Origin of the sequence: Shewanella sp. SM32, assembly GCF_025654235.1 — a bacterium.
Taxonomy (GTDB): Bacteria; Pseudomonadota; Gammaproteobacteria; order Enterobacterales; family Shewanellaceae; genus Shewanella; species Shewanella oncorhynchi.
In genome coordinates, this window is record NZ_JAKKRO010000044.1 from 1 (window position 1) to 41,772 (window position 41,772).

A 41,772-nucleotide genomic window follows, 5' to 3' on the forward strand; every position below is an offset into this window, starting at 1 on the left:
ACAGGTATATTTTGCGCACCCTTATCGTTCTTGTGAACGAGGAGCGAATGAAAACGCCAATGGATTACTGCGGCAGTACGTCAAAAAAGGGGTTGATTTGAGGCTAGTGAGTGATGAATWAATCGAATTTGCTCAGAATAGAATTAACTATCGACCCAAAAAGTGTTTGAAGTTTAAGCAGCCTGCCGTGGTGTTTCACCAGTTAGCTGCTTAATTGTCGAGTGTCGCACTTCGGGGTTGAATTCGGGCTCTGTGCACTCAATCAATTAGTTATTTTGATCGTGATTTTTTCTCAAAAGATTGTCTTCGTTGAATTCAAATAGTCTTCACTTTAATTCCATGCTTACACTTCTGATAAAAATAGAGTGATAAATTACTTAAAAAACTATATTATTAAATATAAATAAAGTCATATTTCGGCCATCTTCAATCAGATGCTGATTAATTTATTAGCGCTTAAAATCATATTCTTTGACAAAAAAGCGCTTAAAATCATAAATTATGACAATTTAAAGCCTTCCAAAGAAAATCGTATTTTCTAACTCGTTGTTTCTACGCATTTCCCAAACTCATTTTGTATGACAAGCCACAAGTGGCTTGTCATTCCAAATGAGTTTTGTGTCATTTCGTGAGTCTGATTTTTGTTTATTTATATCAATATTATAAATCACTCCGTCAAAAATCTTGCTCCATTATAGTGCAAATTTGTTCATCCAGAGCGCATTAAACTTTGTGTTTGCTGCTTTTTGACAAAGTGCACCTCACACGCAGCTATGCGAACTCTTTTGAAGTATAGATGACGTGTTAGAAATGAATTTTATGAAACAATGTCCCAATCAAATCATGTCGCTCCATTAGAATGATTACTTACAATAATTCATCGGTTTACCAAGCTTAATTGAAATTGGTTCGTAGCTATATTTCCACTGCTTAATCTTACCTATTAATTTGTTGTAATGTTGATGACGTGATTTATCAACATCGGAGTCGCTCGAACACATCACCAGTTTCACCTGACGGTATCTTAAACAATTTAATCGTCGCTACGTGAATGCTTTGGTATATTGGACTCGCAAACTAGCCAGAAACACCTAGCAACGCGCTTATGCTTGTCCAAAAAATCACAATGAAATACTAAGATGTTACCGATTTTGAGCCGCCATGGACATAAATATGTCATTTTCAGGAGTTTTTATAGATATCGAGTGAAGCGCCCTAACCTACTTTTGGACAAAAATCATTATGTGTACTAGCTCATATATGAACTGACAGTGTTGATTAAATAGCTAGACTTAATCGGACAATCTCAACTCGACCCCACCCAGCTCATTTCTGGACATTTTCAAGTTAGACTTTTAGCTCGAATTAGTGAATTTAGAATTAAAATTTCTATGGATAACGCCTGCTTAAGCGGCTTAACCTCCATAACTTCTGAGTAGCTTAATGTTGAACAGTTACGGTTAGTTATTAATACGAATGACTTTAAATGGGATTGATGTCCATAACACTGCCCCTGATAGCGTGTTCTGGTCTAATCCCATCGGACACTTAACTTTGAGACAGTATGGTCAATAATTTAAGAGGTCAATATGAGTCTGAACAAATCACATAAGAGTTATCCGCAGGCATTTAAGGATGAAGCCGTCTTGATGGTGCTGGAGCAAGGTTATAGTGTTGCCGATGCGACAAAGCCTCTTGGAGTTAGCACTAGTCTGCTTTACAACTGGAAGGAAAAACACGAAGCCTTGCAGCAAGGCCTTACCTTGAATAGTCTGAATGAAATGAGTTTAATAAATTTCGTAGATAAAACAAATGATTACGCATGAAGAAAGAAATTATAAAAATACCCAAGGGGCACACCGAGGCCAGCGCCTTCTTTACGAGAGAAATGAAGTAAAATTTAGTTTCATCAAACAGCAATCTAACCTGTTTCCCATAACACTGATATCCATCGATTCACACTGATTCTACTGACCAGCATACTTGCGAGAGCGGTACGAGAATGACCTTCGCTGAAATGGAGTAAGCACTAAATAGTGCCTACGTTTGCGTGCACTTTTCTCCGATTTACTAAGGCTGCGATGTTCGGATTATTCATATTTTTTATAATTAAAAAGCGAATATCAATTAGGCCACATAATTAATGTAAATTGTATTGCTGGCGGTGGCTTTATACCTGGGCTGAAAAACAAAAAATGAGTATCGCGCTTAGCGTAAATTTATTGAACATTCGTCATATAGGTTATCCTCTGGAGCTGGTTTTGATTAGTATTGGTTCTTGTACAGAACTTGATGATTGTGCTTTTTGGGCTTCTTCGATGCGTAAGTCAATGGTGACAACTAACTTGGAAAACGCCGCCATCGAAGAAGCTCACGAGTTAGTCACCGTGGCGGACGATGGCGTGACGAGGCGGGTGTGTCACTCCCAAATCGAGGTGTTCTATGTGGAACTTGTGAACGTTCTTTCGATGCGGCGGTTGGCTCAGCCAAATCCGCAAGGATCGGGCAATCCGGGCGGCCATCGCCATGGCAATTTTCGGCTAGCTGCTCGAGCGTTTGCACCATAGCTTGTAGTTCAACGATCTTCGCCTTCAGTCCGTCGGCATGGGAGAGCGCCAACGCCTTAACGTCGGCGCTCGCGCGATCTCGGTTGCACCACAAGACCAGGAGTTCCGAGATTTGTTCGACAGAAAAGCCAAGGTCGCGTGCGCGACGGATGAAGCGAAAACTTTGCGCGTCCGCCGAGCTGTAATTTCGGTAGCCAGCATCAGAACGATTAGCTTTGGGTATCAAGCCAATCTGTTCGTAGTAGCGAATCATCTTCGCCGAGATGCCGGACAACTTGGCTGCTTGACCAATATTCATCATTCTCTCCTTCTAGTAAATTAATCAAATACGCCCAAAAACTGAGGTTTACCTACGCACAGATATTTCTCTGGGCGTAAAGAACACGTCGGCATACAGGTATTAAGATTGCATTCATGTTGTCTATATTCCATCTGAAGATTGCTCAGAGCTAATGTGGTGGTCAAATGGATATCATGGTCGTAGTCCCGCAACACCTCAGGTGTGACGACTCTTGCAATGGCAAAGAGATGTTCTCGGGCGTCGCTATAATCGTCCTTGAGGTGCTCCAAGGGCATATTTGGTGAAAACATGTTGTGTTACTCCTTCAACAATATTCGTCTACCAAGCGTGACTTTTGTGCTACCACCCCAAAAGCCAATGACTTGGTGTGGGTTTAAACCATCATCGGAGCTCTGAAGCGCTTGAGTCGGAGCGCGTTGCCGAGCACAAATATACTGGAAAGTGCCATTGCGGCCGCAGCGAAAATTGGCGAAAGCAAGGTGCCATTCAACGGGTAGAGCGCACCCGCCGCAACCGGGATCAACACGGCGTTGTAGGCGAAGGCCCAGAAAAGGTTCTGCTTAATGTTACGGATCGTGGCCTGACTAAGCGCGATCGCATTCGTCACGCCACGCAAGTCGCCCGACATTAGCACCACGTCAGCAGCTTCTATCGCTACATCGGTTCCCGTGCTGATAGCGAGCCCAACATCAGCTTCGGCGAGTGCTGGCGCGTCGTTGATACCGTCTCCCACGAAGGCGACTCGCGCGCCATTGTTCCGGAACTTCTTCAGTGCCTCGACTTTACCATCAGGGAGAACCTCGGCTAAGACTTCATCGATGCCAAGCTGCTCGGCAATCGCCGCAGCGGTCGCCGCATTGTCGCCAGTGATCATCGCGACTTTCAGTCCGAGCGCGTGCAGCGCCTTGATTGCTTCGGGCGTTGTTTCTTTGATTGGATCTGCGACTGCAATCACCGCTGCCAAGCGGCCGTCGATCGCGGCATAAAGTGGGCTCTTGCCTTGCTCGCCAAGACGCAGGGCGGTGGACTGCAAGCTCGACATATCCAGACCGAGCTGCGTCATAAACCGATCCGCACCGACGGCGACGGTACGACCTGCGACCTTGGCCGACACGCCGAAGCCCGGTGTTGCGTCGAAGCTCTCAATAGGTGCAAGGGTGAGGTTCAACTGCTTTGCGGCTGTGACGATCGATTCGGCAATCGGGTGCTCGGAGCGGGTCTCGACGGCCGCAACAAGAGCAAGAACTTCGTTGTATTCAAATCCCTCGGCAGGCATGAGATCGGTCAGCTCGGGGCGTCCTTTGGTCAGCGTGCCGGTTTTGTCGAGCGCGATAACGCTCACATCGCGCAACGCCTGCAAGGCTTCGCCCTTACGAAAGAGTACGCCGAGCTCGGCCGCACGGCCGGTGCCAACCATGATTGAGGTCGGCGTTGCCAGTCCCATAGCGCACGGACAAGCGATAATAAGAACCGCGACCGCATTAACGAGCGCAAAGGTCAGCGCTGGGGACGGGCCGAAGATTAGCCAGACTAGGAAGGTCATCGTGGCAGCTGCCATCACCGCTGGGACGAACCACATGGTCACTTTGTCGACCAGCGCCTGGATCGGCAGCTTTGACCCCTGCGCTTGCTCGACCAGACGAATGATCTGCGCGAGCACCATATTCGCGCCGACCTTGGTGACGCAAAAACTGAAAGCGCCCGTCTTGTTGATAGTGCCGCCGACAACTTCGGCTCCCACCCCTTTAGATACGGGCACCGGCTCGCCGGTGATCATGCTCTCGTCAACATAAGAGGCACCTTCGACGACTTCGCCGTCGACCGGAATCTTCTCGCCCGGACGAACGAGCACTATGTCACTAGTCATCACCTGATCGAGCGGTATTTCAAACGTTTCGCCGTTGCGCTGGACGCGCGCGGTCTTAGCCTGAAGTCCGACGAGCCGCTTGATCGCTTGCGAGGTTCGCCCCTTGGCGCGCGCCTCCAGCATGCGTCCGAGCAGGATCAAGGTAACGATGACAGCAGCAGCTTCAAAATAGACGTTGGCAGTGCCTTGCGGCAGCGCTTCAGGGGCAAAGGTTGCGACGATCGAATAACCATAAGCCGCCGCGGTGCCGACCGAGACCAGTGAGTTCATGTCGGGAGCACCACGCAGCAACGCCGGTACCCCTTTTAGGAAGAAGCGCAGACCCGGACCGAACAGAACCAGGGTGGCGAGCGCGAACTGCACATACCAGTTGGTCTGTTGCCCCAGAACCCCCATCACCCAATGATGCATGGCGGGAATAAGGTGAGAGCCCATCTCAAGGATGAATACGGGCAAGGTGAGGATGGCTGCAGTGATAAAAGAACGTCGCAGTGCCCGCGCCTCGCTCTCACGACGCTCAGTGTCCTGATCGCCAGCATTCGCCGTTTCGGCGGACAAGCGACGGGACTTGTAACCCGCCTGTTCGACAGCGGCTTCAAGATCTGCCGTGGAGACGCTCCCTGCAAAATGGCGCACCCTCGCGCGCTCGGTCGCCAGATTTACAGTGGCTTCGAGCACGCCCGGAATTTTTACGAGCGCTTTCTCTACCCGGCCCACACACGATGCGCAGGTCATGTCCTCGATCGCCAACTCGATGGTCTCTTCGCGAATGGTGTAGCCAGCGCTCTGAATGGCGTGGACAGCCGCCTGCGGATTGGCTACGCCGGTGAAAGTAATGTCGGCGCGTTCGGTGGCAAGATTGACCACGGCCGTCTGCACTCTGGGGACCGCTTTCAACGCTCGCTCGACACGGCCGACACATGATGCACACGTCATGCCTTCGACAGGCAGGCTCAGACGAGTGCCTGCGGACACGGATTGATTGGCGTTTTGTGGCAAGGAAACAGAAGCCATTGAACTACTCCTTAAATGTTGAGTTAAAAAAGCTTAATGCTTCCAACCATGGGAAGGTCAAGTCCTGTGTGTGATTTATTTCACGACGCGTCCGTTCGAAATGCCGTCGGCGCCACTGCAGTCCTGATCCGCCTGCGCGCAGATCTCCCAGCCGCCACCCAGCGCCTTGTAGATGCTGACAACGGCAAGCTGTTGGTGGGTGCGAGCGATTGCCAGCGCACGCCGGCTTGCAAAGTCGGACCGTTCGGCTTCGAGCACATCAAGGTAGATGCCTTCACCTGCTGAGAACCGCACACGGGCAAGACGAGCCGCCTCGCGATTTGCGGCTGACTCAAGCAGACGCAGCTCAAGCGTGCTACCCGCGGCGCCATAGGCTTTGAAGGCATCCTCGGTTTCCTGCAGTGCGCGCAACACGGTCTGGTCGTAGACGATCAACGTCTCTTGGGTACGTGCCTCGCTGGCGGCGATGCGGGCACGCACGCGCCCAGTATCGAAAAGAGACCAGCGAATGACCGGGCCGAGGAAGCTGGACAGCACTCCGGAGCCATTTACTTCATCGAGACTTCCAGCAACAAGCCCGATTGAACCATGCACTTGGATCTCGGGGTAGAAACCAGCCGTCTCGACCCCAATCCGAGCGGTCGCCGCAGCGAGAGTCCGTTCAGCCGCCGCAATATCAGCACGCCGTGAAAGGAGTGCTGCAGGATCGCCCACGGCGATTATTCGAACAGCAAGCGCTTCACGCGCAGGCGTGGCAACGGGTGGTCTAAACGTCTGGGGCGTTTCGCCAAGAAGGATGGCCAGTGCATTGCTGGAGGCCGCACGGCGGCGCTCCAGTTCGGGCACAGCCACCTTGACATGGTGCAACAAGGCCTCGGTACGGAGCTGGTCGAATTCGCTGGCAGAACCGGCGTGCACGAGACGTTCGACCAGGCTCAGGCTTTCGCGCTGGCTTTGGCTGATGTCGGCGGCTACAGCTAGTTCGGCCTCGATACCGCGTAGCTCGAACCAAGTGGCAGCCACCGCAGCAGCGACCCCCGCCTGCACACCACGCAGCAGAGCCTCGCGGGAGCCTGCTTGCGCCTGAGCGGCCTCCACCGATCGCCGCACACGGCCAAAAAGATCGATTTCCCAGGAAGCGTCTACCGCGCCGCGATAGGTTTCTATCTGACGCGACTGACTATGGGGCGTCTCGACCTCACTCCGGCGACGGTTCTCATAACCAAGCTCAGCGCCACCGCTCGGCAGGAAGCCCTGACGGCTCTCACCCAACATGGCCTTTGCCTCTTCGAGCCGAACGACAGCGATACCTATGTCATGGTTCGCCGCGAGCGCCCGCTGGATCATGATGTTCAGAGCTGGATCGTCGAAGGTGCCCCACCACTTCACCTCAACGGCCCCTGTTCCAAGACCGGCGGGAGGCTCACTGAAACTGGTCGGAAACTGCGATGAAGGTAGTGAGTAGTTTGGGCCCACCGCCGTGCATCCAGTCAAGATGAGCGCACTCAGGGGTAACAGAACTGCTTGGTAGGGACTTCTCATGACATGCTCTCCTCTATGTGCGGCTTAGCACTTGAACTGTAACTGTGCCGCTCGAAGTGAGCCTCCAAGCCACGTATCACTACATAAAAAACCGGTGTCAGGAATAATCCGAACAATGTCACGCCGAGCATACCTGCGAAGACCGCAATCCCCATAGCCTGGCGCATTTCGGCCCCAGCACCGCTTGCCAATATCAACGGTACGACGCCAGCAATAAATGCCAATGAGGTCATCACGATAGGCCGCAACCGCAATCGACAAGCCTCAACGACCGCCTCCAGCGCACTTGTTCCTGCAGCTTCGAGGCCGCGTGCAAACTCGACGATCAAAATTGCGTTTTTGGCCGCCAAACCGACGAGCACGATAAGCCCAATCTGAACAAAGACGTTGTTGTCGCCCCCAGCCAGCCAGACACCGGTAATCGCGCTCAAAAGACACATCGGCACGATCAGCAGAACCGCCAGAGGCAGCAGCCAGCTGTTGTATTGCGCGGCGAGGATGAGATAAGCGAGCAGCACGCACAATGGGAAAATGAACAGTGCAGAATCGCCAGCCAGTTTTTGCTGGTAGGTAAGATCAGTCCATTCGAAGCTCATGCCTTCAGGCAAAACCTCCTTGGCTAATCGTTCCATGACCGCAACAGCCTGCCCCGAGCTGACGCCAGCCATCGCACCGCCCGAGATGTCGGCCGTAGGGTAACCGTTGTAGTGCATCACGCGGTCTGGGCCGGCACTTGGTGTCACAGTGACAAAGGAGGACAACGGCAGCATATCTCCGGCCGCGTTGCGCACCTGCAGTCGGCCGATAGATTCGGCTTGCATGCGGTGGTCTGCATCGGCTTGGGCCGTCACCTTATAGGTTCGACCGAAGCGGTTGAAGTCGTTGATATATAGAGATCCGAGATAGACCTGAAGCGACTCGAAAACATCCGCCAGACGAACCCCCTGGCTCATGACCTGAGTGCGATCGATGGTGACATCTAACTGCGGCGCATTGATGTCAAGACTGGTCATAAGCCCAGCCACCTCGCCCGACTCGGTAGCTTTTGTCATCAGGATCTGGGTCTGCTGCACCAGAGCTGCTAGCCCAGCACCGCTGCGGTCCTCGACCTGCATCTTAAATCCGCCCGTCGCGCCAAGGCCTGGCACCGGTGGTGGCGGGAACACGCCGAGGAAACCATCGGGGATGCTGGCAAATTGGGCTTGCAAGCGCCCCGCAATCGCCATCGCGCTGAGATCGGGTGTAATGCGATCTTTAAACGGGTCGAGCATGATGAATATGACCGCGGTATTTGGCACGTTGACGAAACCATTGATAGAAAGGCCGGGAAACGCAACGACACTTTCGACACCTGATTCGGTCAGCGCGATCTTCGACATCTGTTTGACGACTGCGTCGGTGCGGTCCAGTGACGAGGCGTTTGGCAGCTGGGCGATTGCGACAAGATAATATTTGTCCTGCATGGGCACGAAGCCGGGCGGGACGGCCTTGAATCCGAAGAAGGTCAACGCAAGGAGTCCGGCGTAAACCAGAAGCGCCACGCCGCTAATCCGCACCACTTTGCGCACCGTGTTGCCATAAGCGTCAGGTGCATGCTGGAACGGCTGGCCTAGTGTCCGAAACAACTGTTCGGCGCGGCCACGCAGACTGTGTGGAACACGCACTATTGCCGCCTGGCGCGGACGCAACAAGAGTCCTGCGAGCGCAGGGCTGAGCGTGAGTGAATTAACTGCCGACAGAATGGTTGAAATCGCAATCGTGAGCGCAAACTGTCGATAGAACTCACCCTGCAAGCCACTTAGAAAAGCGGTCGGAATGAAAACGGCGGCGAGCACCGAGGTAATCGCGATAATAGGACCGGTGACTTCGTCCATGGCAAGCCGCGCGGCCTGTATGGGTTCCTCACCATTTTCGATGTGACGTTCGACATTCTCGACCACCACGATCGCGTCATCGACGACGATCCCGATTGAAAGCACCAGGCCAAACAACGACAACGTGTTCAGTGAGAAGCCCATCAGATGCATGACGGCAAAGGTGCCGATCAGCGACACCGGCACCGCTATAAGGGGTATGAGCGAAGCACGCCAGTTGCGCAGGAACAGCACCACCACGATAACGACAAGAAGAATCGCCTCCAACAAGGTGGTTACCACCGACTCCAGCGAGGCACGAACAAACACCGTCGGGTCATACGCGATGCGCGAGCTGAGTCCTTCCGGAAAGCTGCCTTCAAGCCGCTGCATGGTTGTACGCACCGCCTGAGCAACGTCGAGTGCGTTAGCGCCCGGACTCTGGATGATTTGCAGCGCAACGGCAGGTTCACCGTCAAGCAGACTGCGCAATGCGTAGGTATCGGCCCCCATCTCAATGCGGGCAACATCGCGCAAGCGCGTCACCTGGCCGTCGCCGCCCGTACGAATGATGATGTCGCCGAACTGCTCCTCATCAGTTAACCGCTCGAGCGTGTTCACTGTCACTTGGAACGCGACACTGGAATTGGGAGCCTGACCGACGGAACCAGCTGCCACCTGTACGTTCTGCTCGCGCACAGCGGCAATCACATCGCCCGCTGTCAGCCCTCGTGCGGCGATCAGGCTCGGATCGAGCCTGAGCCGCATACTATATTCACCAGCTCCCCAAACCAGAACGTCGCTGATTCCCGGGATACGGGACAGATCGTCGCGCACCTGGAGGTAAGCGTAGTTCGAAATATAGAGAGGGTCGTAGCGTTTGTCTGGCGATAACAGATGAACCACCATCAGGATGTCCGGCGAGGTCTTCTGCGTAATGACGCCTTGGCGCTGCACCTCCTCCGGCAAACGCGGCAGAGCGCGCGAGACGCGGTTTTGTACCTGGATCTGTGCCATATCGGCATTCGTCCCTTGCGCAAACGTGACGGTCAGGATCATTCGGCCGTCAGTGGCTGATTGCGACGACATGTATAGCATGCCCTCGACCCCGGTGATCGCCTGCTCGAGTGGCGCGGCTACCGTTTCTGCAATCACCTTGGGATTGGCGCCCGGGTAGGAAGCGGTCACCTGAACCGTCGGCGGCGTCACGGTCGGATACTCGCTGAGCGGCAATTGGAAGAAGGCAACGATGCCAGCGAGCACCATCAAAATTGAAAGGACGATGGCAACAATCGGGCGATCGATGAAAAAACGTGGGAATGTCATTGTACGGCTCCCGAGGTTTGTGACACCGCAATAGGTGTACCGTCAATCGCAGCGGACTGTGGCGTGACCTGCATGCCTGGGCCTACCAGCCCCTTGACAACGATGTGCTCGCCGGGCTGTAGACCTTGTTCGATCACGCGCAAACCCTCGACCACCGGACCCAGCTCGACGGGCCGATATTCCGTCTTGTCGTCTTTGCCGACAACGAGCACATAGTGGCTACCTTGATCGGTACTAATCGAATGATCGGAAACCAGAACCCTCGCTTGCGGCGCTCCGGTCTCTAGTTTAACCTTGGCAAAAAGACCGGGCGTCAAATGCCCATCGGGGTTGTTGACAACAGCGCGGATACGCACTGTTCCCGTCCCACGATCGCTGGTGTTGGAGAGGAAGTCGACACGGCCTGGCCTCGAATACGTCTTGTCGGTGAGCAGTGCCACCATGACCTTTTCCGCCTGTGCACCATGCGTGGTAGTGTGGTCTCGGCCTGCGGCGAGCGATCGCAAATAAGTGCGTTCGTCGACATCGAAATAGACGTGGATGGGATCGATAGAAACAATAGTCGTGAGTGGCGTCTCACCGCTGAAGACGTAGTTGCCTTCTGTAACGAGGGCTTGGCCGACACGTCCACTGATCGGCGCCGTGACACGTGCGAAACTCAGATCCAATTGTGCGGCATCCACCGCTGCCTTTGCGGCGTCGACCTGTGCTTTGCTTGCATTCATAGAGGCGGTTGCGATGTCGAAGCGATCACGAGCAACGATCTTTTGGGCAAATAGCTGTTCGGCTCGTGCATATTCCGTTTGGGCAAGTATCGATGCCGTTTCAGCCTGGCGCAGGTGCGCCGTCGCGGCGTTCAGCGCGGCTTGGAACACCCGAGGATCAATGAGAAAGAGCTCGCTGCCCTTTTCGACGAAGCGTCCCTCGGGCAGGCTTACGTTCTGAATATAGCCAGCAACCCTCGGGCGCAGCTCAACCCGCTTGACCGCGGTCAGCGAACCTGTGAGTTCGACAAATGGCGTCACCGGACGAACGATCACTTCGGCCACCGGAACGCTTGGTGGCTTTGCGGGACTGACAGAGGGCATCGCCTCCTTGCATCCTGCGATAGCGAGTGCAACGCTTAGCGCCACAGTGGTTATGGTTATGCGTTTGACCTTCATCATTTTTTCCTTTCTCGATAGCAGTCGACAGTTAGTTTTGCTGAGCCGAGGTAGCTCTTACTGTATTTATCCGGCTTACTACGCTTAGAAGGTCAAGTGTTTTTTTGATTAGTAAGGAGGCCTTGCGAGACGCAGCGAAGTCTAACTCTGATGACGAAAAAATCATGATCAGCGACGAAAATCGCTAAGTATTAAGGCATGCACATAGAAGAAAACTTCCTCGACAAAAAAGCCAGACATACGGCCTTGGCTGCTACGACCACTGCACTTACAAATGAGAGCGATTGGAAGTGTTATTACTGCTGGCAGCTTTAGCCTACTGGTTGCATTCATGTTAGGGCTGACAGCAGAAATGGCCTGATTGCAGTTCCAAGCAAACAGCATTAAACACTGGCGAGTTTTACCGTTCGACTACTTGGGTATGAGGAATGTAAGCTCGCAAACTTAGAGCTTAGAACTAAGCAGATACAGGCTGAAATAAGGAAATGATGTTCTGGCCTTAAGTGTCAGACTGAGCAGTAATCAAAATAAAGAAGAGCTGATACTATGATTAAATTCGTGGTGATTACTCAGGTGTTTGATCAGGGCTAGCGCATGAGTGCCATTGCCTTAATTGCATTAGATTTACTTCTGTCTGTGAGCGTTCAGTGTACTGTTCAACCCATATTAGACAATTTTCATTGAGAATTTTTGAACTCTACAGGTGACAGATCACCATTAGCAGAATGACGTCACTCCAAGTTCTAATATTTCATTTAAACAGTCACATCTAGCTTAAAAAACTCCCTTGTTGGTTGAGCAATATTAAAAATCCAATAGTGTAAAGCTACCAAAGAAACGCTAAACGAAGGCATTATCCCAACACACACCTACCCATACTGCCTCAAAATTAAGTGCTGAAATAAAATTAGACCGGAGCAGGTGCAGTGGTATAGAGAGTCTGACTATTATATTGGCGGTGATATTACATTTTTGGAAAAAATTCAATTACTCTGTCCTTAAATTATATCCATTTATAACTCGTTATGGGCGGATAAGCAGCACCTCTGTTACTAGGTGCTGCTCTCCTAAGAACCGTACATGCAACTTTCACTGCACACAGCTCAAGCCTCCACTAAGGTGCACTGTCAATTGGCGGTATTTTGCGACTTGCTGCTTCTATCTACACTGCAACAGGTTGACTCAGGTTTGGCCGGATATCCAATTTCCTCCAGAGCGTCGAGTATTTCGTCTTGCGATTGGCTGCTTTGTACATTGATACTACGGCTGGAGAGATCTGCTGTTACGACTGCATCGGCGTCCAGTTCCTTTATTGCACGATTGATCAAGCCAAAGCAGTGGTTGCAGGTCATATCGGTAATTTTTAACGTTAACATCGTAAATCTCCTTTGCTAGGTGGGCAGCTAAAATTCTGCACCTTGCTACAGGGAGAAGGTCAAGGCTTATTTTCTGTGATGTTACCCAGTACCAGTTGTGCCCAAATGGCACAATGTGAGCAGGGGTCGCCAGTGCTGCAATCTGATAGCTACTCAGTACTTGCTGGAAAAAGGCGGTCACACTGGTGGAAAACGTGCGTAAGAATATGAAAGAGAAGGCGATGTTGTTGTGGGATAGAGCGATGCTGTCGAGACTTTTCATCATAGAAACCATCAACGACCAGTTAAAAAATATCTCTCAAATAGAGCTCTCCAGACACCGCAGCGTGCATGGTTTTATGCTGAATATGATTGCGGGACTCATCGCCTATCAATTAAAAGACAATAAGCCACAACTGAACCTCACTAACGGGGAGTTTAATGCTATTGCAGTTATGGCTAGTTAAACCGATCTCAGGTTAAATAAGGTCGAGCCAACCCCCTGCCCCGAGCTGTAAAATCAGCAATAACGTTTTTTACTACAGCAAACGGCAGCTTGCGAAACATAACATCAGATCGGTATATGGAACATCACCCACTTCAAGCAAGGTCAGTAGGCTGATTGACTCAATAACTAGACCATCCATAGTGCACCTCAATTCGTTATTTTTTAATATTATACGCATAGATGCGACAGCTTGTGTCGCAACTAAAAGGTATTTGTACAACGGACTCTTATATCATCGCTAGGCACTGAATTTGCGATAGCTTGTGGTACAGAAAGTGGTTTAAGTGGCTTGTTGGATGACGTAATTAATTTATCGCTCATCTACTACTAACATGTGAAGTGGTTCAATGCTACCGTTAAATACGACAAGCTGGTGATTGACATAGGGCGGAGGAATGAGAATAGTACGCGATAGTACGCGGCAGGTTGCAGAGAAGCCTGTCCGCAAAAGATGATATCACTCTGATAAATTAACAGCGTTGCGAATCGATTTCATATCGAACCCACAGCAATCAAATAAGTTTGGCTTAGCGGAATGCCAATAAACTTAGGAGAATTGTTTGTGAAACATGCAACCGCTAACACTTTCAAACCCGCCGGTATCAATGTTGAACCTTCTGACATTGTACCCTTGGCAGCCACCGAAACACCCTCCCACGGGAAATCTCATTCAGGATCTCAGTCAACAGAGTCCTTAGGTACGTCAGCTATCCCTACTTTGTATTTGCGTTTTGCGTTACCCATGGCATTCGCCATGATGCTCAGCGGCAGCTACAACTTAGTCGACTCATATTTTATTTTGAAATACATCGGTGCCGATGCATTGGCTGGGGTAACGATTGCCTTCCCGTTACAAATGATGATTTTCGCTTTAGCCTGCATGATAGGAAATGGGACTGCGACCTTAGTGAGCCGATTTTTAGGGGCAAACGAATTTGATAAGGCGAGTCAAATCGCGAACACCGGTTTCGCGTTAGCCCTATGTTGCGGCGTGATCGTCACTGTCGTGTCACTCGCCCAGCTCGATAATCTATTAGCGTTTATTGGGGTAAGCTCAACACTTGCCTTAGCTGCTACAGAGTATCTACAACCCATTCTCTGTTTTAGTCAGTTCACCTTTTTGTTATCCCTTAGCGGCGATTTACTCAGAGCACAAGGCAAAGTCATGGTGATGCTGCTGGTTATCTTGTTGTCGGCGGTCATGAACATCCTGTTCGATACACTCTTTATTGCCGTTTTGGAGATGGGAGTAAGTGGTGCGGCGTGGGCAACGGTAGCGGGCCAATGTGTGAGTCTATTTATCGCCGTCGTCTATTTTGTTCCCAATAACCGCTTTGCCAATAAGCAGGCGCTTCATCGGCAAGCTGCCCAGCCTATTTGTTTTAGAATAGAGCAGATAAAGCTCAACCTCACTGAGATAAAAGCGATTCTTGGCTTAGGTAGCCCAATACTATTGTCATATCTTGGGATTGCCTGCGTGATCTCATTGGTAAATCATATTTTAGTCAGTCATTTAGCCAATGCAGTGCCCAATACGCCAGCGGCGAATGAGGTCGCGTACATGATCAGCGCTTATGGTTTGATCGGACGCTTTAATATCTTTATCGCCCTGCCGCTCATGGCTCTAACCAGTGCAGCACAGACGATCAGTGCCTATAACTATGGGGCGATGGCATCTTCTCGGGTGTTAGCGTGTGCTAAATGGGGAATCGTCTTGACCTGCTGTTATCTGAGTGTAGTGACAATTATATTTATGGAGTTTCCTACCTCGGTTTTGGTATTTTCACCGATGACCTCGCACTCATTGCCGCCTGTATTAAGATTTCGAGTGTGACGTTTATCGCCTTACCTTTGGCGGGGATCACAGGTATCGCAATTGCTGTGTATCAAGGCACAAACCGCCCTAAGCTTGCATTGCTATTATCTGGGATAAAAATCTATGGTTTGTTATTGCCCCTGCTGGTCCTGTTACCTCAACTATCCTTTACAGATATTTCATTTATCACAGGTGTATTAAACATTAATATCATGCCAAACGCTTTGATTGAGTTATGGATGGCCTTTCCAATCGCGGACATTTTAGCTTGTCTCTTGAGTTTATTGATCATCAGTATTTGGCCTTTCATTCACGTGCCGCGAGCAAATCGAGTCAGTCATGGAGGTAATGCAAAATGAAGTTAGCCAATATGCAAGACTCAAGTGTTATCGCATTAAATGAAACCAAAATTCGCGCTAAAAAGCTGCTCAAGGCTTGTCAGCAGGATGAGCTGCCAGCCAAGCAAAGAGTCACAACCTTAATAGCGAAGTTGGGCATCTTATACTCAGATCTCCAGCTAAAGCATTGCCAACAAGTGATTGCTCGTGAGCTAGGCTTTATCGATTTTCATCATTGTCAGCGAGTCCTGTCGGGTCAAGCCATACTCGGGGATGATTGGGGAAACTTATTCCACACTAAGCAATGCGAGACACTACTGAATCATTGGTTTACTGGTTATTTAGCCGCGCGTGAGTTTAATACGCAAGCTGAGGACACATTGCTACTCCCCTACAAGAAGCAGTTTTTTGTGGTGGAGCGGCGGGATTACTGCAATGCACTGAATTTGCCGATAATTTTGCAACCAGTTGATAATGCTGGCGAACCGACTATCCTGCGAGATCTGGTGAGCAGCTATGCTTATGCAGATTGGCATTCCTTTGCTCTTGCCATGATCCAACACAAACTCCCCAAAGTGTAATGATGGCTGAGATTGTCAGGCATCATGTTGAATGAGGAAATCTAGAGTTAAATAATACAAGCAAAGTCATCATTGCTGATGGCTTTGCTTGTGAAATATGGCTGAAACACTGCGTTTCGGATCAGAAACGCAAGGCTAAAATAGCTAAAATGCAAAAAGCCGCTAATTGCTTAGCGGCTTTTTGACTAAATATGGCGGAGGAGCAGGGATTTGAACCCTGGGTGGGCTATAAACCCACGCCGGTTTTCAAGACCGGTGCATTAAACCACTCTGCCACCCCTCCGAACGAGGCGCATAATATAAGTAAGTCTGTTGACTGTAAAGCACTAACTCTCAATTACGCGCCAATTGTTGCTATTACACTCAATCCGCTGGATTTTGCTTCACATCGGACATTATGCCTACCCGTGCGGGATCTGGCTTAGTGAAATGTTTGGCAAAGTCGCCCCACTCTTGTTGACTCTTAAGTATATAGCCGACCACAACTAAGATAGCGCAACATAGGATACCCCAACCAATAGCCACTTCACCTAGGCTTGCCCACATAGCAACTAAGCTAGATGCACCAAAGGCAATGCTGATCTGTAAGAAGTTCTGTAATCCTGCGGCCTTAGCGGCATTCTGACTAAACTGCTGTAGCGCGCTGTTAACGACTATTGGATAAATTGCACCATTGGCCGCCGCTAAAATAGAGAACGAAATCAGCAGTGGGAAAATCGTGCTCGCGGGATAAATCAGCGTGAACATGATGATCGAAATAACGCAGGCTGCGAAAATCGACAACAAGATATTGAGTGTTTGATGCCCGCCAATGCGTTTTATCAGTAACTTACTCGCATAACCACCGACAATAAACATGATGGTTTGCGGGATAAAACTTAACCCAATTTCAGTCGCTTGATAACCGTGCATTTCCATCACAATCGGCCACACAGTTAGGTAGGCAAAGAAAGCACCGGAACAGGCACCGAAGATCACGACGTTGCCTAAATAGCGGGTGTTTTTCAAAATTTGCCCATAAGATACAGCGACATGTTCACTGTGTTTATGTTGACTCTTGCCTGGAACAAAGTACAAGGTCATCAATACCAGCAGAAAAGCGATAACACACAAGGAGATAAAGATTGCACGCCAGCCTAATTCGTTCAGAATATAAGCGCCAAGGATCGGTGCTAATGCAGGCGATAATGCAACCAATGGCATAATGTTGCTGAAAATACCTTGGGCTTTATCGGCATCATATTGTTCTACCACAATAGCTTGCCAAATAACCCCTGCGCTACAGGCGCCAATGGCTTGGAAGAAGCGCGCGGTATTGAGCATTAATATAGAATCACTGTTGGCAATAAACACGCTAGCAATGGCAAATAAAACAAGGCCAAAGATCAGTGCCCAACGTTTGCCGATTTTATTGACTAACGGGCCGTAAAGCAGCTGACCTAAGGCAAGACCCGCAAGGAAACAGGTCAGTGACATCGCCACCTGTGATGGTGTGCTGTTAAATGAGCTTTCAATTGCTTTGAAAGCAGGCAAATACATGTCAGTGGCAATAAAGCCAAGCATGCTCAACATGGCTAAATAGAATAGAAACATAAAGAACTTTATGTTTACAAAGGTGTTACTAGACGTTTTCATAAAATAATCGGGTCGGATTGACTAAAGTGTGCAGTCTAAAGACTTGTTAAATTTATTGGAAACGTTTATTTTTGACTTGTGCTATCAATTATTTTCATTGGAATGGACGTCAGTTATGCTCTCAGAACAAGCGCTAGAACTCATTGATATTGTGGCTCGTGTAGGTAGTTTCACCGCGGCGGCGAATCGGCTACATAAAGTGCCCTCTGCCGTGAGCTACGCGGTCAAGCAAATAGAAGAAGAACTCGGCGTCATTCTTTTTGAACGGCATCATCGCAGCGTAACGTTAACACCAGCGGGTGAACATTTTGTGAAGCAAGCCAGAACCTTGCTCACGCAAATGGACGAGATGAAACGTGGCACTCAGCGCGTGGCAAATGGTTGGCAACCCACCTTGTCCATAGCCCTTGATAATATCGTCCGTGCCGACAGGATCAGCGTATTAATTGCTGACTTTTATCGACACTTCCATGATATTGAATTAATTATTCGCATTGAGGTCTTTAACGGGGTTTGGGAAGCGCTCGCCACTGGTCGCAGTGATATTGCTATTGGTGCGACAACCGCAATTCCAGTCGGTGGTGTTTACCAATATAAAGACATGGGGGATATTGAGTGGGCGTTTCTTGTTAGTAAAAATCATCCCTTGGCCAGTATTGACCGCCCATTAAGTGACGATGAGCTGCGCCCTTTTCCCTCGATTTGTTTAGAAGATACTTCTCGGGAAATTCCAAAACGTATGACTTGGTTGCTCGAAAATCAACGTCGCCTCGTTGTACCCGATTGGATCCGTGCCATTAACTGTTTCCGCGAAGGTTTAGGCGTCGGTTATATGCCAGTGCATTTAGCGAGCGTGTTTATTAAGGCGGGTGCGCTGGTTGAAAAACAACTGGAAAATCCAAAGCAGACAAGCCCTTGTTGCTTGGCGTGGAATGCTGACAAGATGTCGCCTGCACTCGCTTGGGTGCTGGAATATCTTGGCGATACTGAAAAATTGCACAAAGAGTGGCTGGCTTAAGCTTGGTTTAAACTCAATATGCTGATCTAGTCATTGAAATCAGCATTGAGTGTGATTGTGTACCGTCTGCTTATGTACAGACTAAATTTTTACCTTCATAGTGGATGAAGACGCAGATACAAGAATCTTATTTTTTTGCTTTGCAGTTAAAGTTGAAATAAATAATTGAGTAAAATTTTGAAGATTAACAATTTGTTATTCATGGTTCTATGACTTTCACCCGTATCTCATGTACGGTATCATTGCACCAGTTAAGTTCATTTTAGGATTTTACGGGAACTTAGTGTGCTGTAAAAAATCAAAATGATCAGTTTGGAAATGTGTCAACGGAGATCAACATGACCCAAGAAACCTTATATTCGACGAGTGCGTCAACACTGGAAGTGAACAAACTTCTTAAAAACACTTATATGCTGTTATCGATGACATTGGCCTTCTCTGCCCTGTGTGCGGGTTTGGCAATGGCATTAAATATCAGTCCGTTAGTCTCCATTGGTTTATCGATTGGTGGCCTAGTACTGTTGTTTGTCACGTTACGTAAAGCCGAGTCTGCAGCGGGTATCTTCTGGGTGTTTGCCTTTACGGGTATGGAAGGTGCTTCACTGGGCTACATGCTCAATCACTACGCGGGTATGGCAAACGGTCCACAGCTGATCATGCAAGCACTGGGGTTAACGTCAGTGATTTTCGTTGCGTTATCAGCCTATGCCGTGACCACTAAGAAAGATTTCTCTTTCCTACGTGGATTCTTATTTGCCGGCTTGATTGTGGTGATCGCCGCCGCTGTGATTAATATTTTTATGGGTAACAGTGTTGCCTTTATGGCAATTAACGCGGGCTTGGCGTTACTGATGACAGGTTTTATCCTGTTTGATACTAGCCGTATCGTCAATGGCGGCGAAACTAATTACATTCGCGCGACTATCTCGTTATACCTAGACTTCTTAAACCTCTTCATCGCGCTGTTGCACCTGATGGGCATAGGCAACGATGACTAATCCTAGTTAGCGATTTTTAGCTTAACTTGCGTTAGAATGGCCCTACTTTTAGGGCCATTTTTATTTTAAATGAGCAAATTTATTATCCAAGTGAACGGGCCCGCTTATGGCACGTCGGCGAGTGTTAATGCCTTACGCTTCTCCCAAGCTGCACTTTTAGCTGGGCATCAGATTATCTGTGTGTTTTTTTATCAAGATGGCGTGTATAACTCCACAGATTTAAGCTTACCCGCCTCCGATGAAAACGATGTGATCAGTGACTGGAAACAGCTGGCGCAATCCCATCAGGTCCCGTTAGTCAATTGCGTTTCTGCAGCGCTACGTCGTGGCATTGTGAGTCAGCAAGATGCCAGCGAGAATGGCCTTAGCCACTGGAATGTGGGCGAGTCATTTATCATGGGCGGTTTAGGTGAGCTAATCACAGGTATTGAATCGGCCGATCGTTTGATCAGTTTTTAACTCTCAGGGCTACTATGAAAAAATTGTGTATCCTATTTCGCTGCTCGCCACATGGTACTGTTCGTGGCCGCGAAGGTTTAGATCTTGCCCTGCTTAGCGCTAGCTTCGAACAAGAAGTGAGTTTAGTGTTTGTTGATGAAGGTGTGTTGCATTTGATTAAAGAGCAACAGCCTGAGCTTATCGGTGCTAAAGATTACATATCCACCTTTAAAGCACTGCCGCTGTATGATATTGGCTCTGTGTTAGTCTGTAAGCAATCCTTAGCCGATTACGGCTTAAGCCATGGCTTACTGTCGATCCCAGTCACAGTAATCAACGATGAAGCCATCGCAGCCCATTTAAACCAAGTGGATGAGGTCTTAGTATTCTAATGATTTTACATCATATTCAAACATCTCCCAGTCGAGATAGCGCGCTGAAACTTTGTTTACGTTACGCCTGTAAGGAAGATGCGATTTTATTATCGAGCGATGGCGTTAACGCGTTACTGCTGCGCCAGTGGGCAATGGCATTATCGCCCTTCAAGTTGATGGTCTTAAAAGACGATGTTATCGCACGTGGCCTATCCGAACGTTTAAAGAACGTGATGCTTATCGATTACAATGAGTTTGTGGCTCAATCATTACTCCATGACAAGGTGATAACGTGGTAAATCCATTGCAATTTAATGGCGCAGAAATCGCCCGTGACCATCAAGGTTATTTAAAAAATCTTAACGATTGGCAACCCGATATGGCCCTGTTGTTAGCAGCAGAAGAGCAAATTTTACTTACGCCAGCCCATTGGGAAGTGATTAACTTTGTTCGAGATTTCTATCTCGAATATAAAACGAGCCCTGCTATCCGTGTATTAGTTAAAGCCATTGGCCAAGCCTTAGGACCAGACAAAGGCAATTCAAAATACTTATATACCCTATTCCCGATTGGACCTGCGAAACAAGCAACGAAAATCGCGGGCCTGCCCAAACCAGCTAAGTGTATTTAATGGCAAAGGGTTAAGTCATCACGTAAACATGATACAAACAAAAAGGCATGTTCCCTTGGGAAACATGCCTTTCTTTTTACTTGAACAAAGTTGATAGGGTTATTTGACGTTTTCTAACACAACCCAGATGGCTTTGCCTACGGTGGCAAGCATTACAGCAAAAAATACTGCAATCACAGCAGTATAGGAAAGCCAACGGAGATAGCGCTGGCCTTTATCCATAGTATTATTTTGTGTTCCATTAGCCTATTTGAGTCAAACCGCCCATGTAAGGACGCAGAACTTCAGGGACTGTGATACTGCCATCAGCATTTTGATAGTTTTCTAAAATAGCCACTAAAGTACGACCTACAGCTAAACCTGAGCCGTTTAACGTATGCAATAGCGCAGGCTTATTGTCTGCTTTCACACGGTAACGCGCTTGCATACGACGGGCTTGGAAATCCTTCATGTTTGAGCAAGAAGAAATCTCACGATAGGTATTTTGTGCTGGTAACCAGACTTCGATATCGTAGGTTTTGCTTGAGCCAAAGCCCATATCGCCAGTACATAAAATCACTGTTCGATACGGTAAACCTAAACGTTGCAACACAGTTTCAGCATGACCTGTCAGCGCTTCAAGTGCCGCCATTGAATCTTCAGGCTTAACAATTTGCACCATTTCAACTTTATCGAATTGGTGCTGACGGATCAGACCACGGGTATCTTTGCCGTATGAGCCGGCTTCGCTGCGGAAACATGCAGTATGCGCTGTTAACTTTATTGGCAGCTCGTCTTCATCAACAATGCTATCGCGAACTAAGTTCGTTAATGGCACTTCTGCGGTTGGGATAAGGCTCAAGCCTTGGCCTTCTTCAGTCGCAGGTTTAGTGTGGAATAAGTCTTCACCAAACTTAGGTAGCTGGCCTGTGCCGAGTAAGCTTGCCTCGTTAACCAGTAATGGCACATAGGCTTCGGTATAACCGTGCTCTGTGGTATGTAAGTCCAACATGAACTGACCAATGGCGCGGTTTAAGCGGGCGACTTGGCCTTTCATCACGATGAAACGTGAGCCAGTGATTTTAACGGCATTTTTAAAATCTAAGCCGTTTAGGCCTTCACCTAAATCGATATGATCTTTAATTGGGAAATCAAAAGTGCGTGGCGTACCCCAACGTCTCACTTCAACGTTCTCTGTTTCATCGGCACCCATTGGTACTGATTCATCAGGCAGGTTAGGCATAGACATGGCAATGGCATTGACTTCTTCAAGTATAGCGGCCAGTTCAATCTTTTTGGCATCCAACTGTGAACCTAAATCGCCCACTTGCGCCATGATCGCGTCAACATCTTCACCACGGGCTTTAGCTTGGCCAATGGATTTGGAGATAGCATTACGCGACGCTTGTAATTCTTCGGTAGCCACTTGCAGTGACTTACGTTTTTCTTCTAATTGAATGAGATGAGCTATGTCTAAAATAAAGCCACGGGTAGCCAGTCGCTCAGCGGTAACTTCTAATTCGTTGCGCAAAAATTTAGGATCTAACATGTGATATATTCTTAATAGTTAAATGCGAGAAAAAACCAGTTGTTGACCTAAGTACACCATGAATAAACATAGACTTAGATTCAACACCACATTCAAAATCGCCTTCAGCCAATCCCCTTCTTGCATCAGCAACAAGGTTTCATTAGAGAAAGTCGAAAACGTTGTCAAAGCACCTAATAGACCGATACCTATAAGCGCTTTGAGTTCAGGGCTGATATGACTCATTTGCCCCAGAGCGTAAATTACGCCCATAAAAAATGAACCTATAACATTAACCAACAGTGTACCAAAAGGAAAACTGCTGCCAAATACTTGGATCATGAATATTGAAATAAGATAGCGTAAAACTGCTCCAATTGACCCGCCGAAAGCCACTAATAAGATGTTAGTCATATCTTTTGTTCTCACTGGCTTGATCTAACTGGGCTAATTGCGCCAATTTATCTTTGATCCGCTTCTCAAACCCTCGCTCAGTCGGAAAATAAAACTGTGCTGTTTGCAGGGATTCGGGGAAATAATTTTCACCACTGGCATAGGCATTGGCTTCATCGTGGGCATATCGATACCCAGCTCCCATGCCGATGTCTTTCATTAACTGAGTCGGTGCATTGCGTAAATGGTGCGGCACTTCGACTTGCCCTGTTTCGCGAGCTAACGCACGCGCCGCCTTAAATGCGGTATACACAGCGTTGCTCTTCGGCGCACTGGCAAGATAAACAATGGCTTGTGCTATTGCTCTCTCACCTTCGGCGGGGCCAACACGGTGAAAACAATCCCAGGCATTCAGTGCGATTGTCATCGCCGCAGGATCGGCATTGCCCACATCTTCAGAGGCAATCGCCAGTAAGCGCCTTGCCACGTAAAGCGGATCGCCACCGCCTTCTAATATTCGACAAAACCAATACAACGCGGCATCGGGTGCTGATCCGCGAATGGATTTATGTACAGCCGAGATTAAATCGTAAAACTGATCACCGTTCTTATCAAAACCAGCAACTTGGTGCCCCGCCACTTGAATTAACATTTCAGTGGTAAAGGTGCCACCGTCGATGAGCATATCACTCATCAACTCAATAAGATTTAACGCTTTACGGGCATCACCATCACAAAGTTGTGCCAATGTGGTGAGCACATCGGTTGGCATTACAAATCGTCGTAGGCCTAAACCGCGCTCGTTATCGTTTAAGGCTTGAGTCACTATATGGGCGATTTCATCATGGCTTAAGCGCTTGATAAGATAGACCCTTGCCCGCGAGAGTAAGGCATTATTGATTTCAAAAGACGGATTTTCTGTGGTCGCGCCGATAAAGATCACTGTGCCATCTTCAATAAATGGCAGAAAGGCATCCTGCTGACTCTTATTAAATCGGTGGACTTCATCGACAAACAATAGAGTACGTTGGCCACGGGATTCTGCAACGGCTTTTGCTTGCTCAATCGCGGCGCGAATGTCCTTAACGCCAGAGGTGACCGCGGAAATGCGCTCAACGTGAGCATTTGAATAATGTGCGATTAATTCAGCTAAGGTTGTTTTACCTGTGCCCGGCGGTCCCCACAACATCATGGAATGGGCGCGCCCAGCTTCCAATGCTTTGCGTAGTGGTTGGCCCTCACCCAGTAAATGGGCTTGACCTATGTACTCGCCAATCGTTCTTGGCCGCATGCGCGCGGCCAAGGGACGAAAATCGGGTGCAAAATTAAACGATAAACTGCTCACGCGATAGCCTAATGCGCTGCTTTACGACGTTGATCATCAACATCGACGCTGTCTGGGATCACAAAGGTGAACAAGGCTTTGTCTTTATTTGTGATGGCTTGCTGATTGCTTAAATCAAACAGGCTTAAATTACCTTTATCATCGGCAACATTAAAGTTGACTAACTGGGTATTTTTGAAACACACATTGACGGACAATATGCCCGAATCAATCGCCTTAGGTTTGATCTCATAGCAATCTTGTTTCTTGGACACTGAATACTGTGACCAAGTCGCATCGTCGCGGTGGACGAGCAATGCGATGGGAGATGCATTGATTGCTTCAGCAAAATCCATGATGACCACCTCTTCGGCGAAAGGATTGTAGATCCACAAATCTTTACCATCAGCGACAATCTGCGATTCATCGGGCTGGGTTAAATGCCAATAAAATTGATTCGGATACGCTAAGGCAAAAATGCCAGACCCTGTTTGAATAACCTTTTTATTGACATCTGTTACGGTTTGTTTGAAATCGGCTTTTAGTGACGCGGTACCAATCAATTTTTCCCTGAGCTGCTGCGCATCATCGGCAAACACAGCCGCGCTAAATAGCAAAGGTGAAGCTAACAACACAGCGCATAATCGTTTTTTCATTTTATTCCTTACCCTGTAAACCCTTGGGTGTATCAAAGCTACGCCTTAGCGCGGCTTAATAATGTTTTGGTGCTGGCGGCGCTAAGACTTCACGGTTACCGTTGTGGCCTTGAGCAGAAACAATACCTTGCGCTTCCATCTGTTCAATAATCCGTGCTGCACGGTTATAACCAATCTTAAATTTACGCTGTACGCTTGAAATCGAGCCGCGACGAGTTTCAGTCACAAAGGCAACTGCTTCATCGTATAACGGATCGTATTCTTCGTCTGATTCAGCGGTTTCACCAGGCAATAATACTTGTTCACCATCACTGGCACCGTTGAGGATTTCTTCGATATATTGCGGTTTGCCACGGGCGCACCAGTCGGCAACGACACGGTGAACTTCATGATCATCAACGAACGCACCATGAACACGATTCGGTACCGCAGTACCCGGTGGCAAAAATAACATGTCACCCATACCAAGCAAGGTTTCGGCACCCTGTTGATCTAAAATGGTGCGCGAATCGATACGCGATGACACTTGGAACGCCATACGTGTGGGAATGTTGGCTTTAATCAAGCCGGTAATCACATCCACTGACGGTCTTTGGGTTGCAAGAATTAAATGTATGCCTGCGGCACGCGCTTTTTGGGCAATACGGGCAATCAACTCTTCAACTTTTTTACCAACAATCATCATCATGTCAGCAAATTCATCGACCACGACAACAATCGATGGCAGCTTATCTAACGCAGGCGCTTCAGGCTCCATGCTGTCGGATGACTTCCACATAGGATCTAAAATCACTTCGCCATTGGCTTTCGCTTCGGCAATTTTAGCGTTATAGCCCTTGATGTTACGCACGCCCATCATAGACATCAGCTTGTAGCGACGTTCCATCTCGCCGACACACCAACGCAGCGCATTGGCAGCTTCTTTCATGTCGGTCACGACTTCACATAGCAAATGCGGAATGCCTTCATAGACAGACAATTCCAACATTTTGGGGTCGATCATGATAAAGCGTACATCTTCTGGGCCAGACTTATACAGTAAGCTGGTGATCATCACGTTTACACCCACAGACTTACCAGAGCCTGTAGTACCGGCTACCAATAAATGTGGCATTTTACCAAGATCAACAACAACTGGGTCACCGGCAATATCTTGACCTAACACCATAGTTAAGTTGGATTTACTCTCAGTAAAGGCAGCACAATCTAACACATCGCGCATAAACACGGTTTCGCGGAATTTATTGGGCAATTCAAGTCCGACATAAGCCTTACCCGGAATAACTTCAACCACGCGCACACTTTCAGCCAGTAATGAACGAGCTAAATCCTTTGATAGATTAGAGATTTTTGACGCTTTAACGCCCGGCGCTAATTCTAATTCAAAGCGTGTGATCACAGGACCTGGATACACACCCACTACATTGGCGATGATGTTGAAATCGGCCAATTTAAGCTCAACAAGGCGAGCGACTTGATCCAATTCCTCTGGGCTGATCGGATTCTTCTTACGGTCAGGTATGTCGAGCAAGTTAATACTCGGCAGAGGATCCATCGGTTTTTTCGGTGCGGGTTTGTCTTCTTGTCCTGGCAATACCACAATGCCATCGACAATTTTAGCTTTTTGATCTTGCTTATTACGCTGCGCTTGATTCACTGCACCTGTTGACACTTTAGTATCAAAATCAATGACATCATCATCGCTAAAACCTAGACTTTCATCGTCTTCATCTTCTGTAAATGCTTGACTGCTAAACACAGGCTCATTGTCATCATGATCGAATGAATGCGAATTTAAATCGGCATTGTCTTGCTCATCGGCATTTGAATGTTGAGGTTCAGCTAACCAAGGTGGCGCTTCAAAATTGCCATGGGCGGCCAAATCATCATTATCGATTTGTGGCTCAACCCGTTGTGCACTCTTACTTTTACTGCCATTCAAGCTCAGAATTTTTGCAAGCGCCGATAGTTTATTTTTTGGCGACGAATTATTCTCAGTTTCGGTAATAATACCTTCTGGTTCAATGACCATATCATCAGTGGCAGCATATAGCGTTGGGGTTATCTCAGCCCTACGACCAATATGACGCTCACGCACCTTAGGCTTTTCAACTATGGGGGGCTTTTCTAGCACATATTGGGATTCACGGCGCTGTTTAAACTTATCCACCACGGACATAAAACCACGGGTATCCTCGGTTTCATGCTCACGCTTCATCGCTTGCGGCAATAATTTTAACTTTTTATAAATCCAAATAGAGACTAAGCCGATTTTCTCGACCACAGTCAGCCAGCTAATCCCAGTCAACAGCGTAAAGCCTGAGCCCAAGAAACACAGCAGTAATAAGGTAGTGCCGAGTTTATTAAAATACGGCAACATAGCTTGACCGATCACATCACCCGCCACTCCGCCTGCCGAAAACTCGTAGATGTTGTTGGCATTCATACTCGCCAAAGCAGAAAATCCTAGAATGATCAGTAAAAATCCAATCAATCTCAGGGCCACTGAAAAGTAATCAATTTCAAGTAAATGATGGGCGCGCTTGAACAATAACCAACCCGTCGATGCGACAATGATTGGCATGATATAAGCCGTAACGCCGAAGAAATATAACAGAATATCGGCAATCCAAGCCCCTACTGCTCCGGTCCAGTTTTTAATATCGCCTTGAAAATGCGACTGACTCCAACCAGGATCAGACGGACTAAAACTCGTCAATGCGAGCAAAATATAAGTGGCGAGAACACAACAAATGATGAGTCCGCCTTCCAGCAGACGTTGCAGGCCAGTGAGCGTGCGTACACTATTTCCTTGAGACAAACGACGTAATCCATAAAAGTGAAAACAGGTGGGCTAACGATACCAGAATCCCACTAAATGTGGAGCACATTAGCCTGTTTTTCTATACAGAATTGGTCATGATTGGCAAAATTTAGTCTATTGAGGTGTTTTAGTGTGCTTTTGGGGAGGAATGAGTTATTACACAAACACTTCCGTTAACAAATTTGTTTAAAAATGCCACAAAAAGAAGCCCCTAAGTTAGCAAACTTAAGGGCAATACAAGGCTAATAGCAATAGGCGTTAAATGAGATGAACATATCGACGTTACTGATAAATAAGGGGCCTAAGCCCCTTATTGTAAAACCAAACAATCAGGGTAATTTAGATATCTGAGAGTAGATGATTTATCGCTACACGACTGGTGTGCTTAACTTCTTCCATCACAACATAAGTACGCGTGTCGGAAACAGAAGGTAATTTCAATAAAGTTTCACCTAACAAGCGACGATAAGCCGACATATCTGAAACACGAGTTTTCAGTAAGTAGTCAAAATCGCCTGAAACCAGATGACATTCTTGAATATCATCGAGTAGTTGCACTGCACGGTTAAACTTATCAAACACTTCGGGAGTATCACGGCTTAATGTGATTTCCACGAATACCAGTAGGGATGCACCCAAGAAATGAGGATTCACCAATGCGGTATAGCCATTGATGTAACCTTGCTTTTCGAGACGTTTTACTCTTTCTAAACACGGAGTTGGACTTAGTCCGACTCTTTTTGACAATTCCACATTTGAAATGCGGCCATCAAGTTGTAGTTCATTAAGAATGTTGCGATCGATGCGATCCAAGTCTTTTACAGGACTCTTTTTATTATATGCCATTTATTTAACCTTGCTTTATCACTAAAACAACATTTTATTCTACGTATGCCGAAAGTTCAGCAGCATAAACTGCGTCGCCGATACTATACTAGATATCCCTGAATTAATCACGTTCAGGTCACGATAAAATAACAATTATGCCCATTAAAAGTGGGATTTCAGGCAATTGAGGCTCAAAGATGATTATTGGTGTTCCCAAGGAAATTAAAAACCACGAATATCGTGTCGGTATGGTTCCTTCTAGTGTTCGCGAGTTGGCGATCAAAGGTCACGACGTTTTTGTTGAAACAAATGCAGGCATAGGTATTGGTTTTTCAGATCAAGATTATATTGATGCTGGCGCCACAATTTTAGCGACTGCTGCTGAAGTTTTTGCTAAAGCGCAGATGATTGTAAAAGTAAAAGAGCCTCAAGCAGTTGAACGCGCTATGTTGCGTCACGATCAGATTTTATTTACTTATCTGCATCTTGCTCCAGATTTACCGCAAACTGAAGATTTAATCAAAAGTGGTGCCGTATGTATCGCTTACGAAACTGTGACAGACGATCGTGGTGGCCTGCCTTTGCTTGCTCCTATGTCTGAAGTCGCTGGTCGTATGTCAATCCAAGCTGGCGCTATGGCGTTAGAGAAATCTTCTGGTGGCCGCGGTATGTTATTGGGCGGCGTACCGGGGGTTGAGCCTGCTAAAGTCGTCATTATCGGCGGCGGTATGGTTGGTACTAATGCAGCACAAGTGGCAGTTGGTATGGGTGCTGATGTTGTTGTGCTTGATCGCAGTATTGATGCTCTACGTCGTTTAAATGTGCAATTCGGTTCTGCTGTAAAAGCCATTTACTCAACTGCGGATGCAATTGAACGTCATGTTATTGAGGCCGATCTTGTGATCGGTGGTGTACTAATTCCTGGTGCTGCGGCGCCAAAATTGGTTACTCGTAGCATGATTTCACGTATGAAACCTGGCAGCGCTATCGTTGACGTGGCGATTGATCAAGGCGGTTGTGTTGAAACTTCACATGCCACTACTCACCAAGATCCGACCTACATCGTTGATGATGTTGTGCATTACTGTGTTGCAAATATGCCTGGTGCGGTCGCTCGCACTTCCACATTTGCGCTTAACAATGCAACCTTACCGTACATTCTCAAGTTAGCAAATTTAGGCTATAAAGAAGCGCTGTTGCAAGACAAGCATTTTCTTAATGGCTTAAACGTCATGCACGGTAAAGTGGTGTGTAAGGAAGTGGCTCACGCCCTAAACTTAGCGTTCACATCTCCTGCTACACTATTAGTATAAGTTTTTAATTAAATTAACTTTTTATGTGGATTTGAGCTAGCTTTACTTAGTATGTAATTCAAATCGGTCTCGATACAATTGAGGCCGATTTTTTATTGGGTAGAAATAGGCTCCACTGCGATCGCACCATCATATTTATACAAGTTCATCCCGTGCTTCATTTCGTGGTTCACACTTAAGCTATTTATTCACAGTAAAGTAAAACTGACACTCTCCATACTAAAACGGATGGACTCGATTAGTGCAATCTAAAAGAATCGCCCTCCAACACTTTACCCCCACAGGTAAATTCCCTACAATCCTTGCAATTTGCTAAAGGCACGGAGATAAAAATGAGCCAGGTCAGACATTGTAACTTATTGATTTTGGGTTCAGGCCCAGCAGGATATACCGCAGCCGTTTATGCTGCGCGTGCGAATTTAAAACCTGTGATGATCACAGGTATGCAACAAGGTGGTCAATTAACCACGACGACTGAAGTTGAAAACTGGCCAGGCGATGCGGACGACTTAACAGGTCCAGCCTTGATGGAACGTATGCAGAAGCATGCTGAAAAGTTCGATACTGAAATCTTGTTCGATCATATCAACGAAGTGACCCTTACCGAGCGCCCTTTCCGTTTGAAAGGCGATAACGGCGAGTACACCTGTGATGCGCTGATCATCGCAACTGGCGCTTCAGCCCGTTACTTAGGGTTAGAGTCAGAAGAAGCTTTCAAAGGTCGCGGTGTATCAGCCTGTGCAACCTGTGATGGCTTCTTCTATCGCAATCAAAAAGTCGCAGTGATCGGTGGCGGCAACACCGCCGTTGAAGAAGCACTGTACTTAAGCAATATTGCTGCTGAAGTTCACCTCATCCATCGCCGTGACACCTTCCGTTCAGAAAAAATCTTGATCGACCGTCTGATGGACAAAGTCGCCAATGGCAACATAATCCTTCACTTAGATCAAACCATGGATGAAGTTGTTGGTGATGCCATGGGTGTGACAGGTCTGAAGATGAAGAGCACTAAAGATAGCTCGATCACTGACTTAGCCGTTGCTGGTGTGTTCGTCGCTATTGGTCACAGCCCTAATACCGGTATTTTTGAAGGCCAGTTGGAAATGAACCACGGTTATTTAAAAGTTCAGAGTGGCTTGCAAGGTAACGCCACGCAAACCAGTATCGAAGGTGTTTATGCCTGTGGTGATGTGATGGACCAACATTATCGTCAAGCCATTACTTCTGCCGGCACAGGCTGTATGGCCGCACTCGATGCAGAGCGTTATTTAGACGCTAAAAAGTAACTAGACTCGATTTTTCAACGAATAGCAGGCTTAGCCTGCTATTTTTTTAGGTCAAAATTGTTAAGCAATAGCAAAAATTTTTGCGGGCTGTGCCAATCGACATTGTTCACGCACTCACATGTCTTTCCTTTGCGATTATTAATTCCGCACCACTTAGATAGTACTTATATAAGTTCTTAGGTAAGTAAAATCATTTCGTTAAGCCAAAAATGGCGCACAAAAAAAGGGACCAAATGGTCCCTTCTCTACAGCAACAAACTAATTTCTTAGTTTAACGCTTCTTTTGCTTTTTCAACTAAAGTTGCAAATACAACTTTGTCGAATACAGCGATGTCAGCCAAAATCTTACGATCGATTTCGATAGACGCCTTTTTCAGACCGTTGATGAAACGGCTGTAAGACAGACCATTTTGACGAGCAGCAGCATTAATACGTGCAATCCAAAGTTGACGGAATTGACGTTTTTTCTGACGACGGTCACGGTAAGCATATTGACCAGCTTTAGTTACTGCTTGAACAGCAACACGGTAAGTACGGCTACGAGCGCCATAATAACCTTTAGCTAGTTTTAAAACTTTCTTGTGACGAGCACGAGCGGTTACACCACGCTTAACTCTTGGCATTTTCTAATCTCCTAAATTAAGCGTAAGGTAATTGACGCGCGATTGCTGGAACGTCAGCTTTTGATACTAAACATTTTGCACGTAAGTGACGTTTACGTTTAGTGCTTTTTTTCGTCAAAATGTGACGTAAGTGTGCTTGCTTGCGCTTGAAACCATTAGCGGTTTTCTTAAAACGCTTCGCTACACCCTTGTCTGTTTTCATTTTAGGCATTTCTAAAACTCCGCATTGGGATGTTTAATAAAAAGCAAGGCGAGCAAAGGCCATAGACCTTTGCTACTTTAAGTTTTGCCCTACTTATTTCTTTTTAGGCGCTAGCACCATAATTGCTTGTCGGCCTTCCATTTTCGGGAAAGATTCAACAACCGCATACTCGTCCAAATCAGCCTTGATACGGTTCAATAGATCCATACCCAGGTTTTGGTGTGCCATTTCGCGACCTCGGAAACGAAGCGTAATCTTCGCTTTGTCCCCGTCTTCCAGAAAACGTATCAGGTTGCGTAGTTTTACCTGATAGTCGTTTTCGTCAGTTCCAGGACGGAATTTAATTTCCTTGACCTGAACCTGCTTTTGCTTCTTCTTTTGTTCCTTGGCTGACTTAGCCTTATCAAAAAGGAACTTACCGTAGTCCATAATGCGACATACTGGAGGTTCAGCATTTGGGCTGATTTCTACTAGGTCTACACCTGCTTCATCTGCCAAATTCTGAGCATCTCTGATGCTTACCACACCAATAGCTTCACCATCAATGCCTGTTAAGCGTACTTCTGGTACACCTGTGATTTCTTCATTGATTCTATTAGGGGCCGGCTGACGCCCTGCTGTTTTTTTGATCTTTATGACCTATTCCTCCAACAATTTGAGACTACGGAGCGAAATCTGTTGATGGATTTTAGTGGCGAAATCTTCAAGTCGCATCTTACCTAAATCGATACCATCACGGGTACGCACCGCTACTTCCTTATTTTCCATTTCTTGATCGCCAACGACCAACAAATAAGGGACACGCCTTAAGGTGTGCTCGCGTATTTTAAAGCCTATTTTCTCATTCCTCAAGTCAAAAGACGCTCGAATACCTTGTTCTTTGAAGAATTTTACGACTTCTTCAACATAATCAGCCTGTTTATCGGTGATATTCATCACGACAACTTGCATTGGGGCTAACCAAGTTGGGAAACGTCCTGCATATTCTTCTATCAAGATACCCAAGAATCGTTCCAAAGAGCCTAAAATAGCACGATGGATCATCACTGGGGTCTGACGGCTGTTATCTTCGGCAACGTAAGTTGCACCAAGACGGCTTGGCAACGCATAATCGAGCTGCACAGTACCACATTGCCACGCTCGGTCCAAACAATCGTGTAAAGTAAATTCGATTTTGGGTCCGTAGAACGCACCTTCGCCAGGCAAAATAGTGAATTCAATATTATTGGCACGCAGAGCTTGCTTAAGTGCTTCTTCCGCTCTGTCCCACATCGCATCGTCACCGATACGTTTCTCTGGGCGAGTCGACAGTTTTACTACGATATTTTCAAAGCCGAAGGTAGCGTAAGTATCGTAAACCATCTGGATACAGGCACTCACTTCCTCTTGAACTTGGCTGTCAGTACAGAAAATATGGGCGTCATCTTGCGTAAAGCCACGTACACGCATTAATCCGTGTAACGAGCCTGAAGGTTCATTACGGTGACAGCAACCAAATTCAGCCATACGCAATGGCAGATCGCGGTAAGATTTTAACCCTTGGTTGAAGATCTGCACGTGGCCTGGGCAGTTCATTGGCTTGATGGCGTATTCGCGATTTTCGCTGCTGGTCGTGAACATGGCTTCTGAGTATTTATCCCAGTGACCAGAACGTTCCCACAACACGCGGTCCATCATTAATGGGCCTTTTACTTCTTGGTAAGTGTATTGGTTTAGCTTACGGCGAATGAATCTTTCTAATTCGAGGAAGATGCTCCAACCGTCATTATGCCAAAACACCATACCCGGTGCTTCTTCTTGCATGTGATACAAGTCGAGCTGCTTACCGATTTTACGGTGGTCACGCTTAGCCGCTTCTTCAAGACGGGTTAAGTGTGTGCTCAGGGCTTTTTTGTCGGCCCAAGCGGTACCATAGATACGTTGCAACATCTTGTTTTCTGAGTTGCCACGCCAGTAAGCGCCGGCAATGCTCATTAATTTAAAATGCTGGCAGAAACGCATGTTAGGTACGTGCGGTCCACGACACATGTCAGTGTATTCTTCGTGATGATACAGCGCAGGCGTCGCGTCTTTGCTGATGTTCTCATCCAGAATGGCAATCTTATAATCTTCACCGCGCGCAGCGAATGTATCACGGGCTTCTTGCCAGCTAACGACACGTTTTACTACGTCATAGTTGGTTTTTGCCAGTTGAAGCATGCGCTTTTCTAATGCGTCGATGTCATCTTGAGTCAACTTGTGCTCAAGGTCGATATCATAGTAGAAGCCATTATCGATAACAGGACCAATCGCCATCTTGGTTTCTGGCCACATTTGCTTAATCGCGTGACCTAATAAATGCGCACAAGAATGGCGAAGAATTTCAACACCTTCTTCGTCTTTGGCGGTAATGATTGATAGCTCAGCATCGGTTTCAATGAGATCGCAAGCATCTTTTAATTCGCCATTAACGCGGCCAGCGATACAAGCTTTCGCTAAACCAGGGCCAATATCGGCGGCAACATCGAGGGTCGATACAGCATGAGCAAACTCGCGTTTGCTACCATCGGGAAGTGTAATTACAGGCATGAAATGTCCTTTCCAGTGGTGACCCACACGTAGGGCCACTTGGTTTTAGTTAATGTAAGAGAAATGCTCGCTAGGTTAAGACAGTACAGGAGTCTTAGCCGCCTTGCGTAGCAGGGCGTTTATTCTAAGGGATTGTAGCTAAAAGGCGCAAGCATATTGACCAGAATTGGGATTGGAAACAAAAAGCAAATTCATGATTTTGCAGTGTCTTGGTAACTTCTTGGTCATCTAACTCCCCTATTCTAGCGCCAGTTTATTGGGCATCACTGAAAACATGACAAGGGAGTTGATATGTTGAACTGCATTCTACTGGCTGTAACACTCACGCACACTGCAACCGCTTTACCTGAGCCGCAGGTGAAAATTACAAGCAAATCTTTGATTGATACTCAAGTGTTACTCGTTGATATTAAAAGTGAACTTGAGCAACAGATGCAGCGTTTAACGCTGGATATTACCCAAGATGCCCGCGATGGCGTGTTACACAGCAGTGAAATGGAGGGGTTAGTGACGGTAAAGGACTAGTTTTTAGAAGAGATAATGATCCAACAAGAAAATATTTAACCAGAAGGTCTATCATGCTGCGTTTTGAGACCGACTTCATCTAAATCAGTGCACTGCACTCTGCTGTATACTCAAATAGGAAGCACATAAAGCGCACTCAGGTTTCGAATATCGACAAAGCGCAGACAATATAAGCGATAAGCGTACGAAGTATGAGATGCGTTGATTGAGCAGAGCGATTCGCTCTATTGGCGATAAGGAGTTGCACCATGAGAGTCATGAACAAAGTTATTGCTTGTCCCCACTGCGGGCACCATCAAGATATCAGTATCGATGCCAGCTGTGGAGACCAAGATTATTACGATGACTGCCGAATTTGTTGTAATCCGATTCACTTACGCTTACACATCGATGAATCGAGACGGACGGTTGAGCTGTATATCGATTCAGACGACGAGCAAATCTATTAAACGAGATTGCACTACACGCTGCGATGTCACAAAACTAACGTGCTTGTTCGTTAAAACGCCTGGCCAGCACGCGCTCGACTGTGTCGACGATAATTTGTGTTTGGCTGTCGATCTCAATATTGAGTTCATCACCCACTTTATACTGACTTAAATTGGTCAGTTTTAGGGTTTCAGGAATTAAGTGCAACTTAAAACCGGAGTCACTCACCTCGCCAACCGTTAAACTACAGCCATTAACACCAACAAAACCTTTATAAAAAATGTAATCCATCCATTTAGGCTCAATGCCCAGTGTCAGATCATAATGCTGTTCTGTATGGCTAATATCGATGACTTTGGCCTTAGTATGGATATGGCCAGAGAGAATGTGCCCACCAATTTCACTACCAAAAGTTAACGAACGCTCAACATTAACGCTTTGACCTATAGACAAATTAGTCAGATTCGTCAGTCGCAAGGTCTCTTCCACTACGTCGAAAAATACCCTATCATCAACGACCTGAGTCACAGTAAGACATACCCCGTTATTTGCCACACTTGCACCTATCGCAAGTCCCTCATGCAAATCAGGTTCGAACGCTACCTCAAGGGTATTTAGGCCATCTTTCTTATGTATTGCAACCACCTCGCAGGTGGCTTGAACTATACCTGTAAACATTTTCTGCTCGCTTAATCGTTAAAGGCTGTATTTATGAATCATTCAGGCTATCAAGCCAAACGTTTAATCCAACTGGCGCTGCCGGTACTGATAGCTCAGGTCACTCAGACCATGATGGGCTTTATTGATACCGTTATGGCGGGCCGTGTTAGCGCGGTTGATATGGCCGCTGTTGCGGTCGGCACTAGCCTTTGGTTACCCGCTATTCTTTTCGTCCAAGGTTTACTGATGGCTTTTACGCCTTTGTTTGCCCACTACAATGGAGCGAATAATCAAAAAGCCATCCAACCTTTGGCCTTTCAAGGTGCCTATCTTGCCATCATTGGCGGCATTGGCGTGATGGTTTTCCTCGCATCTGCGCCCTTTGTGCTTAGCCATATGGATTTAGAACCCGAATTATACCGCTTAACCATAGGATATCTCGACGGTATTTTATGGGGCGCACCCGCATTTGTGCTTTATCAAGTGCTACGTGGCTGCAGTGAAGGTATATCCTATACCTTACCGACCATGGTCATTGGTTTTGTCGGTCTAGCCGTAAATATCCCCGCTAACTATATTTTTATTTATGGACACTTTGGCGTACCGGCCATGGGCGGCGCAGGCTGTGGTATCGCCACTGCTCTCGTATTCTGGGCCATGCTAGTTGCCATGACCATTTACATGCAGTTGCATAAAAAATTCGCGGCTTTAGCTCCCTTCAGTAAATTTCATCGCCCAGATTTTGAAACGATGAAGAAAATGACCAAACTCGGCATGCCGATAGCAATGGCGCTGTTTTTTGAAGTGAGTTTATTTGCCATCATAGCGCTATTACTCGCGCCACTTGGCGCAACAGTGGTCGCAAGTCACCAGATTGCGCTCAACTTTTCTGCCATCGTATTTATGCTGCCGTTATCTATCGGTATCGCAGTATCGATTCGGATTGGTTATTACTTAGGCCGTGATCGCGCTGATATTTCCGCGGTGGTCACTAAAGTGGGCTTATGGCTGGCACTATCCCTTGCTCTAACGACAGCGGTTTTGACCGTCTTATTTAGATTCCAAATTGCGAAACTTTATAATGGTGATCCTGAAGTGGTTGCCTTAGCCGGCAGCTTGATGTTGATGGCAGCCCTGTATCAATTATCTGATTCAGTTCAAGTGGTCGCAGCGGGTGCTCTTCGCGGTTATAAAGATACACGCAGCGCTTTTTATATCACGCTGTTTTCCTACTGGGGCATTGGTATGTCACTCGGTTATACCTTAGCTTATACGGACCATATCGTTCCCGCGATGGGTGCCCATGGATTCTGGGCAGGATTGATTGCGGGCTTGACCTCAGCAGCGCTGTTATTTTTCATTCGTCTGCGTTACATCCAAAAGCATGGCGTGCATTTGAGCCTTATTGAAGGTGACAGTGTTCACCATTGATTGCATTAATGGCGAGCGACAGTGCTCGCCTTTTGGTTTATCAGTTTGATTTCGATGCATTCTCTGAAGTAAAACGAATAAAAAATTGCGGTTTTATCGGCGGCATTGTTGAAACACTGGGCAAGTTGCACAGCAATTCACCATTTGACGACAAATTTGTTTTTTTTGCTTGCCAGCCCTGCGCTATGCCCCTAATATAGCGCTCGTTCCAAGGCGCAACGCTTTTGAATAGCTTGTTAAATTTTGCGATGCACCCGTAGCTCAGTTGGTTAGAGCACTACCTTGACATGGTAGGGGTCGGTGGTTCGAGTCCACTCGGGTGTACCATTTATTGCTTTAGTTCAAAACCTTATCACTTTGTAAATTATGTTACTCTGTGCCCAAACCAAATTTACGAATTCCTATCTTAAAAATATTCAAACAGACACATCATTTCAAGCACTCAATAAATTGATATGTTTATACGCCGGAAAAAATCAAAACTAACATCATTGGTGCCCAAACTTGTGCCCATGTGCCCAAAGTAGTTTTTAGAAGTGATTTGCAGTGACCCCTACTCTGGATAGTAAATATATAACCTTTTCACATACCCTAGCCTAGAAAGTAACTTCTAAACCCGCACAATTATGAAGATGCTCAGAAGCAGGCTGCAAATGTACATAGGCAGCCAAATGATCAATGCGGGCTGAATCAGCTGTTGAAAGTCACGCTTATGAAAGCCAAGTACCTACGCAGTTTAGCAATCAACTCATCTAGTGTGGATTGCAAATCCTCAGGTGACACAGCTGGCAACCCCTTCAGAAATGGGGGTTGCGTGGAATTTCTGTATCCAGTTGCGATGACAGTTCAGGTAGTGCTTTGGTTTGAAAAAATAGGTTTTTGAACATAGTGAACCTCCGACACAATAGTGTGAAGGTTCAATCTGGTATTGCTGGCTAATTAGATTCAAAGTTTTGATATTTATTGTGCAGCCAACACGTTTTACGTTGCAGCAGCCATCTTGCTTTACTCGCCTAATACCTGCCAATACCCACCTTTTTTGGGGCCGTAAAAAGCTAGTTTGTTTTGTTGTTTCAACTTAGCGACAGCGCGTTCGATGGTGCTTGGCGATTTGCCTAGGTGAGCAGCAATCTCGGCTAAGGTTAAATTTGGCTGATTGGCTAACAAGCTCAAAATTTGCTCTGGGGTTTTTACCCGCGTTTCTACCTTCTTTTCTACCCGCGTTTTCTCAGATTCTACAGTCAGTTCTGTTTCTGTCGTGTTTTGTACTTCGTGTAGCGTCTTGGCAATTATCCCCAGCATAAACTCAATAAACGGAGCACAATCTGTTTTTGCGGTACTATTGCGGATTGCTTGGTAATACTCTGCTTGATACTGGTGAATTAAGCTTTCTACGGGGATGTCCATAAAGGCTGGTTGCCACTGGCTTAAAATCAATGTTTGCCATAGTCGCCCCATGCGGCCATTACCATCCGCAAAAGGGTGAATAAACTCAAATTCATAATGAAAGACACAACTGCTAATAAGTGCGGGTAAGTCTGTTTGTTTAAGCCAACCAAATAAGTCTTTCATTAACCGTGGCACTTGATCAGCGCCCGGCGCCATATGCACGATGGTATCGCCCGACATGACACCTACACCACCTTGTCGATATTGCCCCACATCTGTCAACAACCCTGCCATAAGCACTTGATGGGCATGCAATAAATCTTGCTCACGGCTATATTGCCATTTTGCTAGAAACTCATACGCTTTAAGTGCATTTTGTACTTCAAGCACCTCTTTGGGCGGTGCAATAATGTGCTTACCGTCCAAAATGGCAGTGATTTGCGCTTCGCTTAAAGTATTGCCCTCAATCGCCAACGAGCCTTGTACCGTACGGATCCGATTGGCGCGCCGAAGCCTGATCGCTTGTGTTTGCTCGATGCGCGCACTCAAGCGGCCAATGCTCTCACTGATCTCAGCGACCTGTTTTAAAATGGCCGGTGTAATACTGAACGGCGGGTTATAGGGCATCAGTTCACCTCAACAATCGTCGTATACTTTATCAATGCAACTCCAAAGCTGTTCAAGTAAATGATAAGAAGCTGAATGAGCTCATTAGGTATCGCCATAATATTTTATTTTTGCTGCCAAAATTGCTTATATCTGCCCGCCCACACCTTTAAACTTCTCAACAAAAGCGGCAATTTTCTGAAAAACCGTTTGCTTCTGGGTTCGGTACTGTGGGTTCAATGGGCTAAGTTTGGGCAGCGCCTCATTAAGTGCAGTGCCATTTTCAGAGGCGTACTCATGTTTGAGTGATGACGCAATATAGCGTTTGGCAGCATCGATATTGAGCTTTTCAGAGGCAATAATGGCATCGGCTTCACGCTTCTGCTCCGCCTGGGCGAATTTGAAGAAAGCGTCGATAATGCTGGCTTTGTCATTGATCTCATCTAGGTTTGTCTGGTTAATAAAATCAACCACCAAGCTCTCTTTCGCTCTATTGCCAAGGCTACCACGAATCATACGGCGGACTTCTTCAATCAAGCCTTCTTTGCTCTTGTTCTTCTTATTGTGATCAAAAATAAGTTCAAGAATATAATCGAGGTTTATTTCCTGAGATTTAAGCAAATCAATTTCAAAGACCACGTCGTCCCAGTCTACCGTTGACTTATCTTTGTCCTGACCTTCTTTATCGCGTCGCAACCAGTCGCGGGTATCGTTGTAGGTAGAGCGATAATCTTGAATAGCACGTTCGCTCGGCATATCGATGGTTTGCATTGCCTCGATGTCAGCATCGTCCAGATAGTACTTTGATTTGAACTCTTCAACAGCTTGTTCATCACTGGTATCTAGGCTTTGCAGTGCTTTTAATCCAGCAAACTCATCGTAGTTTTGTAAAATATTTTCTGCTTTGAGGTATTCACCAAATAGCTTGGCAAACTCTTTTTTATCTTGTTCTTTTTCAATATTTTCTGGATTTGGAAAGCGTTCTTGCAGCTCTTTGACGATATCAACAAAACCTCGACGCGCTTGGCCAGTAGCAATATCGTTAAAGCCTTCCATGTATTCTTTGTAGCTCTTCTCCAACACCACGTTTTTGGTGTTTTTGTCACCAAACAAGGTGATTGCATCAATGGTTGCCTGTTCCAAATCACGGAAGGTAACAATATTGCCAAAGGTCTTCGTCGCATCATAAATGCGGTTAGTGCGAGAAAACGCCTGCATCAAGCCGTGATAGCGCAAATTCTTGTCAACAAACAAGGTATTGAGCGTAGGCGCATCAAAGCCCGTTAAAAACATACCGACCACTATGAGCAGATCTATTTCTTGATTCTTCACGCGCTGGGCAAGGTCACGGTAGTAGTTCTGGAAGCCATTACTATCCACGCCATAGTTAGATTTAAACATGGCGTTGTAATCCGTAATCGCGGCGCTCAAAAACTCTTTCGCGCTGCTGTTCATCGCGCTAACTTCAAAACTCTCATCTAAAATATCACCAATGGCGTCCTGCTCTTCATTGGCTGCAAATGAGAAGATAGTCGCAATGCGCAGAAGTTTACTCGTGGGGCCATTCTCAGCCTCGGCCTGCAATATTTTGAAGGTTTCATAATAGGCTTTCGCCGCATCAACACTACTGACCGCAAACATGGCGTTAAACCCTTTAGCGCCAGAATAGGCTCGATGCGTTTTCTGGTTAAAATGGCTCAGAATATACTGCGAGATTTCACGAATGCGCATTGGATGTAAGAAGGCTTTCTTATTCTCAGCGGCACTAAGCTTCTTTTCATCCTGCTCAGTCTCAATGCTCTTAAATTGCGGATGAACATCGTTATAGTCCACTTTGAACTTGAGTACTTTTTCATCACGAATGGCGTCAGTGATCACATAAG

37 protein-coding genes, 2 tRNA genes and 6 pseudogenes are annotated in these 41,772 nt (G+C 46.9%); 18 read left to right on the forward strand and 27 right to left on the reverse strand.

Annotation, left to right across the window (positions count from 1 at the left end):
• Together L5M10_RS16365 and L5M10_RS16370 are read left to right on the forward strand one after the other, a co-directional pair.
• Positions 1 to 214: pseudogene (locus L5M10_RS16365) on the forward strand (IS30 family transposase); the annotation flags it as partial.
• A gap of 1,375 nt (positions 215 to 1,589) precedes the next feature.
• Positions 1,590 to 1,947, forward strand: a pseudogene (locus L5M10_RS16370) (transposase); the annotation flags it as partial.
• On the opposite strand, the pseudogene L5M10_RS16375 reads toward L5M10_RS16370, so the two are convergent.
• The 9 genes and pseudogenes from L5M10_RS16375 to L5M10_RS16415 all read right to left on the reverse strand — a co-directional run.
• Positions 1,943 to 2,098 (reverse strand): annotated as a pseudogene (locus L5M10_RS16375) (IS630 family transposase); the annotation flags it as partial. The pseudogenes L5M10_RS16370 and L5M10_RS16375 sit on opposite strands and share 5 nt — an antisense overlap.
• 284 nt (positions 2,099 to 2,382) lie before the next feature.
• On the reverse strand, positions 2,383 to 2,865 hold the full coding sequence (gene cueR / locus L5M10_RS16380; RefSeq protein ID WP_263255598.1) for a Cu(I)-responsive transcriptional regulator: 483 nt from the start codon (positions 2,863 to 2,865) through the stop codon (positions 2,383 to 2,385).
• Positions 2,866 to 2,885: 20 nt separating this feature from the next.
• Entirely contained in the window at positions 2,886 to 3,158 is a 273-nt protein-coding gene (locus tag L5M10_RS16385) for a hypothetical protein (protein ID WP_263199440.1), read from the reverse strand.
• Between the two features lie 83 nt (positions 3,159 to 3,241).
• Positions 3,242 to 5,749, reverse strand: coding sequence for a heavy metal translocating P-type ATPase (locus L5M10_RS16390; protein ID WP_263255599.1), 2,508 nt, complete (start codon positions 5,747 to 5,749; stop codon positions 3,242 to 3,244).
• Positions 5,750 to 5,824: 75 nt separating this feature from the next.
• Positions 5,825 to 7,291: a TolC family protein gene (locus L5M10_RS16395; RefSeq protein ID WP_317630146.1), complete on the reverse strand. Its 1,467-nt coding sequence runs from the start codon at positions 7,289 to 7,291 to the stop codon at positions 5,825 to 5,827.
• Positions 7,288 to 10,470: an efflux RND transporter permease subunit gene (locus L5M10_RS16400; RefSeq protein ID WP_263255601.1), complete on the reverse strand. Its 3,183-nt coding sequence runs from the start codon at positions 10,468 to 10,470 to the stop codon at positions 7,288 to 7,290. The genes L5M10_RS16395 and L5M10_RS16400 overlap by 4 nt, the downstream gene beginning before the upstream one ends.
• The gene (locus L5M10_RS16405) at positions 10,467 to 11,636 is read right to left on the reverse strand and encodes an efflux RND transporter periplasmic adaptor subunit (protein ID WP_317630147.1); all 1,170 of its coding nucleotides are present in this window, start codon (positions 11,634 to 11,636) and stop codon (positions 10,467 to 10,469) included. Before L5M10_RS16405 ends, L5M10_RS16400 begins: the two co-directional genes overlap by 4 nt.
• Before the next feature lie 674 nt (positions 11,637 to 12,310).
• A pseudogene (locus L5M10_RS16410) lies at positions 12,311 to 12,506 on the reverse strand (IS3 family transposase); the annotation flags it as partial.
• A gap of 254 nt (positions 12,507 to 12,760) precedes the next feature.
• Positions 12,761 to 13,009 carry a heavy-metal-associated domain-containing protein gene (locus L5M10_RS16415; RefSeq protein WP_173247046.1) on the reverse strand — a complete coding sequence of 83 codons (249 nt, stop codon included), beginning with the start codon at positions 13,007 to 13,009 and terminating at the stop codon, positions 12,761 to 12,763.
• A gap of 170 nt (positions 13,010 to 13,179) precedes the next feature.
• Here L5M10_RS16415 and L5M10_RS16420 point away from each other — a divergent pair.
• Positions 13,180 to 13,455: pseudogene (locus L5M10_RS16420) on the forward strand (transposase); the annotation flags it as partial.
• A gap of 72 nt (positions 13,456 to 13,527) precedes the next feature.
• On the opposite strand, the gene L5M10_RS16425 reads toward L5M10_RS16420, so the two are convergent.
• On the reverse strand, positions 13,528 to 13,674 hold the full coding sequence (locus L5M10_RS16425; protein WP_219252338.1) for a hypothetical protein: 147 nt from the start codon (positions 13,672 to 13,674) through the stop codon (positions 13,528 to 13,530).
• Positions 13,675 to 14,058: 384 nt separating this feature from the next.
• On the opposite strand from L5M10_RS16425, the gene L5M10_RS16430 reads away from it, so the two are divergent.
• Genes L5M10_RS16430 through L5M10_RS16440 form a run of 3 tightly spaced genes read left to right on the forward strand, consistent with a single transcriptional unit; the run spans position 14,059 to position 16,231 of the window.
• Positions 14,059 to 15,330, forward strand: a complete 1,272-nt coding sequence (locus L5M10_RS16430) for an MATE family efflux transporter (RefSeq protein ID WP_263255602.1) — start codon at positions 14,059 to 14,061, stop codon at positions 15,328 to 15,330.
• On the forward strand, positions 15,327 to 15,671 hold the full coding sequence (locus L5M10_RS16435) for a hypothetical protein (protein ID WP_263161182.1): 345 nt from the start codon (positions 15,327 to 15,329) through the stop codon (positions 15,669 to 15,671). Before L5M10_RS16430 ends, L5M10_RS16435 begins: the two co-directional genes overlap by 4 nt.
• Positions 15,668 to 16,231, forward strand: a complete 564-nt coding sequence (locus L5M10_RS16440; RefSeq protein WP_263161184.1) for a hypothetical protein — start codon at positions 15,668 to 15,670, stop codon at positions 16,229 to 16,231. The genes L5M10_RS16435 and L5M10_RS16440 overlap by 4 nt, the downstream gene beginning before the upstream one ends.
• A gap of 192 nt (positions 16,232 to 16,423) precedes the next feature.
• On the opposite strand, the gene L5M10_RS16445 is transcribed toward L5M10_RS16440, so the two are convergent.
• Both L5M10_RS16445 and punC read right to left on the reverse strand, forming a co-directional pair.
• Positions 16,424 to 16,514: transfer RNA gene (locus L5M10_RS16445), tRNA-Ser, on the reverse strand.
• A gap of 80 nt (positions 16,515 to 16,594) precedes the next feature.
• Entirely contained in the window at positions 16,595 to 17,866 is a 1,272-nt protein-coding gene (gene punC / locus L5M10_RS16450) for a purine nucleoside transporter PunC (protein WP_263161187.1), read from the reverse strand.
• Positions 17,867 to 17,981: 115 nt separating this feature from the next.
• On the opposite strand from punC, the gene punR reads away from it, so the two are divergent.
• The 6 genes from punR to L5M10_RS16480 all read left to right on the forward strand — a co-directional run bounded on the left by punR (position 17,982) and on the right by L5M10_RS16480 (position 21,325).
• Entirely contained in the window at positions 17,982 to 18,884 is a 903-nt protein-coding gene (punR, locus tag L5M10_RS16455) for a DNA-binding transcriptional activator PunR (RefSeq protein WP_028759950.1), read from the forward strand.
• A 338-nt stretch (positions 18,885 to 19,222) separates the two neighbouring features.
• Positions 19,223 to 19,882, forward strand: a complete 660-nt coding sequence (locus L5M10_RS16460; protein WP_028759949.1) for a Bax inhibitor-1/YccA family protein — start codon at positions 19,223 to 19,225, stop codon at positions 19,880 to 19,882.
• A gap of 69 nt (positions 19,883 to 19,951) precedes the next feature.
• Positions 19,952 to 20,341, forward strand: coding sequence for a sulfurtransferase complex subunit TusD (gene tusD, locus L5M10_RS16465; RefSeq protein WP_028759948.1), 390 nt, complete (start codon positions 19,952 to 19,954; stop codon positions 20,339 to 20,341).
• 14 nt (positions 20,342 to 20,355) lie between these two features.
• The gene (gene tusC / locus L5M10_RS16470) at positions 20,356 to 20,712 is read left to right on the forward strand and encodes a sulfurtransferase complex subunit TusC (RefSeq protein ID WP_168827718.1); all 357 of its coding nucleotides are present in this window, start codon (positions 20,356 to 20,358) and stop codon (positions 20,710 to 20,712) included.
• On the forward strand, positions 20,712 to 20,993 hold the full coding sequence (gene tusB / locus L5M10_RS16475) for a sulfurtransferase complex subunit TusB (protein ID WP_168827719.1): 282 nt from the start codon (positions 20,712 to 20,714) through the stop codon (positions 20,991 to 20,993). Before tusC ends, tusB begins: the two co-directional genes overlap by 1 nt.
• Entirely contained in the window at positions 20,987 to 21,325 is a 339-nt protein-coding gene (locus tag L5M10_RS16480; RefSeq protein ID WP_028759945.1) for a TusE/DsrC/DsvC family sulfur relay protein, read from the forward strand. Before tusB ends, L5M10_RS16480 begins: the two co-directional genes overlap by 7 nt.
• A 99-nt stretch (positions 21,326 to 21,424) precedes the next feature.
• Here L5M10_RS16480 and L5M10_RS16485 read toward each other — a convergent pair whose 3' ends face one another.
• The 7 genes from L5M10_RS16485 to lrp form a co-directional block, all read right to left on the reverse strand.
• Positions 21,425 to 21,547, reverse strand: coding sequence for a hypothetical protein (locus L5M10_RS16485; RefSeq protein ID WP_028759944.1), 123 nt, complete (start codon positions 21,545 to 21,547; stop codon positions 21,425 to 21,427).
• A 19-nt stretch (positions 21,548 to 21,566) separates the two neighbouring features.
• Positions 21,567 to 22,853 (reverse strand): serine--tRNA ligase, encoded by a 1,287-nt coding sequence (serS, locus tag L5M10_RS16490; RefSeq protein ID WP_263161193.1) that lies wholly within the window; start codon positions 22,851 to 22,853, stop codon positions 21,567 to 21,569.
• Between the two features lie 18 nt (positions 22,854 to 22,871).
• A complete protein-coding gene (gene crcB, locus L5M10_RS16495; RefSeq protein WP_028759942.1) occupies positions 22,872 to 23,246 on the reverse strand; it encodes a fluoride efflux transporter CrcB in 375 nt (124 codons plus the stop codon).
• Positions 23,239 to 24,570 (reverse strand): replication-associated recombination protein A, encoded by a 1,332-nt coding sequence (locus L5M10_RS16500; RefSeq protein ID WP_131525570.1) that lies wholly within the window; start codon positions 24,568 to 24,570, stop codon positions 23,239 to 23,241. The genes crcB and L5M10_RS16500 overlap by 8 nt, the downstream gene beginning before the upstream one ends.
• 8 nt (positions 24,571 to 24,578) lie before the next feature.
• Entirely contained in the window at positions 24,579 to 25,205 is a 627-nt protein-coding gene (lolA, locus tag L5M10_RS16505; RefSeq protein WP_131525571.1) for an outer membrane lipoprotein chaperone LolA, read from the reverse strand.
• A gap of 55 nt (positions 25,206 to 25,260) precedes the next feature.
• Positions 25,261 to 28,026 carry a DNA translocase FtsK gene (locus tag L5M10_RS16510; protein WP_263161195.1) on the reverse strand — a complete coding sequence of 922 codons (2,766 nt, stop codon included), beginning with the start codon at positions 28,024 to 28,026 and terminating at the stop codon, positions 25,261 to 25,263.
• A gap of 342 nt (positions 28,027 to 28,368) precedes the next feature.
• Entirely contained in the window at positions 28,369 to 28,875 is a 507-nt protein-coding gene (gene lrp / locus L5M10_RS16515) for a leucine-responsive transcriptional regulator Lrp (RefSeq protein ID WP_006081649.1), read from the reverse strand.
• Positions 28,876 to 29,054: 179 nt separating this feature from the next.
• Here lrp and ald point away from each other — a divergent pair, with 179 nt between their 5' ends.
• Positions 29,055 to 30,170 carry an alanine dehydrogenase gene (ald, locus tag L5M10_RS16520; RefSeq protein WP_028759938.1) on the forward strand — a complete coding sequence of 372 codons (1,116 nt, stop codon included), beginning with the start codon at positions 29,055 to 29,057 and terminating at the stop codon, positions 30,168 to 30,170.
• A gap of 332 nt (positions 30,171 to 30,502) precedes the next feature.
• Positions 30,503 to 31,456: a thioredoxin-disulfide reductase gene (trxB, locus tag L5M10_RS16525; RefSeq protein ID WP_105252502.1), complete on the forward strand. Its 954-nt coding sequence runs from the start codon at positions 30,503 to 30,505 to the stop codon at positions 31,454 to 31,456.
• Positions 31,457 to 31,722: 266 nt separating this feature from the next.
• On the opposite strand, the gene rplT is transcribed toward trxB, so the two are convergent.
• The 4 genes from rplT to thrS form a co-directional block, all read right to left on the reverse strand.
• Complete coding sequence (gene rplT, locus L5M10_RS16530; protein WP_006081652.1) at positions 31,723 to 32,079, reverse strand: 50S ribosomal protein L20; 357 nt, start codon at positions 32,077 to 32,079, stop codon at positions 31,723 to 31,725.
• Positions 32,080 to 32,095: 16 nt separating this feature from the next.
• Positions 32,096 to 32,290, reverse strand: a complete 195-nt coding sequence (gene rpmI, locus L5M10_RS16535; RefSeq protein WP_006081653.1) for a 50S ribosomal protein L35 — start codon at positions 32,288 to 32,290, stop codon at positions 32,096 to 32,098.
• An 84-nt stretch (positions 32,291 to 32,374) separates the two neighbouring features.
• A complete protein-coding gene (gene infC / locus L5M10_RS16540) occupies positions 32,375 to 32,917 on the reverse strand; it encodes a translation initiation factor IF-3 (protein WP_012089240.1) in 543 nt (180 codons plus the stop codon).
• Positions 32,918 to 32,920: 3 nt separating this feature from the next.
• On the reverse strand, positions 32,921 to 34,849 hold the full coding sequence (thrS, locus tag L5M10_RS16545) for a threonine--tRNA ligase (RefSeq protein WP_028759936.1): 1,929 nt from the start codon (positions 34,847 to 34,849) through the stop codon (positions 32,921 to 32,923).
• 291 nt (positions 34,850 to 35,140) lie between these two features.
• Here thrS and L5M10_RS16550 point away from each other — a divergent pair, with 291 nt between their 5' ends.
• Together L5M10_RS16550 and L5M10_RS16555 are read left to right on the forward strand one after the other, a co-directional pair.
• A complete protein-coding gene (locus L5M10_RS16550; protein WP_028759935.1) occupies positions 35,141 to 35,374 on the forward strand; it encodes a hypothetical protein in 234 nt (77 codons plus the stop codon).
• 248 nt (positions 35,375 to 35,622) lie between these two features.
• Positions 35,623 to 35,823, forward strand: a complete 201-nt coding sequence (locus L5M10_RS16555) for a CPXCG motif-containing cysteine-rich protein (RefSeq protein WP_028759934.1) — start codon at positions 35,623 to 35,625, stop codon at positions 35,821 to 35,823.
• A gap of 34 nt (positions 35,824 to 35,857) precedes the next feature.
• Here the strand turns inward: L5M10_RS16555 and L5M10_RS16560 are convergent, their stop codons facing one another.
• Positions 35,858 to 36,481, reverse strand: a complete 624-nt coding sequence (locus tag L5M10_RS16560) for a riboflavin synthase subunit alpha (protein ID WP_263161199.1) — start codon at positions 36,479 to 36,481, stop codon at positions 35,858 to 35,860.
• A gap of 33 nt (positions 36,482 to 36,514) precedes the next feature.
• On the opposite strand from L5M10_RS16560, the gene L5M10_RS16565 reads away from it, so the two are divergent.
• Entirely contained in the window at positions 36,515 to 37,894 is a 1,380-nt protein-coding gene (locus L5M10_RS16565; RefSeq protein ID WP_028759932.1) for an MATE family efflux transporter, read from the forward strand.
• Positions 37,895 to 38,144: 250 nt separating this feature from the next.
• A tRNA-Val gene (locus tag L5M10_RS16570) sits at positions 38,145 to 38,221 on the forward strand.
• A gap of 296 nt (positions 38,222 to 38,517) precedes the next feature.
• On the opposite strand, the pseudogene L5M10_RS16575 reads toward L5M10_RS16570, so the two are convergent.
• The 3 genes and pseudogenes from L5M10_RS16575 to L5M10_RS16585 form a co-directional block, all read right to left on the reverse strand.
• A pseudogene (locus L5M10_RS16575) lies at positions 38,518 to 38,781 on the reverse strand (phosphohydrolase); the annotation flags it as partial.
• A 118-nt stretch (positions 38,782 to 38,899) separates the two neighbouring features.
• Positions 38,900 to 39,910, reverse strand: coding sequence for a Fic family protein (locus L5M10_RS16580; protein ID WP_263255603.1), 1,011 nt, complete (start codon positions 39,908 to 39,910; stop codon positions 38,900 to 38,902).
• 126 nt (positions 39,911 to 40,036) lie between these two features.
• The coding region (locus L5M10_RS16585) for a type I restriction endonuclease subunit R, EcoR124 family (RefSeq protein WP_411569345.1) at positions 40,037 to 41,772 on the reverse strand (1,736 nt) is incomplete at its 5' end.

Coding starts and splice junctions, on each gene's coding strand:
- cueR (WP_263255598.1), bottom strand. CDS start 2,865: ATGAATATTGGTCAAGCAGCCAAGTTGTCCGGCATCTCGGCGAAGATG.
- L5M10_RS16385 (WP_263199440.1), bottom strand. CDS start 3,158: ATGTTTTCACCAAATATGCCCTTGGAGCACCTCAAGGACGATTATAGC.
- L5M10_RS16390 (WP_263255599.1), bottom strand. CDS start 5,749: ATGGCTTCTGTTTCCTTGCCACAAAACGCCAATCAATCCGTGTCCGCA.
- L5M10_RS16395 (WP_317630146.1), bottom strand. CDS start 7,291: ATGAGAAGTCCCTACCAAGCAGTTCTGTTACCCCTGAGTGCGCTCATC.
- L5M10_RS16400 (WP_263255601.1), bottom strand. CDS start 10,470: ATGACATTCCCACGTTTTTTCATCGATCGCCCGATTGTTGCCATCGTC.
- L5M10_RS16405 (WP_317630147.1), bottom strand. CDS start 11,636: ATGATGAAGGTCAAACGCATAACCATAACCACTGTGGCGCTAAGCGTT.
- L5M10_RS16415 (WP_173247046.1), bottom strand. CDS start 13,009: ATGTTAACGTTAAAAATTACCGATATGACCTGCAACCACTGCTTTGGC.
- L5M10_RS16425 (WP_219252338.1), bottom strand. CDS start 13,674: ATGCGTATAATATTAAAAAATAACGAATTGAGGTGCACTATGGATGGT.
- L5M10_RS16440 (WP_263161184.1), top strand. CDS start 15,668: ATGAAGTTAGCCAATATGCAAGACTCAAGTGTTATCGCATTAAATGAA.
- punC (WP_263161187.1), bottom strand. CDS start 17,866: ATGAAAACGTCTAGTAACACCTTTGTAAACATAAAGTTCTTTATGTTT.
- punR (WP_028759950.1), top strand. CDS start 17,982: ATGCTCTCAGAACAAGCGCTAGAACTCATTGATATTGTGGCTCGTGTA.
- L5M10_RS16460 (WP_028759949.1), top strand. CDS start 19,223: ATGACCCAAGAAACCTTATATTCGACGAGTGCGTCAACACTGGAAGTG.
- tusD (WP_028759948.1), top strand. CDS start 19,952: ATGAGCAAATTTATTATCCAAGTGAACGGGCCCGCTTATGGCACGTCG.
- tusC (WP_168827718.1), top strand. CDS start 20,356: ATGAAAAAATTGTGTATCCTATTTCGCTGCTCGCCACATGGTACTGTT.
- tusB (WP_168827719.1), top strand. CDS start 20,712: ATGATTTTACATCATATTCAAACATCTCCCAGTCGAGATAGCGCGCTG.
- L5M10_RS16485 (WP_028759944.1), bottom strand. CDS start 21,547: ATGGATAAAGGCCAGCGCTATCTCCGTTGGCTTTCCTATACTGCTGTG.
- serS (WP_263161193.1), bottom strand. CDS start 22,853: ATGTTAGATCCTAAATTTTTGCGCAACGAATTAGAAGTTACCGCTGAG.
- crcB (WP_028759942.1), bottom strand. CDS start 23,246: ATGACTAACATCTTATTAGTGGCTTTCGGCGGGTCAATTGGAGCAGTT.
- lolA (WP_131525571.1), bottom strand. CDS start 25,205: ATGAAAAAACGATTATGCGCTGTGTTGTTAGCTTCACCTTTGCTATTT.
- lrp (WP_006081649.1), bottom strand. CDS start 28,875: ATGGCATATAATAAAAAGAGTCCTGTAAAAGACTTGGATCGCATCGAT.
- ald (WP_028759938.1), top strand. CDS start 29,055: ATGATTATTGGTGTTCCCAAGGAAATTAAAAACCACGAATATCGTGTC.
- trxB (WP_105252502.1), top strand. CDS start 30,503: ATGAGCCAGGTCAGACATTGTAACTTATTGATTTTGGGTTCAGGCCCA.
- rplT (WP_006081652.1), bottom strand. CDS start 32,079: ATGCCAAGAGTTAAGCGTGGTGTAACCGCTCGTGCTCGTCACAAGAAA.
- rpmI (WP_006081653.1), bottom strand. CDS start 32,290: ATGCCTAAAATGAAAACAGACAAGGGTGTAGCGAAGCGTTTTAAGAAA.
- thrS (WP_028759936.1), bottom strand. CDS start 34,849: ATGCCTGTAATTACACTTCCCGATGGTAGCAAACGCGAGTTTGCTCAT.
- L5M10_RS16550 (WP_028759935.1), top strand. CDS start 35,141: ATGTTGAACTGCATTCTACTGGCTGTAACACTCACGCACACTGCAACC.
- L5M10_RS16555 (WP_028759934.1), top strand. CDS start 35,623: ATGAGAGTCATGAACAAAGTTATTGCTTGTCCCCACTGCGGGCACCAT.
- L5M10_RS16560 (WP_263161199.1), bottom strand. CDS start 36,481: ATGTTTACAGGTATAGTTCAAGCCACCTGCGAGGTGGTTGCAATACAT.
- L5M10_RS16565 (WP_028759932.1), top strand. CDS start 36,515: ATGAATCATTCAGGCTATCAAGCCAAACGTTTAATCCAACTGGCGCTG.
- L5M10_RS16580 (WP_263255603.1), bottom strand. CDS start 39,910: ATGCCCTATAACCCGCCGTTCAGTATTACACCGGCCATTTTAAAACAG.